The sequence below is a fragment of the Rhodoferax sp. LB1P47 genome (assembly GCF_056521445.1).
This window is the reverse complement of sequence record NZ_JBWMAU010000003.1, coordinates 1-57,671: the sequence shown is the minus strand read 5'-3', so window position 1 is coordinate 57,671 and position 57,671 is coordinate 1. Positions and strand designations below refer to the sequence as shown.

The window sequence follows — 57,671 nt, the reverse complement described above, 5'->3', positions numbered from 1 at the left end:
GATGCCGGTGGCGTAGTGCAGCAAAAACGCCACCCCCGCTGTGCCGCCCGTCAGCATGCCCACCTGGCCAAACAAAATCAGCGCCAGCGACACAAACAGCGTACCGGCAAAGATGGCTTGCACGTCTTCAAATAATGTGTGGACTTGGACGGAGGATGGTGTGGACATGGCAAGGTATTTAGCAGGAACTGTGCCGCGCTAAAGCCACTTTTGCAAACACACCGCATGCCCATTCGCCGGGTCTAGTTGATAGTCCACAAAGCCAAAGCGGGTGTAGCTGGCCTGCGCTGTGGCGTTGCCCGTCAGCACTTCCAGCGTCAGTTTGCAGCAGCCTCGCTCCAGTGCATACCGCTCCACTGCTGCCAGCAGCGCCTGCCCCACGCCCTGGCCTCTGTGCAAGGGATGTACCGCCAGGTCGTGGATGTTCAGTAGCGGTTGGGCCTTAAAGGTGGAGTAATTCTCGAAGCAGTTGGCTAGGCCGATGGCATCCTCGCCCAGCCAGGCGATGAAGCTGGCCGCATGCGGGCGCTGCGCCAAATCGGCACACAGGCGCCGGCGGGTGTCGTCACTAAGCGGTGTGTTACCGCCCATCGGATCCTGGGCGTACAGGTCCAGCAGGTGCACGAGCGCGGCTGCGTCAATAGGGTCAAGGTAGTCCACGCGGCGGACTTGGTAGAGGATGGTCATTCAGGGTTATTTCGAGCAGCCCGAGACGGGCTTTGCCAGGCCGCTGCGCACATGGGGCCGTATGCCCCTACGCTCTCGTCAGGCGAAAAGTGTCAACTATGGCTGTAAGCCGCGTGGCCTGTTCTTTGAGGCTTTGCGCGGCAGCTGCGCTTTGTTCAACCAGGGCTGCGTTTTGTTGCGTCATGTGGTCCAACTCGGCTACGGCACCCCCCACTTCGTTGATGCCCTGGCTTTGGCTTTCGGTGGAGGCGGCGATCTCGCCAATGATGCCCGAGACGCTTTGCACAGAATCCACAATTTCGGCCATGGTGGCCCCGGCGCTGCCTACCAATTGGGCCCCGGCACCGACCCGTTCCACACTGGTCGCAATCAGTATTTTGATCTCGCGGGCGGCGGCGGCGGAGCGGCCTGCCAGGCTACGGACTTCCGATGCCACGACGGCAAAACCCCGGCCTTGCTCGCCTGCACGGGCCGCTTCCACGGCCGCATTGAGCGCCAAAATATTGGTCTGAAACGCAATGCCGTCAATCACGCCAATGATGTCGGCGATCTTGTTGGAGCTACGGCTGATTTCATCCATCGTTGTCACCACCTGTCCGACCACCGCCCCACCGCGAACGGCCACCGAGGCAGCCGATACCGCCATGTGGGTGGCTTGCCGCGCCGACTGGGAGGATTGGTCGAGGGTTGCAGTCAGTAGCCCCATCGATGTGGAGGTGGCTTGCAGGCGCGAAGCCGACTGCTCGGTGCGCTCACTCAGGTCGAGATTGCCGCTGGCCACCTCTTCGCTGGCGGTCCGAATCGAGTGGGCAACTTCGCTGATCTCGCCCACCAAAGTCCGCAGCCGGGTTTGCATGGCGGCAATGGCTTCGAGTAGGCGGCCGGTTTCGTCATGCACGCGCACCTCTACCTGCGAAGTCAAGTCGCCCTGGGCGACGCGCTCGGCCACCACCATCGCCCGCCCAATGGGTTGGATGACACTTGCCGTGATGCGCCAGGCGGTGGCAAAACCGGTAATCAGCGCCACCAGCACCACCAGTCCGCCAGCGGTCATGGCGTTCAGATTGGCGCTACGGGCCTCGTTGACCGCTGCGGCACTCAGTTCGTTTTGCAGGGCGACAAAGGTACCGACGCGGTCGCGCCAAATGACTTCATTGGGGCGCACATTCTCGGTAACGGTGGCGCTGGCGGCCACATTGTCACTGTTCGCACCTTGTTTGGCGGCCAGCTGGATGAAGGGCAGAGTTTGTTTGCCCGCCGCAACAATTGCATCTAAAAGTTGGCGCTCTGCATCACTGGCATCGCTGGTGGACAGAATTTTGGTCAGGGCTGCCAGGCTTTCGTTGTAGGCAGCTTCTGTCGCTTGCGCGGCCTTGAGCTCATCGCCAATCATCTTGGCATCGTATAGCAGCGCCACGGTGCGCGTTTGGATACCCAGCAGGCTGATGCTGTTGAGCATGCTGTTGGCCATTTGGCTCTTGGCGTTGTTGACTTCGGCAATTTTCTGGATATGCCCGGTGACCCGGTTCAACGCCAGGCCACCAATGCCCGCCACCAGTACCAGCAATGCCAAGACCAGGGAGAACCCCGTCATCATGCGGCGTGAGAGCGACAAAGGTTTGCGAAAAATGGAGGCCATGTAAGTTCCTGCGGGTCAGTTTTGAATGCAATTTTGTACACATTTTAGTAAGCCGTGTTGTGCACACGTCGTCCGTGAAGCTTACAGGGTAAAAATGACGGACGATGGACTCTGAACACGTTCTTTCAATACCACGCTCTATGCCCGGGCGGTTAAGCGTAATCCGCCACCGGTACGCAGCTGCAAAACAGATTCCGGTCGCCAAACACGTTGTCCACCCGGCCCACTGGCGGCCAGTATTTGGACTGTTTCAGGCTGGCCAGCGGAAACGCGCCAATCTCGCGTGCATACGGGCGGTCCCACTCGGCGCCCAGCAGGCTGGCGGCGGTGTGGGGGGCGTGCTTCAGCGGGTTGTTGTCTTGCGGCCAGGTGCCGTTCTCAACCTGGCGGATCTCGTTGCGGATGGCGACCATCGCGAAGATGAAGCGGTCCAGCTCGGCCAGGGTTTCGCTCTCGGTGGGCTCCACCATCAGCGTGCCGGGCACGGGGAAGCTCAGCGTGGGGGCGTGGAAGCCGTAGTCGGCCAGGCGCTTGGCGACATCTTCGGCAGTCACGCCGCAGCTGTCTTTGATGGGGCGCAGGTCCAGGATGCATTCGTGCGCCACATGGCCGTTGGCGCTGGCGTACAGGGTGGGGTAGTGCGGCGCCAGCTTGGTACTGACGTAGTTGGCGGCCAGGATGGCGGCTTCGGTGGCGTGTTGCAGGCCGTCGGCACCCATCATGCGGCAGTACATCCAGCTGATCGGCAGCACCGACGCATTGCCCAAGGGCGCCGCGCTGATGGCCCCGATGCCGTGCTGGGTGTCACCCGCCGTGGCGTGGCCGGGCAGGTAGGGAATCAAATCCGCCACCACGCAGACCGGGCCCACACCGGGGCCGCCGCCGCCGTGCGGGATGCAGAAGGTCTTGTGCAGATTCAGGTGGCTCACGTCGCCGCCAAATTCGCCGGGTGCAGCCACGCCGACCAGGGCGTTCATGTTGGCACCGTCCACGTAGACGCGGCCACCATGGCTGTGTACCAGGGCGCAGAGCTCTTTCACCTGGGTTTCGAACACGCCGTGGGTGCTGGGGTAGGTGATCATCACCACCGCCAGCTTGTCACTGTGTTGTTCGCACTTGGCCTGCAGGTCGGCCATGTCCACGTTGCCTTGTGTATCGCAGGCGGTGACCACCACCGTCAGGCCGGCCATCTGGGCGCTGGCGGGGTTGGTGCCGTGCGCGCTGCTGGGGATTAGGCAGATGTTGCGTTGGCTTTGGCCGTGGTCGTCAAAGTAGGCCTTGATGGCCAGCAGACCGGCGTATTCGCCCTGGCTGCCCGCATTGGGCTGCAGGCTGATGCCTGCGTAGCCCGTGGCCTGGCACAGCCATTCGCGCAACTGTGCGTCCAGCTCGGTGTAGCCCAGGCGCTGGTCGGCGGGGGCGAAGGGGTGGATGTTGGCAAATTCGGGCCAGGTGACCGGGGCCATTTCGCTGGTGGCGTTGAGCTTCATGGTGCAGCTGCCCAGCGGAATCATGCTGCGGTCCAGTGCCAAATCTTTGTCGCTCAAGGCGCGGATGTAGCGCAGCATGCTGGTCTCGGAATGGTGGGTGTTGAACACCGGGTGCGTCAAGAAGGCGCTGCTGCGGCGCAGCTCGGCGGGAATCAACGAGTCCACGCTGTCTTCCAGCGCGCCCAGGCGCGGCATGGGCTCGCCCGGCTTGACGAAGAACGACCACAGCATTTCGATGTCGCCCCGTGTGGTGGTTTCGTCCAACGAGACACCCAGGTGGTTATTTAAGCGAAAACGCAGGTTTGCGCAGGCGTTATGTGCGCGGGAAGCTATCAAATCGCTAGCATCGTCGGTTTTGACGGTGATCGAATCGAAGGCATGCGCGTTGGTAATTTCATAGCCCATCTGTTGCAAACCGCGCGCCAGGATGGCCGTAAAGCGGGCCACGCGCTGGGCGATGCGGGTCAGCCCCTGGGGGCCGTGGTAGACCGCGTACATGCTGGCCAGCACGGCGGGCAGCACCTGGGCGGTGCAGATGTTGGAGGTGGCTTTTTCGCGGCGGATGTGCTGCTCGCGGGTTTGCAGGGCCAGGCGGTAGGCCGGGTTGCCATGGGCATCTACGCTCACCCCCACCAAGCGGCCGGGCATGGAGCGTTTGAAGGCATCGCGGCAGGCCATGTAGGCGGCGTGCGGACCACCGTTGCCCATCGCCACGCCAAAGCGCTGGGTGTTGCCGATGACGATGTCGGCATCCCATTCGCCGGGCGGCACCAGCAGGGTCAGCGCCAGCAGGTCGGCGGCCACGCATACTGCCGCACCGCAGGCGTGGGCCACGCCCACCAGCGGGCGCAGGTCGTGCAGCATGCCGTTGGTGGCCGGGTATTGGGCCAGCACGCCGAAGAAGTCGCCGCTGGCCATCAGCTGGGGCAGGGTTTCCAGCGCGGTGCTAACTTTGATGTCGATGCCCAGCGGCTTGGCGCGGGTTTGCACCACTTCGATGGTTTGCGGATGGCAGTCGCCTGCCACGAGGAAGACATTGCTCTTGCTTTTCACGCTGCGCTTGGCCAGCGTCATGGCCTCGGCGGCGGCGGTGGCTTCGTCCAGCATGGAGGCGTTGGCGATGGGCATACCGGTCAAGTCACAGACCATGGTCTGGAAGTTGATCAGCGCTTCCATGCGGCCCTGCGAGATTTCGGCCTGGTAAGGCGTGTAGGCGGTGTACCAGGCGGGGTTTTCCAGGATGTTGCGCAGAATCACGCCGGGCGTGTGGGTGCCGTAGTAGCCCTGGCCGATAAAGCTTTTGAAGACTTTGTTCTTGGCCGCAATAGCCTTGAGCTCGGCCAGCGCTGCGGCTTCGGTGATGGGCGCGGGCAGCACCATGGGCGTGCTGCGCGCAATCGAGCGTGGCACGATGCCGTCAATCAGGTCCCGGCGCGAACTGGAGCCGATCACTTCCAACATCAGGGTTTCATCGGCGGCATCGATGCCGATGTGGCGGGCGATGAATTCGGCGGAGTTTTCGAGTTCGAGCAGGGAGGTCGTCATAGCAAGGCAGTGGTTTTACCCACTCTCCCATTCGTGTGAGACGGGCGGGAGAGGGTTGGGGTGAGGGGGAATTTAGGCGCTGAAGGCGGTATAGGCCGCTTCGTCGAGCAGCGCCGCAATTTGCGATGCGTCCGACAGCTTGACCTTGAAGAACCAGCCCGCACCCAGTGGGTCGGTGTTGGCCAGAGCCGGGTCGGCGCGCAGGGCTTCATTCACCTCGGTGATTTCGCCGGACACAGGCATGTAGACATCGGCAGCGGCCTTGACCGACTCGACCACGCCGGCCACGTCTTTTTGGGCAAAAGTAGCACCGACTTCGGGCAGGTCGACAAACACCACGTCACCCAGTGCGTCTTGTGCGTGGTGGGTGATACCGACGGTGGCGGTGTCGCCCTCGATGTTCAGCCATTCGTGGTCTTCGGTGTATTTGATCGTCATGGGGTTGCTCCTGTAAAAAATTGAAATCAGCCGCGAAAGTAGCGGTTGGGGGTGAACGGCATGGATACGACTTCCATCGGCACGATTTTGCCTCGCACGATGGCGTTCACGCGGGTGCCAATGGCGCTGCATTCCGGGGTCACATAGCCCATCGCAATAGGTTTATCCACCGTGGGGCCGAGCAGTCCGCTGGTGACTTCGCCGATGGGCTTGCCTGCGGTGTCTTGCAGGGCGGTGTGCTCGCGCACGGGGATGCGTTCCAGGGCTACGAGTCCGACGCGTTTTCGCGTTGTAGCGCTTATTCCACCTGCGATGGTAGCTAGTATTTTGGTAGCGCCCGGGAAACCACCAGCGCGCGTACCACCGGCCCGTCGCACTTTCTGGATGGCCCAGTTCAGACCTGCTTCCACCGGCGTGGTGGTGGTGTCCAGGTCGTTGCCATACAGGCACAGCCCGGCTTCCAGGCGCAGTGAATTGCGGGCGCCCAGGCCGATGGGCTTGACTTCGGGCTGGGCCAGCAGCGCGCGGGCCAGGGCGTCGGCCTGGCTGCTGTGGACGGAGATTTCAAACCCGTCTTCGCCGGTGTAGCCGCTGCGTGTCAAAAAGCAGGGAATGCCCGCCACATCGAAGTGGCCGCCAGTCATGAACACCAGCTTTTCCACACCGGGGGCCAGGCGCGCCAAGGCATCCACGGCCTGTGGGCCTTGCAGCGCCAGCAGTGCCAGCTCCGGCAGGGGGATGACTTCGCAGCGCTGGCCGATTTTTTCCTGGATGTGGGCAATGTCAGCCACTTTGCAGGCCCCGTTGACGATCACGAAGATGTCGGCCTCGCGCTTGAAGAACATCAGGTCGTCGAGGATGCCGCCGTCGTCGCCCAAAAGCAGGCCGTAGCGCTGCTTACCCACGGGCAGGTCGATCACGTCCACGGGGACCAGGGTTTCAAACGCGGCTGCTGCGTCTGCGCCCACCAGTCGCAACTGGCCCATGTGGGATACGTCGAACAGGCCCGCTGCCGTGCGGGTGTGGTGGTGCTCGGCCATCAGGCCAGCGGGGTACTGCACCGGCATGCTGTAGCCCGCGAAGGGCACCATGCGCGCACCGAGTTCCAGGTGCAGGGCGTTGAGCGGCGTGAGACGTAAATCGGACATGGCGGTTCTTTCAGAGGGCACACAGGAAATCATGGTTTTAGAAAAACCATGTGTGGCCCCCTCTGTCCGTTGTACCTGAGCGATTCGCCGGGCGGGCCTTGCGGTGGTGCAGGCCGACTGCGGGTTGCGCCTTCGGTGAACCCGCTCAGGGGCGGGCTTCTCTCCAGGGGGAGACGCTTGTAAAAGCGTTTGTCAGTCCTTTTGCCTGAGCGTTCAGACCCACGTTGCGGGGTCCTGCGCCTTCGGCGGTTTTCTCGGGGAAAACTCTCTCCTGACCCTCTGATTCTAGCCTCAGCCGGCGGCCCGTTTGGCGCATTCTGCCCGGCATAATTGGCCGCTATAAGGAACCACCATGCAACTTGCTGACATCGACCAAGAGCTTGAAACCGAAAGAACCCGGGGTGCTGTGCGCGATATCGTGATTCCTCCCTGCCCGGAGCTGCTGGTAGCCTTGCAACGCGAAGTGCAGGGCGGCGACCCCGACCCCGCCAGCATTGCCCGCATTGCCAGCCAGGACGTAGCGATGGCCGCAGCGCTGATCCGTTACGCCAATAGCCCATTATTTGCCCGCTCCCGTCCCGCAGGCACGGTGGGCGAGGCGATCGCCATGCTGGGAATCCAGCAGACGGTGGCGGTGTTGACCGGGTTTTTTACCCGCAGCGCAATACCGGTCAACTCGGCTTTGCTGGCGCACTTTTGGGAAACATCGACCCGCCGGTCGATGGCGATGGCCTATATCGCCCGCCATCTGTACGGTGTGGACCCCGATATTGCGCAAACCTGCGGCCTGTTTTGCCATGTGGGCATTCCGGTGATGTTGCAGGGCGTAAAGGGCTATGCCGGCACGTTGGCCGAGGCGATGGCCCGGCAAGACCGCAGCTTTACCGCCACCGAAAATGCCGCTCACAAGACCGACCATGCGGTAGTCGGCGCGCTGGTCGCCAAGACCTGGAAGCTCCCCCCGCTGGTCACTGCCGCAGTGCGCTTGCACCACGACTTCAACATTTTGTCCGCTGCCAGTATTCCGGCCGAGGTGCGTAATTTGGTGGCCATGTCTTTGGTGGCCGAGCATTTAGTAACCCTGCACGAGGCCAGTCCAGAGTCGCAGGAGTGGGCACAATTTGGCGAGGCCTGTATGGCGCATCTGCACATTGATGCGGTCGAGCTAGAGGGCTGGCTGGATGCGCTGCACCCCGTGTTTGAGAGTGCTGTATAGCGGTATTAGGACTTACGCAGCATCCAGTCCGTCTCACTTGGTCGTTCTGGTAAGTGCAGCTGTGCGGTCTGGGCCGGGGTTTGTGCCAGCAGTTTGCCGCGCCTGAACACCTGTAGCCGGGTGGCGCGCAGGCGGATGGCTTCCACCGGGTCAAGTGCTTGCAGCAGCACAAAGTCGGCCCAGCAGCCGGGCTCCAGACCATAGCCGTCGAGCTGCATGATCTTGGCCGGGCTGGTGGTCACGGCTGCAAAGCACTGGCGCATGGCGGACTGGCTGGTCATCTGGGCCACGTGCAGACCCATGCTGGCCACTTCCAGCATGTCACTGCTCCCCAGGCTGTACCAGGGGTCCATCACGCAGTCCTGGCCAAAGGCAACGGTCAGGCCGTGGGCCAGCATCTCAGGCACTCGGGTCATGCCCCGGCGCTTGGGGTAGCTGTCGCCCCGGCCTTGCAGGGTGATGTTGATCAGCGGGTTGCTGACTACATGGATCTGCGCCTCGGCCATCAGCGGCAGCAGTTTGCTCACAAAATAGTTGTCCATGCTGTGCATGGAGGTGAGGTGCGAGCCGGTGACGCGGCCGTGCAGGCCCAGGCGCTGGGTCTCAAAGGTCAGGGTTTCAATGTGGCGCGACATCGGGTCGTCGGACTCGTCGCAGTGCATATCGACCAGTAAGCCCCGCTCGGCGGCCAGCTCGCACAGCAGTTTTACGCTCAAGGCACCCTCCGCCATAGTGCGCTCGAAGTGGGGAATGCCGCCGACCACGTCCACACCCATGTCGAGCGCGCGCTTGAGCTTGTCCATGGCCTGTGGGTCGCGCAGAGCACCGTCTTGCGGAAATGCCACCAGCTGCAAATCCAGGTAGGGGGCAACCTGGTGTTTCACCTTCAGCAGCGCCTCTACAGCTAGCAGGCGTGGGTCGCAGATATCAACGTGGCTGCGGATGGCTAGCAGGCCCTTGCCCACCGCCCAGTCGCAGTAGGCCAGGGCACGTTGCACCAGGGCTTCCTGGGTCAGGTCAGGTTTCAGCTCGCCCCAGAGGGCAATGCCTTCCAGCAGGGTGCCGCTCTGGTTGACGCGCGGCAAGCCGTAGCTTAGCGTGGCGTCCATGTGGAAGTGGGCATCGACAAAGGGCGGGCTGACCAGCAAGCCCTGAGCGTCGATGGTTTGGTGGGCTGGGACGCTCAGGCCGGGACTGACTTCGGTGATGCGGCCATTTTGTACAGCGATTGACATGCCGGTACGGCCATCGGGCAGGGTGGCGCGGGTGACGAGGAGGTCGAGCATGGGCAGTATTTCAAATGGATTAATTTTTACATGGCACAGCCTGTTCGGTGTAATGGATTGGTAACATCCAGACACAAGCATGCGACTTGCAGCGACAACCATTTTTATGCCCTCACCTTCAGGGACTTGGGTGCAGAGCCCCCGAGCCATGAAGCTTGCCCCACGTTAAAGGCTTTCGACCATGACCTCCACCACCCATTCCACCACTACGCTGTTGATCGTTGATGACAGCCGGGTTTCACGCATGATGATTCGCACGCTGGTGCTGGCCAAGCGCCCCGATTGGACGCTGGTAGAGGCATCAACCGGCGCCGAAGCGCTGGAGCTGGCGGCGACCCAGTCCTTCACTTACTGCACCATGGACATCAATATGCCTGGCATGCTTGGGACCGATGCCGCTGAACAACTGGTGCGCGACCACCCCCAGCTGCGGTTATCGCTGTTTTCCGCCAATATCCAAGAGAGTCAAAAAACCCGCGCGGCCGAGCTGGGTGTAAAGTTTGTGGCCAAACCGGTGAGCGACAAAAGCGTGACTGAGGCGCTCGCCTTTTTTGAAAGCACTACGTGATTACCCTATCTGAACTGCAACAGGATGCGCTTACCGAGGTCTTCAACGTGGGCGCGGGCCAAGCCGCAGCCAGCCTGAGCGAGATCGTCGGCGACGAGGTGCTGCTGTCGGTTCCACGTATCCAGTTCTATGACCGCCGCGAGGTCAGTGCCGATGTTTTGTCGCTGGATGGTGGGCGTTTGGGTGCGGTGCGGCAGAGTTTCGGAGGCCCCTTCAGTTTGGATGCCACGCTGCTGTTTCGCGAAGAAAAAGCCATGGAGATCGTGCAGGAAATGCTCGGTTCCCAGGTCAGTGTGGAAGACCTGGTGGACTTTGAGCACGAGGCCATGTGCGAGCTGGGCAACGTGATTTTGAATGCCTGCTTGTCGGCCATTGCCGACATGTTGGGTATCGATCTGAGCAGCACCCTGCCCGAATACTCGGTTGACGAGGCCGATTCGGTCATCAGCAAGTTGCTGTCCGATGAAAGCCAGCCGGTGGTACTGGTGCTGCACATCGACCTGACGATTGAGAAGCGAGACACCCAGGGCTACCTGGTGTTTTTGCTCAGCGCCAGTTCGTTAGAGGGCCTGGTCAGCGCCCTGGACGCATTTTTGTCGCGCATTTGAACCCCACTTCCAACGTGTCCACGGCCTGTATGCCTACCAGTCCCATCGAGACGCTGCTGCCTTGGACCCAGATGGTGGACGCCCTGGGCAGCGGGCTGATTGCCATTAACCCGCGTGGTGAAGTGCTGTTGTGGAACGCCTGGGTGGTGCGCCACAGCGGCATCACTGCGCAGGCTGCGCTGGGTTGCACGCTGGAGTCGGTGTTTGCCAATGGCCTGGCGTTGTCCTTCATCAGCGCCCTGAAAAACGTGCTCACCTACAAGCTGCCGGTGGTGTTGTCTAACGTGCTGCACCGCACGCCATTGCCGCTCTACCAACGGCCCGAAGATGCATCCAAAGGCCCGCAGCAGCGCATGCCGCAGTCGCTGACGCTGGTGCCGGTACGCTACGACAACGCGGGCTCGGACGATTTTTTGGTGATGCTCCAGATCACCGACACCAGTAGCTTTGTGAAGCGCGAGCGGGTGCTGCAATCGCTGTCAGAAAAGCTCTCGCGCGAGGCGGTGATTGACGGCCTCACCGGCATCTACAACCGCAAATACTTCGATCAGAAGCTGAGCATTGAACTCAGCCGTGCCCAGCGCCAAAAAAACCCGCTGTCGCTGGTAATGCTGGACGTGGACTATTTCAAAAAATTCAACGACACCTACGGCCACCCGGCGGGCGACCGGGTGCTGCAAGCCATTGTGGGTGCGGTGCAGTCGCAGCTGAACCGGCTCTCCGACGTGTTTGCCCGCTATGGCGGTGAAGAGTTCATCATCATTCTGCCGTCCTGCGACCAGGCCGGGGCCAGCCGCGTCGCCGAGAAAGTGCGCCAGGCCGTGGCTGCCCTGCACCTGGAGCACACCCGCTCGCAGGTGGCCCAGCACATCACCATCAGCCTAGGGGCTGCCACCTGTGCTGGTGGCGTGGTGTGCAGCGAGACGCGGCTGCTGGATACCGTAGACAAAGCCCTCTACGCCGCCAAGCATGGCGGCCGCAACGCCGTGCGTTGGCTCAGCGTGGCCGACACGCATTCGACCGGCGGCCTGGTGGCCGAAGGCAAGGACCCACAGGCATCCAGCTACTATATTTAAGATAGCTGCTGGTGCATATGTAATAAGCGCTAGAAGCTTATTGTGTTCCAAAAATACGGTCGCCCGCGTCCCCTAAGCCCGGCACGATGTAGCCGTGGCTGTTGAGCTGGCGGTCGATGGCGGCGGTATAAATCGCCACATCCGGGTGCGCCGCTTGCAGGGCGGCAATGCCCTCGGGGCAGGTCAGTAGGCACACAAATTTGATCGACTTTGGGTTCAGTTCCTTCAGCCGCTCCACCGCCGCGATGGCCGAGTTGCCGGTGGCCAGCATGGGGTCCACGATCACCACGTCGCGCTCTTGCATGTCCTTGGGCATCTTGAAGTAGTACTCCACCGCCGTAAGCGTCTTGGGGTCGCGGTACAGGCCCACATGGCCGACGCGTGCGCCCGGCACCACGCTGAGCATGCCCTCCAAAATGCCGTTGCCCGCCCGCAGGATGGACACAAACACCAGCTTCTTGCCGTCAATCACCTTGGCGGTCATGGTCTCCAGCGGGGTTTCGATCTCTACGTCCTGCATCGGCATGTCGCGGGTGACCTCGTAGGCCATCAGCGAACTCAGCTCATTGAGCAGGCGGCGGAAGGTGTTGGTGCTGGCATCCTTGCGGCGCATCAGCGTCAGCTTGTGTTGCACCAAAGGGTGGTTGATCAGGTGGACGTTGCTCATGATTTTTTCTTCGATTTGGATTAGAAAACAGTGCCATCGCTGGCGATGTTTAGCGGTGGTGTTCCACCACGCAAGCGCTGGGCCAGTACGCGGCCTGCAGCCCAGGTGCCGCCTTCCAGCACGCAGGCCAGGGGCATTTGTGCAGCAGTCAGGCCCAGCTCGGCGCGGACCAGTGGGGCCAGTTCGTCCAGCAGGGCGACGGTCAGGGCCCGCCATTCGACGATGCACTCATCACCTGCGGTTTGCACCTGGCTGGCCAGCGCCGGGTTTTTGAGCACCAGCACGCCACCATCCAGCAGCAGGCCGCCGTTGCGGTACTCCGGCAGGCCGGTCAGTGCGTCCAGCCCGGTAACGGTTACATCGGCCCATTCCAGCGGCTCCAGCAGCGAGTAGGTGAGCCACTGGGACAGCTTGTGGAAGGGCATCCAGCCCGCAGATGCACCCTCGCCGGGCACGGCGCTGTGCTGCCAGCAGTCGCCCAGTGCGATCTCGGCTCCATCATCAGTTTTAATAGCATTCTGTGCAGGCCAGATGGGCGCTAGCGTGCTTAAAAGTGTAGAAAGAATGTCGTGCGCCGCCACCGTGGGTTCTTCGACGTCGGTAGGCACCAGGTAGTCAAACAAGCGCCCCGGACGGCACAGGCCACCCGCACCGCCAAACACCTCGGGCTGGGCGGCAACCACCTCGCCCAGTCGGCGCAGCAAGGCGGCGCGGCCTTCCAACCCGACCAGCGGGTTCTCCACGCCGACCTGGAAGGCATCGCCCAACTGGCGGGAGGTAAGGGCTTGTAGGCCCAGCGCATCGGCCTGGCAGGGCTGGGTGGGCTTGCTGGAAAACAAGCCCTTGGTGAAGGCGTTGAAGCTGGCTACGCCCAGGCCTTCGGAGCGGCTAAGTTTTTGCCCCGTGCGCGGGTCGGTGTAGCTCCAGTCGGGGCCCGCGCCTGCGTCGAGCAGCACGCTGACGATGGCCAGGTCGATCTGCGCCCGAGCCCGCTTGGCCACGGACACTTTGCCCAGCTCTTCGGTCATTTGGTCGATGCGGTTCACGCCGCCCGCCTCAAAATGCCGCCAGCGGCTGTGGTACGGGATATCCAGGTCGGGATAGTTCTTGCGGGTGACCTCGGCCACCAGCTGTGCGGTGGGGGCCAGCGCCGCATCCACCACGCTGAAGTAGGCCGAGTCGCCCGCCCGGGCACGGGCCAACAGGCCCTGGGCCCGCGCCCGCACGGTTTTTGTAGAGCGTAATAGGGTGCTAGCGCTTACTGCATCTGCGCTAGTAGCTATTAAATTTGTAGTCATTTAGTCAATTCGCGGCCTTTGGCCTTTTTGAGTTCTTCGGCATCCGGCACGGCGCCGGGGGTGAAATAGCCCGCCGCCATTTTCGCGTCCATTTCTACCTGCGCATCGGCGGGGATCATGTGTTCGGGAATATTCACGCGCTCCACCACCTCGATACCGGCGCGGGTGATGGCGTCATATTTCATGTTGCTCATCGACACCAGGCGGTGGATTTTGCGGATGCCCAGCCAGTTGAGCACGTCGGGCATCAGCTCCTGGAAGCGCATGTCTTGCACCCCGGCCACGCATTCGGTGCGGTTGAAATACTGGTCGGCGGTGTCGCCGCCCACCTGGCGCTTGCGGGCGTTGTAGACCAAAAATTTGGTCACTTCGCCTAAAGCCCGGCCTTCCTTGCGAAAGTAGCTCACCAGGCCCACGCCACCGCGCTGCGCGCCCTGGATGCATTCTTCGATGGCGTGCGTCAGATACGGGCGGCAGGTGCAGATGTCGGAGCCGAACACGTCCGAGCCGTTGCACTCGTCGTGCACGCGGGCAGTGAGTTCGACCTCGGGGTTGGCCAGATCGCGGGGGTTGCCAAAGATGTAGGCCGTCAAGCCACCGATGGGCGGTAAAAACACTTCCAGGTCACTGCGGGTGACCAGTTCGGGGTACATGCCACCGGTTTCCTCAAACAGCACGCGGCGCAGATCGGCCTCGGAGCAGCCAAAGCGCTTGGCCACTTCGGGCAGAAACCACACCGGCTCCACTGCCACCTTGGTGACCATCGCCGCGCCACCGGCGGTGAGGAATTTGCCATCGGCCACCAGACGGCCGGATTGCAGCGCCTCGATCACCTCGGGCAGGATCACATGGGCTTGGGTCACGGCGATGGTCGGGCGGATGTCGTAACCCGCTGCCAGCTCCCCTGCAAACACCTCGGCTACCGTGGCACCCCAGGGGTCCATGGCCACGATGCGGCCCGGCTCGCTCCACTGCGGGTAGGGGCCGATGATGTCGGTGGGCATGGTGTTGGTCAGGTCGGCCCTGTGCTGCGGCGACAGGCCACCCGAGGCTACGGCCAGCGCACGGTAGATGCTGTAGCTGCCGCTGTGCGTGCCGATGACGTTGCGGTGGGCGCGCTTGGTGGTAGTGCCGACCACCGGGCCGCGCTCGGCGGCGCTGGCGGCGGCCCAGCGGATGGGTAGTGCGCCGTAGCCGCTGGAGTGGGAGGTGAGGCGGATGTGGCTGGTCTGCGCGGGAGCCAATGGGCCAGTGGCGATATCAGCGGGCATAAAGTGGATCCTCAAAGAATGCAACAAGTTGGGTACACGCTATGCATTTTGCATGCCGAGTCGGCGGTGAATAAGTGCGAATGGGAGGTGTGTCAAAAAACCTTCATTGCGCCGCCCTACATTGGCGCTGACGCGGCGGATATCCCGCAGCGCACGGCCCGCGCATGGGCAAAAGAGAGTCACCGTGAAAAATACAACCTATCTCCAGCTTGCCGCAGTCGGCCTTGTCTCTGGCATGGCCCTGACGGCCTGTGGCAGCACCAACGATGCGCCCGCCGAGTGGCCACCGGTGCCGACGTTGATCGGCCACCGTGGCGCACCCGCATTGCGCCCCGAGCACACCATTGCGTCTTACACCCAGGCGATTGAAGACGGTGCCAACATCATCGAACCCGATCTGGTCAGCACCAAGGACGGCGTGCTGGTGGCCCGCCACGAGAACGCGATTGCTATTTTGAACACCGATGGCTCGGTACGCGAGGCCACCACCGACATCGTGGACCGTCCCGAGTTCGCATCCCGCAAAACCACCAAAACGATTGACGGCAACGCCATTACCGGCTGGTTTACCGAAGACCTGACGCTGGTCGAGTTGAAAACCCTGCGTGCCCGCGAGCGTATTCCGGCCATCCGCCCGGCCAACGTGGCCTACAACGGCCAGTTCCAGGTGCCCACCTTTCAGGAGGTCATTGACCTGGCCAAGTCCAAGTCGATCGAGACAGGCCGCACGATTGGCATCTACCCCGAAACCAAGCACCCCACTTACTTCAAGTCGATTGGTTTGCCGCTGGAGAAGCGCCTGGTGGATGTGCTGGTGGCGAATGGCTGGAACTCGAAAGAGGCACCGGTGTTCATCCAGTCATTCGAGGTGTCCAACCTGAAAGAGATGCGCACCATGACCACGGCGCGCATCGTGCAACTGCTGTCGTCCAGTGGCCGCCCGTATGACTTTGTGGCGGCGGGTGCGGGCGAAACCCGCAGCTATGCGGACGTGATTACCCCGGCAGGTCTGAAGGAGGTGGCCACCTACGCCAACGCCATTGGGCCGAGCAAAGACATGGTGATTCCGCTGGTGAGCGGCAATTTGGGGTTGCCAACGGCATTGGTGGGTAATGCCAAGGCAGCCGGTTTGGCGGTGCACATCTACACCCTGCGGCCAGAAAACAACTTTTTGCCCACCAGCTTGAAGAAGGCCCCGATCACCGACATCACCCTGCGTGGCGACAGCGTCACCGAGATACAGACCTTTTTGCAGGCGGGGATCGACGGCTTCTTTACCGATGACGCAGCCGTGGGCAAAGAGGCGATCCGCACGTTTGTGAAGAAGTAACCGGGTGCGGGGCGAGGCTATGTGCCCAAGCCCCCGCTTTTAGCGCCTGCCGCCAAAGATACCGCCCAGCACGCCGCGCAAAATTTCTTGCCCCACTTTGGTGCCCATTGTGCGCACGGCGGACTTCATCATGGTCTGGGCCAGGCCGTCGCGCTTGCCGCCGCGTGGGCCGGTGGTGCCAAACAGAATGTCGTTCAGCCCGCCCATCAGGCCACCACCTTGCGCCGTAGCGGGTGGGGCCATGCCGGGCAGGGTGGGTGCTTGCGCGGGTGCCGAGGCGTTGGCGGCGGTGGTCTCAGTCCGGCCCTTGAGTTTTTCAAAGGCGGATTCGCGGTCTAGCAGTTTCTCGTACACGCCGGCCACCAGCGAGTTGGCGATCAACGATTGGCGCTGCGCCGGGGTGATAGGGCCGAGCTGGCTGCCGGGCGGCAGCACGAACACGCGTTCGGTGATGCTGGGGCGGCCTTTTTCGTCTAGCAGGCTGACCAGCGCCTCGCCCACGGCCAGCTCGGTGATGGCGGCTTCGATGTCCAGCCCGGGCTTTTGCCGCATGGTTTGCGCCGTAGCCTTAACGGCTTTTTGGTCACGCGGGGTGAAGGCGCGCAGAGCGTGCTGCACCCGGTTGCCCAGCTGGGCTAGCACCGTGTCGGGAATGTCCAGCGGGTTTTGCGTCACAAAGTACACGCCCACGCCCTTGGAGCGCACCAGCCGCACCACCAGTTCGATGCGCTCCACCAGGGCGGCGGGCGCGTCCTTGAACAGCAGATGCGCTTCGTCGAAGAAGAACACCAGTTTGGGCTGCTCGGGGTCGCCGATTTCGGGGAGCTGCTCGAATAGTTCGGACAGCATCCACAGCAAAAAGGTGGCGTACAGGCGGGGGGCGTTCATCAGCTTGTCGGCGGTCAGGATGTTGATGACACCTTGGCCGTCCACGGTCTGCATGAAGTCGCTGATGTTGAGCATCGGCTCACCAAAGAACTTGTCGCCGCCCTGCGATTCAATTTGCAGCAGGCCGCGCTGGATGGCCCCCACGCTGGCGGCCGACACATTGCCGTACTGGGTGGTGAATTCGCTGCTGTTGTCGCCTACGTACTGGAGCATGGCGCGCAGGTCTTTCAGGTCCAGCAGCAGCAGGCCGTGGTCGTCGGCAATCTTGAACACCATGTTGAGCACGCCGCCCTGGGTGTCGTTCAGGTTCAGCATGCGGCCCAGCAGCAGCGGGCCCATGTCGGACACGGTGGCCCGCACCGGGTGGCCTTGCTCGCCAAATACATCCCACAGGGTGGTGGGGCAGGCCAGGGATTTGGGTTGCTCGATGCCGCGCTCTTTCAAAATGCCGGCCAGCTTGTCGCCGATGCGGCCGGCCTGGCTGATGCCGGTGAGGTCGCCTTTGACATCGGCCATGAACACCGGCACACCGATCTTGGAGAAGTTTTCGGCCAGAGTTTGCAGCGTGACGGTTTTGCCAGTGCCGGTGGCCCCGGTAATCAGACCGTGGCGGTTGGCCAACGCAGGGAGCAGCTCGCAGGTGGTGGTGGCATTTTTGGCGATTAAGATGGGTTCGGCCATGGCGAGAGTCCTGACAAGAAATGGTAGTAGCCCTTACGCGGCTTCGTCTGTGTCGCCTTACAGGCGCACAGAGGATTTGCGTAAATTCTGGGTAAGTAAAATCTGGCCTTAGAGTAAATCAATTGACAAGGAATTTTTGTGGCTGGTCACAGTAAATGGGCGAATATTCAGCACCGCAAGGGCCGCCAGGATGAGAAGCGGGGCAAGATCTGGACCCGCGTGATCCGCGAGATCATGGTGGCCGCGCGACTGGGTGGTGGTGACCTGAGCATCAACCCGCGCCTGCGCCTGGCGGTGGAAAAAGCCAAGGCCGCCAATCTGGCCGCCGATACGGTGAAGCGCAACATCGAAAAAGCCACCGGCACGCTGGAAGGCGTGAGCTACGAGGAAATTCGCTACGAAGGCTACGGCATCGGCGGCGCAGCCATCATCGTGGACACCATGACCGACAACCGCGTGCGCACCGTGGCCGAAGTGCGCCACGCATTCAGTAAATACGGCGGCAACATGGGCACCGAAGGCTCGGTGGCGTTCCAGTTCAAGCACTGCGGGCAGCTCATTTTTGCCCCCGGTGCCGACGAAGATAAGCTCATGGAAGTGGCCCTGGAAGCCGGTGCCGAAGATGTCATTACCCTTGATGACGGTGCCATTGAGGTACTGACCGCCTACGCCGACTTTGAAAAAATCAAACTGGCGCTGGAAGCCGCAGGCTTTAAAGCGGACCTGGCCGAAGTGACCATGCGCGCCGACAACACCATCGACCTTAGCGGCATAGATGCCGAAAGAATGCAAAAACTATTGGATGTGCTCGAAGACCTGGACGATGTCCAAGAAGTCTTTCACAACGCTGGATTATGAAAATATTAGTGATTGGCGGCGGTGGCCGCGAACATGCCCTCGCCTGGAAACTGAACACCTCGGCCCGCGTGAGCCAGGTCTACGTGGCCCCCGGCAACGGCGGCACGGCTTTGGACGACCAGTTCATCAACATTCCCATTACCGATGTGCAAGCGTTGCGCCAATGGGCCCAGACCGAAGGCATTGCGCTGACCGTGGTGGGCCCCGAAGGCCCGCTGGCAGCGGGTGTGGTGGATGAATTCCGTGCCCACGGCATGCGGATTTTTGGTGCCACCAAGGCGGCTGCGCAACTGGAAAGCTCGAAAGCGTTTTCCAAGGCATTCATGCAGCGGCATGCGATTCCCACGGCCGAATTCGACACTTTTACCGATCCTGTGGCGGCCCATGCTTATGTGGAGAAGATGGGGGCGCCCATCGTCGTCAAAGCCGATGGCCTGGCCGCTGGCAAGGGTGTGGTGGTGGCACAAACGCTGGCCGAAGCCCACGAGGCCATAGACTTCATGCTGCTGGACAACACCCTGGGTGTGAGCCACAACGAAGGTGGCGCGCGCGTCGTCATTGAAGAGTTTTTGGCAGGTGAAGAGGCCAGCTTCATCGTCATGTGTGATGGCAAAAATGTGATTCCCCTGGCCACCAGCCAGGACCACAAGCGCCTGCTCGACGGTGACTGTGGGCCTAACACCGGTGGCATGGGTGCCTATTCCCCCGCGCCGGTGGTCACGGCCGATGTGCATGCGCGTGCCATGCGCGAAATTATTCTGCCCACCATCAAGGGCATGGAAAAAGACGGCATCACCTACACCGGCTTTTTGTACGCCGGCCTGATGATTGATGCCAAGGGCAAGCCCAAGACGCTGGAATTCAACTGCCGCCTGGGCGACCCCGAAACCCAGCCGCTGATGATGCGGTTGAAATCCGACCTGTTCGAGGTGTTGTGGGCCGCCACCGAGCCAGGACCGCACGGAAAACTAGACCAAGTGACCTTGGATTGGGACCGCCGCATTGCCCTGGGCGTGGTGCTGGCCGCGCACGGCTACCCCATGACCCCGCGCAAGGGCGATGCCATCACAGGGCTGCCTAAAAATGCCGACGATGCAGTGGTGTTCCACGCGGGTACGGTAAAAAATGGCGATGTCGTCTCCACCTCGGGTGGGCGGGTACTGTGCGTAACCGTGCTGGCCGACAACGTCAAGCTGGCGCAGCAGCATGCCTACGAAGTCACCCGTGGCATCCAGTTCGACGGCATGCAGTACCGCCGCGATATTGGCTACAAGGCCATCAAAAGTTGAGCGCTGCTGACGTGATGCGGGCCTATTTGCTGGGCCTGCAATCCAGTATCACCAGCCGCATGGCGGCGTTGGACGGCGGCAGCTTCTTGAGCGACGCGTGGGAAAAGCCACCGGGCGAGAAGCTGCAAGGGCAGGGCATTACCCAGATTCTGGAAAGCGGTGCAGTGCTGGAGCGTGCGGGTTGCGGCTTTTCGCATGTACGCGGACCGCAGCTGCCGCCCAGCGCCACCCAGCACCGGCCGCAATTGGCGGGTGCGCCGTTTGAGGCTATGGGCGTGTCGCTGGTGTTCCATCCGCGCAACCCGTATGCGCCCACGGTACACATGAATGTGCGCATGATCGTTGCCACGCCCGAAGGCGGTGCGCCGGTCTGCTGGTTCGGCGGCGGCATGGACCTGACGCCTATTTACGGTTTTGAAGAAGATGCAGTGCATTTCCACCGCACCTGCCACAGTGCCCTGGCCCCGTTTGGGGACGATAAATACCCGCGCTTCAAGCAGTGGTGCGACGAATATTTCTACCTCAAGCACCGGCAGGAGCCGCGCGGCATTGGTGGCGTGTTTTTTGATGATTTTTCCGAGTTGGGCACCGAGGGCAGTTTGGCAATGGTGCAGGCCGTGGGGTCGGCATTTCTGGAGGCCTACGTGCCGATTTTGCAGCGCCGCCAGGACACGCCCTACGGCGAGCGCGAGCGGGCTTTTCAGCTCTACCGGCGCGGCCGTTATGTGGAATTCAACCTGGTCTGGGACCGGGGTACGCACTTCGGATTGCAATCGGGCGGGCGCACCGAATCCATTCTGCTGTCGATGCCGCCGCTGGCCAGTTGGTCGTACCAGCAGCAGCCAGAAGCAGGCTCTGCGGAGGACGCATTGACCCGCGAGTTTCTGGTTGCCCGTGCATGGATTTAAAACTGCCTTTGCGCCGGATTGGCGTATTCGGCGGCGCGTTTGATCCGCCGCACTGGATGCACGTAGCGTTGGTGCGTACCGCCCTGGCGCAGTTGCAGTTGGATGCGCTGTACGTGTTCCCTACAGGCCATGCTTGGCACAAAAGCCGCACGCTCAGCCCGGCCGCTGACCGGCTGGCGATGGCCCAGTTGGCCTTTGGCGACATCCCCGGCGTGGTGGTGGATCCGCGCGAGATTGACCGCAGTGGCCCCACCTACACCATCGACACTTTGCACGAACTGCAAGCCGAAGAAACCGTGGCGCAGCTCTATCTGGTGATGGGTGAAGACCAGGCGATACGGCTGCCGACGTGGCATGGTTGGGAGGAGATTGTGCGGGCAGCTATAATTTGTGTAGCTTCACGTGCAGATTCAACCAGCGCCAACAGCCCATTTCCCTCTGAATTTTTACCCGCTGGGTCTTTCCAGGCGTTGCAGGTTCTCCCGTCGGAACTCAGCGCCACCGACATCCGCCACCGCGCCGCCACCTCGCAAGGGATCGCCCATCTGGTTCCAGACGGCGTAGCGCGTTATATTGACCAACACCATCTTTACCGAACTGACCGATGACCACCTCTGCCCAAAACGAAACCGTTGCCAAAAAAGACACCCAAAAACTCCAGCGCGCCATTATTGATGGCTTGGAGGATGTCAAAGCGGTAGACATCGTGGTGTTTGACACCGAAGGCCTGTCGGCCCTGTTCGAGCGCGTGATCATCGCCTCGGGTACGTCGAACCGCCAAACCAAGGCCCTGGCCACCAGCGTGCGTGATGCTGTGCGCGATGCCGGTTTTGCCAAACCTCGCATGGAAGGCGAGTCCAACGGTGAATGGATCATTGTGGATTGCGGCCGCGCCGTGGTGCACATCATGCAACCCGCCATCCGCCAGTACTACCACCTGGAAGAGCTGTGGGGTGAAAAGCCCATCCGCCTCAAACTGGGTGCCGCCAAGCCTCTGCCCAAGGCTGAGGTGGCTACGCCCGTTAAGCCAGCAAAGAAAGTGCCGGCCAAAAAGCTGTCGCCCGCTGCCGCCAAACGTGCCGCCAAGATTGCCGACCGCGAATACGCCGAAAGTCTGCTGGCCCCCGAGCGTCCCGTGATGGAAGTAGCACCCAAACGTGCGGCCCGCAAAACGGCCGTGGCTACGCCCGTGCCTTCCAAGACCTCGACTTCGACCCGTGGTCCGGTGAAGACGGCCGCAAAAACGGCAGCTAAGACCGCTGTGAAGGCACCCGCCAAGACAGTGGCCGTTAAAACCGTTGCCAAGACCGTGGTCATCAAAGCCCCGGTCGAGACGGTAAAGAAAGCCGCTGCCGCCAAGCGTGCCGCACCAAAGCCGTCTAAAACACCAAAAGCGCCCGCCAAACGCGCCCCTGGTCGCAAGTAAATGAAGCTGGTGATAGTGGCCGTAGGCCAGCGCATGCCCGATTGGGCGCAAACTGCCTACGACGACTACGCCAAACGCTTTCCGCCCGAGCTTAAAGTGGAGCTCAAGGCCGTGAAGACCGAACCCCGGGGCTCGAAAACCCTGGAGACGATTTACGCCGCTGAGCGCGAACGCATAGAAGCCGCCATCCAGTCCAGCATTGGTCGCAATGCCCGTATCGTCGCCCTGGATGAACGCGGCACCACACTGACGACCAAGGCATTGGCGGTTAAGCTCAATGGCTGGCAGTTGGAGAGCGATGACGTAGCGCTGGTGATTGGTGGCCCGGACGGGCTGGACCCGGCGTTTCGCCAGGCCGCGCACGAGCGCATCCGGCTGTCGGATCTAACCCTGCCGCACGCGTTTGCCCGCGTGCTTTTGATTGAGCAGTTGTACCGGGCGTGGTCGGTCAATGCCAACCACCCCTACCACCGAGAGTGAGCCTATGTTGCGTTGGTTTGAAAATTTGGTCCGCCCCTACCCGGACGACATCCCCCAGCCGCCCCCCAGCGGCTTTTTTCATTTTGTGTGGGCCTGTAGCAAGGGGGTGCGCAAATACATTCTGGCCATGACGCTGCTCACGGCCAGCGTGGGCGTATTCGAGGCCCTGCTGTTCGCCATGCTGGGCCGCGTGGTGGACTGGTTGGGCAAGGTGCCGCCAGCCTTGTTGTGGACGCAAGAAAAGAATCATTTACTGCTCTTGTGCTTGCTGCTACTAGGGAGTCCGCTATTAATTGCATTGCAAACCCTGTTCAAACACCAGACTCTAGCGGCCAACTTCCCCATGCTGTTGCGCTGGAAGTTCCACCGCCTGATGCTGAGCCAGAGCATGGGTTTTTACCAAGATGAGTTTGCCGGTCGCGTGGCCACCAAGGTGATGCAGACCGCACTGGCGGTGCGCGATGTGTGCATAATCCTGGGCGACATTCTGGTGTTTGTGACTATCTATTTCGTCACTATGGTCGCAGTGGTGGGCAGCTTTGATCTGTGGATGCTGTTGCCGTTTTTGGGCTGGGTGGTGCTGTATGGCTTGGCCATCCGCTACTTTGTGCCGCGCCTATCCGGAGTGGCCAAAAAGCAGGCCGATGCCCGGTCGCTGATGACCGGCCGTATCACCGATGCTTATACCAATATCGCTACGGTCAAGCTGTTTTCGCATGCTGGGCGCGAGGCCGGATTTGCCCGCTCTGCGATGCAGGACTTTTTGGTCACCGTGCAACGCCAGATGCGCCTGGTCAGCGGTTTTGAGGTGGTGAACCACATACTGGGCATCCTGCTGATTTTGTCGACCGCTGGGTTAGCGCTGTGGCTGTGGACGCAGGGCGAGTTAGGCGTGGGTGCCGTCGCTGCGGCTACGGCTATGTCATTGCGCCTGAATGGCATTTCGCACTGGGTGATGTGGGAGATGGCTTCGTTGTTTGAGCATGTTGGCACGGTGCAGGACGGCCTGAACACCCTGACGCGCCCGCAAGCCGTGCAAGACGTGGCCCACGCCAAGCCGCTGCAAGTCACCAAGGGCGAGGTGCGGTTTGAAAATGTGGACTTTGCGTATGGCGCCAAGGGCCCGGGAGCCCGCAAAGTGATCGATCAAATGTCGTTGCACATCCGCGCCGGGGAAAAAATTGGCCTAGTGGGCCGCTCGGGTGCGGGTAAATCCACCATCGTCAACCTGCTGCTGCGGTTTTATGACGTGGAGCACGGTCGCATTCTGGTGGATGGGCAGGATATTTCGCAGGTGACCCAAGAGAGCTTGCGCGCGCAGATCGGCATGGTCACGCAAGACACCTCGCTACTGCACCGCTCGGTGCGCGACAACATCCTTTACGGCCGCCCGGATGCCACCGATACCCACATGGAAGCCGCTGCGCGCCGCGCCGAAGCTTTTGACTTCATCCACACACTGAGTGACCCGACAGGCCGCACCGGCTTTGATGCGCATGTGGGTGAGCGCGGTGTGAAGCTGTCAGGCGGCCAGCGCCAGCGCATCGCGATTGCAAGGGTGATGCTGAAAGACGCGCCGATTCTGCTGCTGGACGAGGCTACCAGTGCCCTCGACTCCGAGGTCGAGGCGGCCATCCAGTCCAGCCTGTACCGGCTGATGGAAGGCAAAACCGTGGTCGCCATCGCCCACCGCTTGTCCACCATCGCGGCGATGGACCGACTGGTGGTGCTCGACAAGGGCTGCATCGTGGAGGTGGGTGACCACCGTAGTCTGCTGGCCTCGGGGGGGCTGTATGCGCGGCTGTGGGCGCACCAGAGCGGTGGATTTTTGGGTGAAGAAGACGGCGAATTAGCCGGTGTCGCCACGGCTTGAAGACCGGATGGTTCAAAAAAATAGAACCAACCCTACGAATTGAGTGAACTTTTTCCCAAAGGCAGTTTCTACACTAGCCAATTAGTTCACATATGGGCGGCATGCCACCCCTTCAGCATCTATGGCTCTTTCCCCGTCTGTTGTCGCCCAACCCGCTGGTTATACCGCCACTGCCAAGCTCTTGCACTGGGTTTTGGCCTTGGCCTTGGGCGGCATTTTTTGCGTGGGTCTGTACATGACCGACCTGCCTTTTTCACCGCTGCGACTCAAACTGTATAACTGGCACAAATGGGCCGGCATCACGATTTTGGCGCTGTCGGTGTTGCGCTTACTGTGGCGGTTTACCCACCGCCCGCCCGCTCTGCCAGCGGCCGTTGCGCGCACCATGCCTGCATGGCAGCATTGGGCACACGAGGGCACCCACTATGCGCTATATGCTCTGTTTTTTATAGTGCCACTGGTGGGTTGGGCCTACAGCTCGGCAATGGGTTTTCCGATCATGCTGTTTGGCACCATTCCTTTACCCGACCTGCTGGTGGTGGACAAAGAGTTGGCTGAGGTCATCAAGCCCTTGCACGGCTTGGCCGCGTGGACGTTGTGTGGGCTGGTGGTGTTGCATGTGGCTGCTGCGCTGAAGCACCAACTCATTGACCGCGATGGCCTGATCGGCCGCATGCTGCCTTAAATCATTTATTTTTGCGAAAGTCATCCATGTCTTCTTTGTTGAAATTGTCTGTGGCCTTGCTGGTCTCTGGTGTGGCGGTAACTGCGTTTGCCCAGCAAAAGCTAGTCCCTGCCCAAAGCGAAATCGTGTTTATCAGCAAACAAATGGGCGTAGCCGTCGATGGGCGCTTCAAAAAGTTTGATGCCCAACTGGCTTTTGACCCCGCCAAGCTAGACACCAGCAAGATCAGTTTTACCGTAGACATGGGGAGCGCCACGTTGGGCGTGCCCGAGTCCGATGCCGAGCTGCCCAAGCCCACATGGTTCAGCACGCTGAAGTTTCCGCAGGCTACGTTTGTGTCCAGTAGCATCAAAGCGTTGGGTGGGGCTAAGTTTGATGTGGCAGGCAAGCTCAGCATCAAGGGCCAGGTCCGCGATGTGGTCGTGCCCGTGGCGATGGTGCAGACCGGGGCCACCACCGTCGCAACAGGGCAGTTACCTATCAAACGTCTGGCCTTCAAGATTGGTGAAGGCGAGTGGGCCGATACCTCGATGGTGGCCGATGACGTGCAAGTCAAATTCAAATTCAGCCTGACGGGTGTCGGCAAGCTGTAACCCATTCCCCAGTAAGCCTTTTCCCTTAACCCTTTCATTGAAAGAGAACCCATGCGCCACACCTTGCTAGCCCTTGCCGCCATTGCCACCCTGACTGTGGGCACCGCCCATGCGCAGTCTGCAACCTACGCCATTGACCCGAGCCACACTTTTGTGACGTTTGAGATCGGCCACATGGGCACCTCGACCAACCGGGGCCGTTTCGACAAGAAGGAAGGCACTGTGCAGTTCGACCGTGCGGGCAAAACCGGCAAAGTAGATCTGACGATTGATGCAACTTCTTTGTCCACCGGCACGCCCAACTTCGACAAGCATTTGCAAAGTGCAGATTTCTTCAATGCCGCGCAATTCCCCACCATCAAGTTCAGTGCCGACAAGTTTGTTTTCACTGGCGACAAGGTGTCCGAAGTGGTGGGTACGTTGACGCTGTTGGGTAAGACCAATCCCGTCACGCTCAAAGCAAGTACCTTCAATTGCTACCAGAGCATGCAAAAGCGCGAGGTGTGCGGTGGCGACTTCGACACCACCATCCAGCGTAGCCAATGGGGCATGACCTGGGGTGCCAACTTTGGCTTTCCTGACGCTGTGCGCCTGATCGTTCAGGTCGAAGCCGTCAAGCAGTAATCTGCGGTAGCAGACCCGCCAGCCCGCCCATCGTTGTGATGGGCGGGCTGTTTTTTTGGGGCCAGGCAAGCCCGATAATTCCACCATGATTGACCATATTTATCTTGCCTCCCAAAGCCCGCGCCGCAGCCAGCTGCTAGACCAACTAGGCGTCCGCCATGAACTGCTCTTGCCTGGGGCTGATGAAGACAGTGAGGGTTTGGAGGTTGCTATTAAAAACGAAGCACCTTCTGCATATGTAAAGCGCGTTACAGGGCTAAAACTTGATGCGGCTGTGGCGCGTAGGGCGCAACGTGGCTTGCTGCCTGCGGCGATTCTTTGCTCTGACACCACGGTAGCGATGGGCCGCAAAATTTACGGCAAACCCGAAAACACCCAAGATGCCATCCGCATGTTGACCGAACTCGCCGGCAGCCAGCACCGAGTGCTGACGGCGGTGGCGGTGCAACATGGCCATATACGCTTGGAGATCTTGAGCGATTCGCGCGTACGCTTTGCGCCCTTGACTGCGGCGCAGATCCTAGATTACGTTGCTTCGGGCGAACCGCTTGGCAAAGCCGGTGCCTATGCGGTGCAGGGCAGGGCGGCAGGGTTTATCTCGCAGATCAGCGGCAGTTATTCGGGCATCATGGGCTTGCCTTTGTATGAGACGGCGCAACTCCTGCGCGCACTGGGCTTCAAGCTTTGACAACACCCTCCATGCAACAAGACATTCTCATCAATTGGTCGCCCCAGGAAACCCGCGTGGCGGTGGTAGAGCACGGTTCGGTGCAGGAGCTGCATGTGGAGCGCACCCTGGAGCGCGGCATGGTGGGCAACGTGTACCTCGGCAAGGTGGTTCGGGTGTTGCCGGGCATGCAGTCCACCTTCATCGACATCGGCCTGGAGCGGGCGGCGTTTTTGCATGTGGCGGACCTGGCCAATGGTTTTGTGGGCCACAAGGCAGCAGATGCCGATGCCAAGGCCGTCCCTGTCGTGCCGATTGAGCGCCAGGTGTTCGAGGGCCAAGCCTTGATGGTGCAGGTCATCAAGGACCCCATCGGCACCAAGGGCGCACGCCTGTCGGCCCAGATCAGCATTGCTGGCCGCCTGCTGGTTTTTTTACCGCAAGATGACCATGTGGGCGTGTCGCAAAAAATCCCTCTGGCCCAGCGCGAAGACCTGCGCAAGCGTTTGCAAACCCTGGTGGGGGATGCATCGACCGGCGGCGGCGGTGGCTTCATTCTGCGTACCAATGGCGAAGACGCAACCGATACGGAGTTGGCCGAGGACATTGCGTATCTGCGCAAAGCCTGGGCGCGCATCAAAAGCGCTTCGGTGCGCCTGCCACCCACATCTTTGCTGCACCAGGACCTGAACCTGTTGCAGCGCGTGCTGCGCGACCTGGTGAGCGAACAAACCCAGACCATCCGGCTGGATTCACGCGAGCAGTTTGAAGCGCTACAGGTGTTTGGCAAAGAGTTCATGCCTGCGGCGGTTGAAAAACTACAGCATTACAAAGGCGAGCGGCCCATTTTTGACCTATTCTCTATCGACGAAGAGGTGGCCAAGGCGCTGGGGCGGCGGGTGGAGTTGAAATCTGGCGGCTACCTGATCGTGGACCAGACCGAGGCGCTGACCACGGTGGACGTGAATACGGGCGCATTCGTTGGGGCCCGCAACTTCGATGACACCATTTTCAAAACCAACCTGGAAGCCACCCAGGCCATCGCACGGCAACTGCGTTTGCGCAACCTGGGCGGCATTGTCATCGTGGACTTCATCGACATGGTGCGCGAGGACCACCGCGACACGGTACTAGCCGAGTTCCGCAAGCAGTTGGCCCGTGACCGGGTTAAAACCACCGCAGGCGGCTTTTCAGCACTGGGCTTGGTGGAGATGACCCGCAAGCGCACCCGTGAGTCGCTGGCCCACATGCTGTGCGAGCCCTGCGCGGTGTGCAGCGGAAAAGGTACGGTTAAAACTGCCCGCAGCGTGACTTACGACATCCTGCGTGAGATCCTGCGCGAAGCCCGCCAGTTCAACCCCCGCGAGTTTCGCATCGTTGCCTCACCCAAAGTGATCGAGCTCTTTTTGGATGAAGAAAGCCAGCATTTGGCCGGCTTGAGTGACTTCATCGGCAAGCCGATTTCACTGCAAAGCGAAGGTGCAATGGGGCAGGAGCAATACGATATCGTGTTGCTCTGATTCGCAGCTAAATCCAGCGGAACTGGCCGTTTTCACGCAGACCATGCATGGTCATGTCGTGGGCTGCCAGTTCTTGCTGCTGCCATACTTTTTGTTGTGCAACCCGGCGTGACTTGGCGATTTTTCGGCTGAGCCAGCTCTGGTTTAGTAACTTGTAGTTGTAGCGGTAACCCAGCCCATCTTGTTCTGATAAGCCCCGCTCTTGTTTCATGGCAGATTGGGTAACCGAACCGTAGTGGTGCAGCCAAGAGGCTCCCGTCATGCCGATAGGAATACCTGCTTTTTCTAATGCATGGAAAAACAAGGTGTCTTCGTAGCCAAGCAACTTCGGTACGGGCTGAAAGTAACCAATGTCCATCCACACAGATTGGTGTACTGCCAAACAAACCGCATGGCGACCACCGATCCGGATGGTGTCGGCCAATTTCTGTGATGCCATAGGGGCGAAGGTTTCAAAATCGTAGTCCAACGGACCTTCCACCAAGGCCGGGGAAATGACTTTCAGGCCACGCTGCTCGGCCGATCCGATCAACGACTCGATCCACTGTGGGCTCACGAGTACATCGTTGTTCATCACGATGGTCCATTCGGCTTGTAAAGCCAGTGCACCTTGATTCCAAGCTACGCCGCAACCAAAATTAGCGTGGTTATATATGCGCCCACCGACAGGGACCGTGAGCAGATAGTCGCGGGTTTCGTCTTTTGATCCGTTATCTACGACGATGAGTCGCGACAAATCTAAACCGTGTCGAACCATACTATCTATACATTGGCGAGTGTATTCAACTTGGTTGTAGCAAGCAAAAGTTAGAGCGTAGCGAGTGGACTTCATATTAGACAGTTTGTGGGCGCAGCACTTGCGCCGCCAATGTGGACACCATTAATGCATAAAAAGAAATGGTGTATTTCAGATTGAATGTTTCGGTGCTCAGACTAAAGAAAAATACTGACACGATATAGCAAAGGCCTATGAGGCCCGCTGCCCTGACGCTGGGTATTCTTGAATTGCTACCTCGGTAGAAAACTATCGCAGGAACAGAGAACATTAATAAGCTGGAAATTATTCCAAAAATCCCAGAGCGCAAAGCATTTTGCATAATTTCATTGTGTACTCCATTTTGGATTATGGTTAGTTCCAGGGTCTCGGTATTGAACGATTCGGCGCCAAATATACTTGATAATTTTGGATAGTTTTCATCTCCATAGCCTGCTATAGGATTTTCCAAAAACAATAAAACAGCTGCCCGCAACAAAGATAATCGCAAGCCTGCTGAAGTATCGCGATTGCTATTTTTTATATATGCCGAATATTCAGTGTATGTTAGATTAATTCTATTATTAACTAACGGGGATATTTCATAAATTAAAAAACCTGTTGCTATTATAGCTATAGACACAATGAGGATTTTTTTTGGTTGGCGTATTTTCAATCCGTGTATAATCCATAACGTTATTAAAAATGGAATGGCAACCCATGCGCTACGTGATCCTGCGCCAACGCTAATCCATAGACCGATTGCAAAGCCCATTAGCTTTAGCGTTTTTAGAAATCCCCCGTCTTCCCCATATAGGTTTAAAGTAAATAGGCAAATAAATGCCAATAGTGTTGAGTATTGCCCTAGGGTAAGTGGATCAACTGCCGTTGTACCAAATCTTTCACTTGTCATGTTTGCCCACTCATAGGGGTGCACCAGTAATAGACCACCCAATATAAATAATGATAAAGGGATGCACCACTCTAGTAGCTTAACGAAGTCAATGGATTTATGCAGAAGATAAACAAATATAAATATACTTAATAGTGGGCGAGTGGGGCCATCCATGAGCCTTGTCTGCCAATCGCCTCTAAATACTTGTCCCATCGTTATTGCAATAATTGGAGATGCAAGTGTGGAAATTATAAAATATATGGATGCTCGATTCCCTTGAGGGATAAGGTTCGTTCGTATATCTGACAGTTTCCATGCGGAAATTAAGATAATTAAAAATGTGAAAAAAATTGTCCAACTGCGCACACTAAGAAAACAGAGTGGTGCTAACCCTAAAAATAAAAGTAGAAGAAAATCTGAATAGATTAGAGAGCGATTATTTGAGTTGTATATTTTATATGTACTCAGAAATCTTGATAATCGTAGTAAATCTGATGATTTTTCCAGCATGAATTTTTTATTTCAATGAAAATATGGTGTTGAATTTACTTGATCATCAATGATTTCTTCGTACATTTTCAGTAAATTGTTTGCCATATGGTCATATGTGTAGTTTTCAAGTACATGCTTGTAACCAGCCCAGCGAATGCTATCCCGTAATGAAGCGTCTTCAAGAAGATTTTCAAGTTGAGTTTTTAAATCTTTAAGATCATTAAATACACAGAGCTGTTTTCCAGTTATGAAATGATCTTTAAGTTCTTCGGCCTCATCGGTGAGGTAGCAAGTTGCTGTGGCGGGAACTTCAAAAAATCGCATATTCAAACCATTACCATCTGTAATTCTTTGAGCATTTAATACAATTTTTGAAGAATTGAACAAATCATTGAGTTCTGCTCCAATGATTTGTTCATCTTTGTAAATTTTTAAAAAATCTTTTTTTGGGATCGAGCATTTTCTTCTCCACATTGGCCCGTAGAGCGCTATTTTTGTAGTTGTTTTTAGTACTTGCTCAATAACTTTTTCTCGCCAAGGACTCCAATTTCCCACGAATGTTACATCATATATTTTTTGTATTTCTGATTTCGGATAAAAAGATCTTGGATTTACGGCGTGATGTAGGTAAGTTGTTTTCCTGCCGAATAAGGAAATTTCCGCTATAGATTTTTTATTGTACGAAGCGTATATATCGAATGGTTTTGAATATTCTTTTAATTCATCTGGATTTGTATGCGGTTCTACCCACCATGCAATCTTGGGAATGGTTATTTTTTCTAGAAATCTATTTCCATAAGGTTGCCCATGAATAAAGAGTACTAAATCTGGTTTAATTTCTTCAAATTTTTTTTGAAAATTTGACTCGAGATAGTTGACTTTGTTTAGATGGTTTCGCTCGAATAAATCAACTCCTTTTTTTATTATTCTTAGGTTCCTTGCTATTTTATTAATTTTTTTTATTATTTTTTTATGAAACCAATGCTCGTAATTCGATGTTATGAATAATTTGGCTTGAATTCCTTTTCGTTCGAATGCTTCAGCTAGGTCATCTGCAATTGGTGGGAATGCATGGTAGCTAATTAATATTTTTTCAAGTTGCCGGGCTGGAGCGCTATGGAGATGCTTGTTAAGCGCTATTTTTTTAAAAAAAATTTTTGGCCATTGTATTCTTGAATAAATTTCTTGCGCGATCTGGAATACTCTATCCGGCAGCATGCCTGCTAGGCAATCGCTGCGGCTCTGAGTGCGATTTTCACACCCCGCTTTACTGCATGGCACGCAGGGTATTTCCCCTTGCAATAGGGTGATGTTATGTACTGTTTGCTCTAACGCGTGTTGAACATAGACTTGTTGCACGCTTTCTGTGCTCGGCCATGGCCCCCAGCGCAAAGGATTTGTTGGACCAAAGAGCGCGAGTACGGGAATACCGCTGGCTGCCGCCAGATGGGTGACGGATGTGTCTGGACCAATATACAAACGGGTTCGCCCAAACAAGTTAACTAGCTGGTTGAAATTCAACTGCCCGCTGGAATCAATCAATTGTGGAGACGGTGCAATATCAGTTAGCTGCTTGATGCTGTTCTGGTCCGCTGGGCTGGCGCTGCCGGTCAATACGATCTGGTGCCCGGCCTGGAGCAATTGCTGTAGCAATTGTCGAAAATGCGTTAGCGGCCATTGCTTGTAGGGCCACATGGATGGCGCATGGACAACGATAGCATTGGGTGTAATTAAGGAGTCTAGTGTGGGTGGTAGCGACTGTGGCGGCGGTGCTTGAACTTGCGCATTTGCCATTTTCGGCATACTCCAGGGTGCTAGTAGGGCAAGTTTTTCCATGACCACATGGGTCGTACCTTCATCGCCATCACTAACCACTACGTAGTTCAGGATGCGCTTTTTCCACCAGTTGCTACTGTTTTTTTGGGGAATGATGCCGCTGCGGTAGCGGCTACTTGCAGCCCAGCCAATAAGATGTGCCCGGTCGCTAGGCTGCGTTACTAGCGCTAAATCATAATTTTTCCAGACGGCACGCAATACCTTTAGCGTATCGCGCCAGCCTTTGTCGGGATGGGTAGAAATCAGCGAGTGAACATCTGGATTGCCTTTGAGCATGCCCATTGTTCCCGCCAAACCGATGACATCAATTTCTGCTTTGGGCCATTTCTGGCGTGCAGCGTGAATCAATGGTGTTGTGAGCAACACGTCGCCTATCTGACGGGTCGCGATTACCAGTATTTTTTGCACTTTATTGGCTCTGCTTCTATGCTGTCAGTGCCTGTTGCGTACCAAATTGCAATGCATGTAAACGAGCGTAAAGGCCAGCCTGTGCAATCAGTTCAGTATGGGTGCCAATCTCAATGATTTCACCTTGGTCGAGTACGGCAACCCGGTTGGCATGTTCAATAGTTGACAGGCGGTGGGCGATTATTAAGGTGGTGCGTCCAGTCATCAGGCGTTGTAGGGCTTCTTGTACCAATCGCTCCGATTCCGTGTCCAGTGCCGATGTTGCTTCATCCAGAATCAAAATGGGTGCGTCTTTGTAGAGTGCACGGGCAATCGCGAGGCGTTGGCGCTGCCCGCCGGATAGTTCCATCGCGTTATGGCCTGCCATTGTGTCAATGCCCTGCGGGGCTTCGTCTAGAAACCCCCCCAGATTGGCTGCCCGTAAACAGGCCTCGACCCTTTCCCGATTAGGCGTTTCCCCCAGTGCGACATTGGCAGCCAGGGTGTCGTTGAACATGATTACATCTTGGTTGACGATGGCAAACTGGTTACGCAGAGCTTTGAGTTGCCAATCGGCGATGTCGTGGCCATCCAGCAAAACATGCCCGGCAGTAGCCGTCACAAATCGCGGCAACAAATTGACCAGCGAGGTTTTCCCCGAGCCTGAAGGCCCTACGAGTGCAACCACCTCACCGGGCATCACATTGAGTGAAACCTGGTTCAAGGCTGAACGGGTTTCGTCGTCCCGGTAGCGTACGGTGACTGACTGGAACTCAATGTGACCTTGTGCGCGTTCCAGCACAAAGTCGCCGCTGGGTTCGATCGGTGTTTTTTCAATCAGGTCTAGTGCGCGCTCCATTGCGGCGAGCCCACGGGTGACGGGGCTGGCCACATCGGATAGCCGCTTAACTGGGGCAATCAACATCAACATGGCGGTAATGTAAGACGCAAATTCGCCTGCACTGACTTCACTGGAGCCCTGGAGCAATGCCACGCAAATCACGCTGGATAGCGCAATGGCTGAAATCATGTGGGTCATGGGGGTCACAGCCGCAGAAGCGGTTGCGGACTTCATATTCAACCGACGCAAGCCTTCGCTGAGTAACTGAAACCGCTTGCTCTGCGCCCCCTGCGCTGCATGCAAACGCACAACCCGTTGTGCCAGCACGTTTTCTTCCACCACGTAGGCTAGGCCATCCGTGGCACCCTGGCTGCTTTTGGCAATTTGGTAGAGCCTGCGGGATAGCGTGCGGGTGACAAAAGCCACTGCGGGAAACAGTACGACCAGGATCAACGTCAGCTCCCAGTTCAGATACAGCAGGTAGGCGACCAGGGCCACAAGAACCATGCTGTCTTTTGCCAGGCCCATGACGGAGGTGACCAGAAGGACGGCACCGTTTTGTACTTCGTAGACGATGGTGTTGGACAGCGAACTGGCTGTTCGTTGGCTAAATAGTGCACTTTTTGCATCCAGCAGGCGGCTAAACATAGCCGTACGCAATGTGTCCAAACCGTCTTGGGTAATCTTTGCCATCGCGACATCGCCTAGAAAACTACTCAGGCCGCGCAGGCCAAAGACAGCAATCAAGGTCAACGGGACAAGCCAAGGATTCAATGCACCTTTTTGAAAACCATTGTCCAGCAAGGGTTTGAGCATGGCGGGCACCAAGGGCTCGGTTGCGGCCCCAATGATGGTGGCCAAAATAACCATGAGCCATGCCGAGCGGCGACCCTTAAAAAAATAGGGTGATAGCCGGGTGATGCTCTGTCGCAGCAGGTTCACCAGGCTAGGGGGAGTCTCGGTTTTCATGGTACGACTGCCAAGGTAAATGGATAGAGAAAGGGGTGGCAGCTTGGGTTAACAGTCACAGTACGGGCTAACAAAAAATTCCTGAAAACCTTTCAAAGAGTGAAGATTATCCAGCTTTTCATGGGCACAACCTCCTGGTGCCAAGTGCGGAAATAGTCGCCTTGCACTTGCCCTCATAATCCCCAGCCTATGTTCAAGCACCTTTTGGTTACTTCACACTCTGGCGGCCTCTTCTGATGGGGCTATCTGTTGTCGTCATCACCAAGAACGAGTCGCTCAATTTAACGCAGTGCCTTGCGTCTGTTACCTTTGCCGATGAGTTGGTGCTGGTGGACAGCGGCAGCACAGACAATACTTTACAGATTGCCCAGTCTTTTGGTGCCCGCATACTGCAAACCGCAGACTGGCCAGGATTTGGCGTTCAAAAAAACCGGGCTGTAGATTTTTCCACCCATGAGTGGATATTGTCTATTGATGCCGACGAACGCATCGGTGCCGACTTGCGCGAAGAGATTTTGCAAGCAATAGCCACTTCCTCGCACACAGTTTATGCATTGAATCGTCGCTCCAGCTACTGTGGTCAAACCATGAACCATTCAGGCTGGTACCCAGATCCCGTAGTGCGCTTGTTTAAACGTGGCGCAGCCCGGTTTTCTGATGATTTGGTGCACGAATCATTGCGGACCAACGCCCCCATTGGCATGTTGCGTGGGGTTATGGCACACCTGAGTTTTAGAGATATGGAGTCGGTACTCGACAAAGTGAACCGTTACTCAACTGCTGGCGCGCAGTCTTTGGCTCTGAAGGGTAAGCAAGCCTCGCTTAGCAAGGCGTTGCTGCATGGATTTTGGGCCTTTTTCCGCACATACATTGTTCGCCGTGGCTTTTTAGACGGTCGTATGGGCTTGGTGCTGGCTATTTCTAATGCAGAGGGAACCTACTATCGGTATTTAAAACTCTGGCTGATGCAGCATCCCCCTTGCAAGAAAGAGCCTAGCTGATGGCTTTGAAAATCGGCTTGGTGGTACTGACTTACAACCGCGCCCCTGCTTTACTGGCCGTCTTGCGTTCTTTGGCTACACAGTGTGATTCTGATGTTTCGGTATGGATTGCGGATGATGGTTCCCGTCCAGACCAGGTTGAAATCATGCGCCAAGGGATGCCTTCGTTCACCAGCCCAGTGCACCACGTGTGGCACCCAGACATTGGTTTTACCGCTGCCCGTGCACGCAATTTGGCAGCAGCCCAAGCCGATGCCGACTATCTTATTTTTCTGGACGGAGATTGTGTTCCCAATGCGGCGTTTATTGAACAGCATCGTCGGATGGCCCAAGCTGGGTATTTCGTGAACGGCAGCCGCGTCCTGTTAAGTGAAAAAGTCAGTCGTCTCGTGGAACAAAGTGCCGTCAACCTACTCCAACTGAGCGCGTCAGACTGGGTGCGTATGTGGTGTCAAGGTGATAGCAATAAGTTGCTGCATCTATTGCATTGGCCTGCTGCACCATTCAGAAAGTCAGCCCAGTTCCGCTGGAAAGGCATCCGTAGCTGCAACTTTGGTGTTTGGAGCCAAGATTTTCGTGCTGTCAACGGATTTGATGAAAGCTTCAGCGGCTGGGGCCATGAGGATGCAGACTTAGTGCTGCGCCTGCACCACCACGGCATACAACGCAAAAATGGATTTTTTGCGACCGAGGTCTACCATTTGTGGCACCGTGAATACGCAAGAGACCAAGAGAGTGTTAACCGCCAACGTGTATTGGCGCGCATGCAAAGCATGCAAATAAAGGCCGATGTGGGTCTGGAACAGATAACCAACCGTCAGGCTGTGCAAATCACCCGCATCAACTGACAGAATCAAGGGGAGAAAATTTGTGATTACTTTGGACTCGCACTGGCATAGACGCCGGGTTATCGGCTTAGGCGGATTGCTGGTTGTCGCGGCTGCGGCACCCGCCTTTGCCCAGTTTCGCGTAGAAGTCTCCGGCATCGGGTTGACCCAGCTACCTATCGCTGTGGTCAGCTTCCGGGGCGAGGAGCAGGCGCCCCAAAAAATCGCAGCTATTGTGCAAGCCGATTTGGAGCGCAGCGGGCAATTTCGGGCTGTGGATGCCAGTGGTGTGATTTTGGATGAAGCATCTCGGCCAGATGTTGCGTTGTGGCGGCAAAAGGCGGCGGACTCACTGGTAACGGGCAGCGTCACCCGTTTGGCCGATGGCCGCTATGACGTGCGCTTTCGCCTGTGGGACGTGGTGCGTGGACAGGATTTGGGGGGGCAAAGCTACACCGTCCCACAGGGCGATTTGCGTTTGTCGGCCCACCGGATTGCCGACTTCATTTACGAAAAATTGACCGGCGACCGGGGTATTTTCTCTACCCGTATCGCGTACGTCACCAAAGCAGGAACCCGGCACACTTTGTGGGTTGCGGATGCCGATGGTGAAAACAGCCAGACTGCTCTGGCCAGCCCTGAATCCATTATTTCTCCTGCTTGGTCGCCGAATGGTCAGCAATTGGCCTACGTGTCTTTTGAAGCCCGTAAACCCGTTATTTACGTGCATGACGTGTCAACTGGGAAGCGGCGTTTGGTGGCCAACTTCAAAGGCTCCAACAGTGCCCCTGCGTGGGCACCGGACGGGCGCTCTTTAGCGGTAACACTCAGCCGCGATGGTGGCTCTCAAATTTATAGCATTGATGCCAATGGTGGTGAGCCCAGGCGGCTCACCCAGTCCAGCGGTATTGACACCGAGCCCAAGTTTTCTACGGACGGTAAAAGCATCTATTTCGTCAGTGACCGGGGCGGCGCACCGCAGATTTACCGTATGCCCAGCAGTGGAGGTAATGCCGAGCGCGTTACATTCTCGGGTAACTACAATATTTCGCCATGCATCAGCCCAGATGGGCGCTGGCTAGCCTACATATCGCGCATCGGCGGGGCTTTTAAATTACAGGTTATGGAGCTCAACAGCGCCAGCGTCACCAGTATTACCGACAGCAGCGCCGATGAAAGCCCCAGCTTTGCACCCAATAGCCGATTGATTGTGTATGCCACGCAAATTCAAGGCCGCGAAGCCCTGATGACCACCACGCTGGATGGAAAAATCAAAGCCCGTTTGGCGGGTCAAGCGGGCGATATTCGAGAGCCCGACTGGGGTCCCTTTCTGAAACCCTGATTTTTAACCATTGCGAACAACACCTTTTCTGTTTAACTAGGAGATATAAATGAAAAATTTAATGTGGGCCATTTCATTGACCGCCGTTTTGGCCGGTTGTGCATCCGGTGTGAAGCTGGACGATGTACCTGTCGTTGATAAAAGCAATGCTGGTGTGACCCAGGCAGGCAGCATGGATGGCGGCAACACGGCCGACGTGACCAAAAGTGTTGTGACACCTGTGGAATTACTGGTCTCTAACTCGGTGGCCACTGGTCCACGCGATGGCCGTATGGTGTACTTTGACTACGATAGTTACGCCGTCAAATCCAATGACCAAACAGTCATCGATGCCAATGCCCGCTACCTCAAGGCAGATAAGGCCCGTCATGCCGTAGTCGAAGGCCATACCGATGACCGTGGTGGTCGTGAGTACAACTTGGCTTTGGGGCAAAAACGCGCTGAATCTGTGCGCCGTGCCTTGGGCCTGCTGGGGGTCGCTGATGCCCAGCTCGAAGCGGTAAGTTTTGGTAAAGAGAAGCCCGCAGTGCAAGGTGGTGACGAAGCTGCCTTGGCGAAAAACCGTCGCGCCGAGATCAGCTACCGATGAGCCGATTCACCCTGCGCCCGGTCGCTCTGGCGTTGTGTTGCTGGATGCTCTTGGCAACCAGCGCCCAGGCCGGGGTGTTCGATGACGACGAAGCCCGCAAAGCCATTCTGGACCTCCGCCAACGTGTCGATAGCAGCCGCGTTGCGGCTGAATCCGCCAACCAAAAGTTGGCAGAAGACCTCCGTCGCTCGACCGACGAGAACGGCCAGCTGCGTCGCAGCTTGCTCGACTTGCAAAGCCAAATCGACAATTTGCGAGCCGACCTGGCCAAGCTACGCGGGTTGGACGAACAACTCGCACGAGATCTGGCCGACGTGCAGCGCCGCCTGAAAGACCAAGCGCAAGGTGTAGACGAGCGTTTGCGCAAGTTTGAACCCACCAAGGTGGCGGTGGATGGCAGCGAGTTCACTGCCGACCCTGCCGAGGTGCGTGATTTTGATACCGCTTTGGCGGTGCTGCGAACTGGAGATTTTGCGGCTGCACAAACGGGCTTTATGGGCTTTGTGAAGCGTTATCCACAAAGCGGCTACGGCCCCTCCGCTTTATTTTGGTTGGGCAATGCCCAGTATGCCAATAAAGACTACAAAAACGCAGTGTCCAACTTTCGTGCCATGCTTGCGACAACACCAGAGCATGCCCGCGCCCCTGAAGCTGCGCTGTCTATTGCCAATTGCCAAATGGAGCTAAAAGACAGCCGCGCCGCGCGCAAAACACTGGAAGATCTAGTCAAAGCCTACCCGCAGTCAGAAGCCGCATCAGCAGCCAAAGACCGACTGGCCAAGCTTAAATAATATCTTTTTCAATAGCATATATTTGCTACATATTTAATAGCTATCTACGCTTATTAAATATGCGCTAAGAGGATATTTCTTGCATAATTTCTCTACCGATGAAGTGCCACAGGCTGCCGATCTGACGCGACGTTTTGGTGGCCTGGAGCGCTTGTACGGCATGACAGGTGCAGCACGTATACGAGCGGCCCACGTGGCGGTGGTTGGTATAGGCGGGGTGGGCTCTTGGACTGTAGAAGCCCTGGCCCGCAGCGGGGTAGGGCGCTTGACCCTGATTGACCTTGATCACGTATCTGAATCCAATATCAACCGCCAAATTCATGCCCTTGAAACCACCGTGGGCCAATCCAAGGTGCTGGCCATGCGGGATCGCATAGCCAACATCAACCCGGCCTGTGTGGTGTATTGCATCGAAGACTTCGTGGAGCCGGCCAACTGGCCTCAATTACTGCCTTTCGATGTGGATGCGGTGGTGGATGCCTGCGATCAGGTAAAAGCCAAAACCGCGATGGCTGCTTGGGCGCTTCAGACGCACACCTGTTTCATCTCTGTAGGTGCCGCAGGCGGCAAACGCCACGCACACAAAGTCGATATAGACGACTTGTCGCTGACCACCCATGATCCGTTGCTTGCCCAGCTACGTTACCGTTTGCGAAAAGAACATGCAGCACCACGGGAAGGTAAAAAAATCGGCGTGGCCTGCGTATTCAGCCGAGAAGCGGTCATGCCACCCGATGTTTCCTGCGCCATCGAAGGCGACGGCAGCTTGAATTGTCATGGCTACGGTTCCGTTGTTAGCGTGACGGCAACTTTCGGTCAATGCGCAGCCGGATGGATTTTTGATCAATTAGCATCGAAGATTGAAAAGAGGTAAAAATACACGCTATAATTTGAGGCTGCGCTACAGTGTTAAATCACAAAGCCGGGACGTTAGCTCAGTTGGTAGAGCAGCGGACTTTTAATCCGTTTGTCGTGGGTTCGACCCCCGCACGTCCCACCAGGATTTTCAAGACGCAAGTACTTGATTTCAAAGGCCTCCTACCCGGAGGCCTTTGTCATTTCTGGGTTGAAATGTCGTAACCAGGGCTTAAGAGACGCTAGTGATAGCGCAATTGATAGCGATGGAAAGTTCGAGAGGGCTGGTCTAGCCTGCATTCGCAACGGTGTTCTACAAGGGGGGCAATGCGCCGTGTGCCGGCCTGTGCCGTTCAATAGGCTTGCATCGCTCCATCATTTCGCTCGCCGGCGGTTGTTTGTGGCCAAAAGGGCTAAACATCGGTTAATAGACCTTATTCCAACAACTCTGGAGTAAGAAATGAACCATGAAATTTTCCCGTGCGACACCGCAGTGCGCACACCGTCCGCAATCCTCTTGACCCAAGGAGGTGTCGAGTTCCGTGCGATTATGTACCCCGTCGCAGCTGGCCGCTCTTTAGGGCGCGGGAGCTGATGCATGGCGTGATAGCCTCATACAAGCACAAGGAACCCAGCCCGTGAGTCAAGTCCATCCCCTGGCCCGAACGACACCCCGTGTTCGCGCTGAAATCAGGAACTCCAATGCGGGAGTGACGGCACTGGCCGAGCTCTACAACATCAGCGTTGCCACCGCCCGTAAGTGGAAGGGGCGCGAGGATGTGCTGGATCGTTCGCACCGAGCACATGATCTTGGTACCACTTTGAGCTTAGCCCAGGAGGCCGTGGTGGTGGAGATTCGTCGCCTGTGCCTGCTGCCTCTGGATGACCTGGTCAGCATCACGCGTCGGTTCATCAACCCCGATGTATCCCGCTCGGGTATCAGTCGCCTGCTGCGCCGTGCGGGTGTTGCCAAGCTGGCGGACTTACAAATCAAAGAAGAAGGCGAAGACACGCCAAAGAAGACCTTCAAAGACTACGTTCCGGGCTTCGTGCACATCGACATCAAGTACCTGCCGCAGATGCCCGACGAGGACAGTCGGCGCTACCTGTTCGTCGCCATAGACCGGGCTACGCGCTGGGTTTACCTGCGTGTGTATGACGACCAAACCGAGGCCAGCAGCACCGACTTTTTGCGGCGCTTACGCCAAGTTTCCGCCTTCAAGATCACCAAGATATTGACCGACAACGGCACGCAGTTCACGGACCGTTTTACCAGCAAAGAAAAGCAGCCCACAGGCAAACATCTGTTTGACCAGCAATGCATCGCGCAGGGGATTGAGCACCGTTTGATTCCGCCCCGATACCCCCAAACCAATGGCATGGTGGAGCGCTTCAATGGGCGTATCAGCGAGATCGCCCGGCAAACCCGGTTTGCCTCAGCCGCTGAACTGGAGGCCACGCTAACGAACTACCTCAACACGTACAACCACCATATTCCGCAGCGGGCGCTGAACCACATCTCGCCTATCGAAGCTCTTCAGGCTTGGCGCAAGAAGTCTCCTGAATTGTTCGTGAAGCGGGTATATAAACAGGCGGAACTTGACATGCCGGCCTGTGCCGTTCAATAGGCTTGCATCGCTCCATCACTTCGCTCGCCGACGGTTGTTTGTGCCCGAAAGGCTAAACACAGAACGGTATCGACGATGAGCTTTCATGCATCAATCGCTAAACAGGTGGTGTCAAAGCAGCTTACCCGGGTCGGCAAAGCCTGCTGAGCCAACGCAGCATTTGACGCATTGGCAGTCGAGACATGCCGTAGCCTGTCGAAAGTCGATGTGAACGAGTTTCGGGAATAAGGCCAAATAAGGGGGCAGCATAAATTATTATTTATGTACTGGCGTACTAGATGTATATTAACATAATATACATCGTATGAAGTAATGCGCAGGCGCAAGCACTGCCGAAAAGACACCGAAGCCCGCGTGGAATTGGCCTCGCGTACCAAAGGTCCCAATCCAGTAGCTTGGTGAGTGCAAAAGTTGGCTGGAACCATAGTCGGCAGCATTTCGCTCGCTACGCCGCAACACGAGCAGCTGCTTGCGAACGGTTGTAGTTGGGACTTCTGGCCTCATGTGCAATTGAATCCAAATAAGTCCGCTAGTCTTTAGTGGCAAGACTATAGTTATGCCAAAAAAAGTTGACACACTTGAATGAAAATTGAATTCATCGTTCCATGACCCGCATGCACCACAGGCGCATTCCTCGCCTCATTCATACGTGGGTGGTGGCTGGCATTGTTTTTATGGCAGCAGCCTGCGGGTCTGTTTTGTTGGTGTGGAATATGGAGCAACGGCGGTTGCAAAGCGAACGCGCACGCGTAGGTGGCATCGTCGCAGACCGGGTGTACGCCATCCAAAGCACGATTGAACGGGCGCTATCCAGCACTTACGCGTTGTCGGCGCTGGTACACCAGGCTGGAGGTGAGTTCTCTAATTTTGAAGGTGTGGCCGGGGAAATGCTGCGCTTGTATCCGGGGGTTACTGTGCTGGGTTTATCACCGGGTGGCGTGATTCGCCAAGTCGCCCCCTTGGTGGGTAATGAGCGCAGTCTTGGCTTTAACCAACTGGAAGATCCAGTGCAAGGGGAAGAAGCCTCGCGGGCAAAAAAAACCGGTAAATTGACCCTCGCCGGGCCGATGAATTTGGTGCAAGGTGGCTTGGGGCTGGTGGGGCGGTTACCGGTATATTTGTCGGCGCTGCCGGAGCTCCCATCGCAAGACAATGCCCCCCAGTTCTGGGGCTTTGTGTACGTGGTGATACGGCTTCCTCAGGCTATGGCTGGCAGCGGTATGGCGCAACTCGCCGAACAAGGCATTGCGTTTGAATTGTGGCGCGACCACCCTGTGACCCATGTGCGGCAATCCATCCATGCGTCCGGCCTGCACGCGCTGGTAGAGCCCGTAGAGCGCAATGTGAGTGTGCCTAATGGAAGCTGGATTTTAAGTGCTGCCCCGGTCAATGGGTGGGGCGATCCAGCCGGACTGTCCTTGAAAGCTGCCCTCGGCTTTTTGTTCAGTGCGACCTTGGCTGGGGCCGCCCAGTTACTCATGCAACTCAAACGCCAGGAACGGCGGTTGGAGTCCCTTGTGGGTGAGCGGACCCGCGAAATTTACGCAACCCAAAACAAACTACAAGCGACTCTGGATGCCATCCCCGATCTGATGTTTGAGTTGGGCTTGGATGGCACGGTGTATGACTGCCGCACGCCCCCTGCCCTGCACGTGGACATCCAACCCCATCAATACATCGGTCGTAAAGCAGTGGATGTATTGCCACCAGATGCAGCTTTCACGGTGGATGCCGCTTTGGCCGAGGCGCAACAGACCGGGCGCTCGGAAGGCGGCGCGCTGGCGCTGCCATTTCCCAAGGGCGAACAGTGGTTTGAAATTTCCGTGGCACGCAAAACACACACGGGCGAATTACTGCATAAAGGTGAATCGCGCTTCATTCTGTTGGCCCGCAACATCTCCCAGCGGGTGCAGGCGGAACTCGACTTGCGCATTGCCGCCACCGCCTTTAACGCACAGGATGGTATGGCGATTACCAATGCCCAGCGTCGTCTCTTGCGTTGCAACTCGGCGTTTACCCAGATCACCGGCTACACCGAAGCCGATCTCAAGGGGCTGAGTCTGAATATCCTCAATTCTGACCGCCATAACCGAGATTTTTACCAGGCCATGTGGGACCGCGTGGATGCCACCGGCACCTGGAGTGGTGAGGTTTGGAATCGGCGGAAAAATGGCGAAATCTATCCTGACGCGCGCACCACTACCGTCGTCAAAGATGCCCATGGGCGGGTCACGCATTACGTCAACACCTTCCATGACATCACCCAACGCAAGGCGGCCGAAGACGAGATCAACCAACTGGCCTTTTACGACCCGCTGACCCGCCTCCCCAACCGCCGCCTGCTGATGGACCGCTTGCGCCAAGCCCTGGCGCTGGGCGCACGCAGCCACGACTTTGGCGCGTTGCAGTTCATTGACCTGGATAACTTCAAAGCCCTCAACGACAGCCTCGGCCACGACATGGGCGACCTGTTACTGCAACAGGTCGCCGGGCGGCTAACCGAATGCGTGCGTGCTACCGACACGGTGGCACGTCTGGGTGGGGATGAGTTTGTGGTGCTACTGACCCAACTCAGCACCCACCGCGAAGAGGCTGCCGCCCATGCCGAGGCCGTGGGCGAAAAAATGCGCCATGCCATCACCCAGCCCTATTTACTGGAAACGCACGAACACCAGCTCTCAGCCAGCCTAGGCATCACTCTGTACCAGGGCGTGGATTCCAGCATTGACGAACTACTCAAACAGGCCGATCTGGCCATGTACCAGGCCAAAGCCGCCGGGCGCAACACGCTGAGCTTTTATGATCCACAGATGCAGGCGGTGGTCAACACCCGCGTGGCACTAGAGGCCGACATCCGCCGCGCCTTGTTGCTGCAACAGTTCCAGCTCTACTACCAGGTGCAGGTGGATGCACAAGGTCTGCCCGCAGGGGCCGAGGCACTGCTGCGCTGGCCGCACCCGCTGCGCGGCATGGTGCCACCCAACGACTTCATCCCGCTGGCCGAAGACACCGGCTTAATCTTGCCGCTGGGCCACTGGGTGTTGCAACAGGCCTGCACCCAGCTCCAAGCCTGGAGCCAGCAGGCCCACACCCGGCATTTGACGCTGGCCGTGAACGTCAGCGCGCGGCAGTTTCGCCAGCCCGACTTTGTGGCATCGGTGCTACAGGTGCTGGACAGCACCCAAGCCCCGGCGCGTCTGCTGAAACTGGAGCTGACCGAAAGCCTGCTGGTCAATGACGTAGAAGACACCATCGCCAAGATGCACGCGCTTAAGGCCCGTGGCGTAGGTTTTTCATTGGATGACTTCGGCACAGGCTATTCATCGCTGTCCTATCTGAAGCGCCTGCCACTGGACCAATTGAAGATCGACCAGTCCTTCGTGCGTGACTTGCTCACCGATGCCAACGATGCCGCCATCGCACGCACGGTCATTGCACTCGGCCACAGCCTGGGCCTGGCCGTGATTGCAGAAGGCGTTGAAACCGCAGAGCACCAGACGTTTTTAGCCTTGGCAGGCTGCGATGCCTACCAAGGCTACTTTTTTGGTCGACCTGTGCCGCATGCCCTATTCGAGCAAACCCTGCAAAAAAAAGAGGTGCTACAGATTAAGTAGCACCTCGCGAATATTCCATATGCGCTAGTAGCCTAAAAGGCATACCCCGCATCTAGAGATTCCACGGCATAGGCTCCGCCAGACTGCGGGAATCGCCCGTTGCGTGCTTCTATTTCAAAGCCTTGAAACGCATCCGTTTTGGCTTGGCACCCTCTTCGCCCAAACGCTTCTTCTTGTCGGCTTCGTACTCTTGGTAATTGCCGTCAAAGAAGGTCCACTGGCTATCGCCTTCGCAGGCCAGGATGTGGGTGGCGATACGGTCCAGGAACCAGCGGTCATGGCTAATCACCATCAGCGAACCGGCGAATTCCAGCAGTGCGTCTTCCAGTGCTCGTAAGGTTTCCACGTCCAAGTCGTTGGATGGCTCATCCAGCATCAGCACGTTGCCGCCGGCAATCAGGGTCTTGGCCAGGTGCAAACGGCCACGCTCACCACCGGACAGCGAACCGACCCGCTTTTGCTGGTCGCCGCCGTTGAAGTTAAAGCGGCCACAGTAGGCGCGGCTGGCCATCTGGAACTTGCCTACGTTCAGAATGTCGAGTCCGCCGGACACGTCTTCCCACACGGTTTTTTCATTCGCCAAGTCGTCGCGGTTCTGGTCTACAAAGGCCATCTTGACGGTCTGGCCGATTTTCACCGTACCGCTGTCGGGCTGCTGCTGCCCGGCGATCATGCGGAACAGCGTGGATTTACCCGCACCATTGGGGCCGATGATGCCGACAATGGCACCAGGCGGCACTTTGAAGCTCAGGTTGTCGATCAGCACGCGGTCGCCAAAGGACTTGGTGACATTGACGAATTCGATCACTTCTTGGCCCAGGCGGTCGGCCACGGGGATGAAGATTTCGTTGGTTTCGTTGCGCCGTTGGTATTCAAAGTCGCTCAGTTCTTCAAAGCGGGCCAAACGGGCCTTGCTCTTGGCCTGGCGGGCCTTGGGGTTCTGGCGTGACCATTCCAATTCCTTCTTCAAGGCCTTGGCTCGCGACTCTTCGCCCTTTTGCTCTTGCTCCAGGCGAGCGCCCTTTTGCGTCAGCCAGTCAGAGTAGTTGCCCTTGTATGGAATGCCGGAGCCCCGGTCCAGCTCCAAAATCCATTCGGCAGCGTTGTCCAAAAAGTAACGGTCGTGGGTAATGGCCACCACGGTGCCCGAGTAGCGTTGCAAAAATTGCTCCAGCCAGTCCACCGATTCAGCGTCCAAGTGATTCGTTGGCTCGTCGAGCAGCAGCATGTCGGGCTTGCTTAGCAGCAGGCGGCACAGCGCCACACGGCGCTTTTCACCACCAGACAACACACCTACCACAGCATCCCACGGGGGCAAGCGCAGTGCGTCGGCGGCGATTTCCAGCTGGTGCTCGGAGTCGGTGCCGGCGGTGGCGATGATGGCTTCCAGCTCGGCCTGTTCGGCGGCCAGTGCATCGAAGTCGGCATCTTCTTCGCCGTAGGCGGTGTAGACCTCTTCCAGGCGGGCCTTGGCGGTAAAAACCTTGCCCATGGCGGACTCGACGCTTTCACGCACGGTTTGCGTAGGGTCCAGCTGGGGTTCCTGCGGCAGATAGCCAATGTTCAGGCCAGCCATGGGTTGGGCCTCACCTTCAATTTCCTTGTCCAGGCCCGCCATGATCTTGAGCAAGGTGGACTTGCCCGAGCCATTGGTACCCAGCACGCCGATCTTGGCGCCAGGGAAGAAGCTGAGCGAAATATCTTTAAGAATATGGCGTTTGGGCGGCACGATCTTGCCGACGCGGTTCATGGTAAATACGTACTGTGCCATCTTGTGTGCGAGGTTCTGGTTGCTAAAAAATCTGCCGAAACGGGTCGGGCGAACCCTGATTATCCCAGCATGCGACAATCCACAGGTTGCGGCATTCCAATTGGCTGCAACGCCAGCACTTCGCTGGGGGCCAAAACCAAGCCAACCCCGCTTGTTTTGCGTCCATTTTTAAAAATGCTTGCCTTTGATTGGTGCCCGCTTTCAACCTGCGGGCGAAAAGGTCTGGCTTCCCAAGCGCCCAGGACGGGCGCACAAAAATGAACTTTGAAGAACTGAATTTGGCCCCGGCCATTCTGAAGGCCGTGCAAGAGCAAGGCTATACCGAGCCCACCCCTATCCAAGCACAGGCCATTCCGGTCGTCTTGGCTGGGCACGATCTGCTGGGCGGTGCGCAAACCGGCACCGGCAAAACGGCAGCCTTCACCCTGCCCCTGTTGCAGCGCCTGTCCGAAAGCGCTCCGGCAACCAACAAATTTGGTGGCAAGGGCATCCGCGCCCTGGTGCTCACCCCCACCCGCGAACTCGCCGCCCAGGTGGAAGAGTCGGTGCAAACCTACGGTAAATACCTGGAGCTGACCTCCACCGTGATCTTTGGTGGCGTGGGTATGAACCCGCAAATCACCAAGGTCAAAAAAGGCGTGGACGTGTTGGTCGCCACCCCTGGCCGCCTGCTCGATCTGATGCAACAAGGCGTATTGGACCTGGGCCAGGTGCAGATGCTGGTGCTGGACGAAGCCGACCGCATGCTCGACATGGGCTTCATCCATGACGTGAAAAAAGTGCTGGCCGCCGTGCCCAAAGACAAGCAAAGCCTGTTGTTCTCGGCCACTTTCAGCGATGAAATCCGCGACCTGGCAGCCACCCTGCTGAAGAACCCGCAAAGCGTGCAAGTCACGCCGCGCAACACCACCGTGCAACGCATCACCCAGGTGATCCATCCGGTCGGTCGCGGCAAGAAAAAGGCCTTGCTGGCCCACATCATCCAGGAACACAACTGGAGCCAGGTGCTGGTGTTCACCCGCACCAAGTTCGGCGCCAACAACGTTGCAGAATTCTTGGAAAAGAACGGCATCAGCGCCATGGCGCTGCACGGCAACAAGAGCCAGTCTGCCCGCACGCAAGCCCTGCAAGGCTTCAAGAGCGGTGATGTGCGCGCTCTGGTCGCCACCGACATCGCGGCACGCGGCATCGACATCGACGACCTGCCCCACGTCGTCAACTATGAAATCCCGAACGTCTGCGAAGACTACGTGCACCGCATCGGCCGCACCGGTCGCGCCGGTGCCGAAGGCGCTGCCGTTAACTTGGTGTGTCTGGACGAAGAAGGCTTCATGCAAGACATCGAGCGCTTCACCAAGCAAGAAATTGCCGTGCAAGTGATCGAAGGCTTTATGCCCGAACCCGGCGAGCGTGCCGAACCCATCGCCATGGGTCGCCAGACGATCTGGGGCGGTGCAGGCAAGCCACCTAGCCGTGACGTGATGCAGGCTGCTGCCAAAACGGCCCGCACCGAAATGCTGCAACGCGTGCGTGACAGCAAGGGTGCGAATGGCGGCGACGGCGCTGGCCGTGGTAACAACGGTGGCGGCAATGGCGGCCCCCGTAGCAGCGCTCCCCGTGGCGGCCCCCGTGCCCCACAGGGCGACGGCATGGCGCCACGCCCCCAAGGCGCACGCCCACCCCAGGGTGGACGTGGCGGCCGTCCTAGCGGCCCCGGCGGTGCACGCACCGGTGGCGGCGGCTACGGTGGTGGCAATGCAGGTGGTGGTTATGGCGGCGGCAATGGCGGCGGCAACAGCTACGGCGGTGGTGGTAACGGAAATGGTGGCGGCTACGGCGGTGCCCAACCCGACCACACCCGCTCTGCGTCCATGGGTGGCCAGGGCCCCGCGCCCCGCCCCGCTCAAGGTGGCCAGCCTGACCCAATGCGCACCAGCGTAGACAGCATGCTCGACCGGGGTCGCCGTGGCGGCTTCGGCGGCGGCAACCGTAACAGCGGTGGTGGCGGCGGCTACGGTGGTGGCAATGGCGGCGGGAATGGTGGTAACGGCGGCGGTGGCGGCTTTGGCGGCGGCCGCAGCGGTGGCGGCGGTTCCCGGGGCCCCGGCGGCCCACGCGGCTCGTTTGGCCGTTAACCCCTTTTATCAAGAGGCTTTTAGGCCTCTAGCGCATGTGTAGTATGCACGTGTAGCTATCAAATAAAGAGTATTGGTACTCTGCATACAAGGCGCATGGCATTCGGCATGCGCCTTTTTTCATGCCTGAAACACTTTCTGACAGTTTGCTGTAAGCCGACGCAGATAGAAGCATCTCGGTTCCTAAAATAACGAACGAGACAAGCGCATGATTTTCAAAACCGTGTTTTCACCGGGCCTATGGCTTATGCGGCGCTTGCGCCTAGGGGGCAAGATCCTGCTGCTGGCAGCGGTGCTGTTGGCGACACCGATCGGGGTGCTGCTGCAATCTGTGTTGTCGGACAGCCGCAGCATGGGACTGGTCTGGCTCAGCGGCATCTGCGTGCTGGTATCGGCCTACCTGCTACAGGCTTTCTACTCCAGTTTTACCCAGGATCTGGCCCAAGTGCGCGAGGCGATGGGTCAATTGGTCAAAGGCGATTTGCGCTTGCGCTTGGTGCAACGTGGATCGGACGAGCTGGCCGCGCTCGCCACGGCCACCCAGCAGATCGGGGCCACGGTTTCCGCTATGGTGGCCAACGTACGCAGCAACGCGGCGTTTGTCGCACATTCGGGTAAAAGCCTGGCCAACGGCAACCGGGCCCTGTCCGACCGCACCGAGCAACAGGCCGCCAACCTGGAACAAACGGCGGCCAGCGTTGAGCAACTCTCCAGTACCGTACAAGATACCGCGCACACGGCCAGTCAGGCCAATACCCAGGCGGCCCGCGTGCGCGATGCCGCCGACCAGGGCGCGGCTACCATGGCCGAAGCCATTGCCGCAGTGGAGGCCATCCAGGGCAGCGCCAAGCGCATGGACGAGATCGTTGGTGTGATCGATGGGCTGGCCTTTCAGACCAACATCCTGGCGCTGAATGCGGCTGTGGAAGCGGCCCGCGCGGGTGAGTCGGGCCGGGGCTTTGCGGTGGTGGCCAGCGAGGTGCGTTCGCTGGCGCAGCGCTCGGCTGAAGCAGCCAAAGAAATCCGCCAGCTCATCAGTACCTCCAGCACCCAGGTGGGCAGCAGCGTACACAAGATCCGCACCGCCGGCAGCAGCCTTGGCGCCATCGTCACCGGCATCCGCGATGTGGCGGCCAACATGGCGCAAATCTCCACCTCCAGCGCCGAGCAAAGCACGGGCCTGAGCGAGATCACCTCTGCGGTGCAGCAGCTGGACGAAATCACCCAGCAAAACGCCAAAATGGTCGAGCACGCCGTCACCCAGGCCTCTACCTTGGAAAGCCGTGCCTCCACCTTGGTTGAAGCCGTGGCCATGTTCAAGCTACAGCAGGGGTCAGCCGAAGAGGCCATCGCCTTGGTGGAGCGCGCCCTGCTCCACCGCCGCCGGAGCGCCTCGTCGTCGTCACGCGACAGCTTTCTGCGCGACCTGACCCACCCCAGCCAAGGCTTTTTTGACCGCGACATGTACGTGTTTGTATTGGACCGCAGCGGCAGCTACCAGGCCTTTGGCGGCAATCCTGCCAAGGTGGGAACCCGGGTGCAAGACATTGCAGGCATTGACGGCGCAGGCCTGCTGCAGGCCATCTACGCCCAGGCCGAACGCGAGCCCGGTTGGGTGGAATACGACATCACCAACCCCAGCACCGGCCGGGTGCAGACCAAGATGTCGTTTGTGCAGTTGGTGGACGACTTGGCGGTGGGGTGTGGGGTCTACAAAAACCTGGTGGTGGCTTAGAACGTATTCAGGCATTGCAGTCGCAGCAGTCCATCCACTGGGCTACAAAGTTATGCTTTGTGCATTCTTTGGAACACACCATGCATACATTTGAAATCACAGGCATGACCTGTGGCGGCTGCGTCAAGCGCGTACAAGCCGCATTGGAAGCCGTCGCCCCGGGCGTGCAAGTTCAGCTGAAACCGCCGCAGGCCAGCGTGCCGGGCACATCGAATGTGACGACTCTGCAAGCCGCGCTGGCGGGCAGCCACTACGGCATCAAGGCCCTCGCCGTGGTGGAGCCACCCGTTGTCGCGCCCGGTTGGTTCGCCACCTACCGCCCGCTGCTACTCATCCTGGCCTACATCCTGGGTGCCAGCCTGCTGGTGCAGGGCGCACAGGTCACCGGCATGGACACCATGCGTTATTTCATGGCCGGATTTTTTTTGGTTTTTTCGTTCTTCAAGCTGCTGGACGTGGCCGCGTTTGCCGACGCCTATGCGGGCTACGACCTGCTGGCGCGGCGCTGGCGGCCCTGGGGGTTTGTCTACCCATTTGTGGAATTGGTGCTGGGCGTGGCCTATTTGTCGAACTTTGAGCCGATGCTGACCAACGCAGTGACCCTGGTGGTGATGGGCTTTTCGGCCATTGGCGTGATGGGTGCGGTGCTGGACAAGCGCAGCATCCGCTGTGCCTGTCTGGGCACGGTGTTTCAGCTGCCCATGTCCACCGTGACCATCATCGAAGACGTAGGCATGGTGTTGATGGCGGCTATGGCGCTGGCGATGTAGTTACCACGTCCCTTTGGGTTTACGCGCCCGCACGGCGGCGGTGACCATCTCCACCGTGGCCGGGCGGCTGGCTTTTTGCGCAAATTCAATGGCACCCAGGCCCAGCTGGTTCTTCAGCAGCGGGTCGGCGCCTTCTTCCAGCAGCAGTTGGACGGCATCGTCGCTGCCGTATTGCGCGGCCATCATCAGCGGCGTGCTGCCATTGGGCGAGGCTGCGTCGATGTAGGCATGGTGCTCCAGCAGCAGGCGGATCACGTCCAGGTGGCCGTGGGTGGCGGCGTAGTGCAGCGGGGTCCAGCCGGTTTTGTTGACATCTGCCTCCTTGGCGATGAGCTGGGCGCACAGAGCCAACTGGCCTTGCAGCGCGGCCAGCATCAAGGGGCTTTCGTCCTGGGCCGTGCGGGTCTCGGCCTTGATCTGCGGCCAGGACAGCAAGGCGTTAGCGGCTTTGTAGTTCTCGCCCTTCAAGGCCAGGTACAGGCCCGAGCGGCCCTCTGTATCGGTGGTGTTGCCGTCAAAACCGCGTTGCAGCAGCGTTTGGATGTTGCCCGCGTTGTCGCGCTGCACGGCGATGAAGAAGTCGTCAAACGAACCGGCTTGGGCAGTCCCCAGGGCCAGCATCAAGGCCAAGCTGAGCGCCTTTTTCATGCCAACACCCCGCTGAACAGGCGGTCAAAATTGGCGCTGGTGGTGTGCGCGACTTGCTCCACCGACAGATTCTTAATCTGCGCCACCTGCTGCGCCACATACGGCACGTAGGCGGGGGTGTTGGTCTTGCCACGGAACGGCATGGGCGCGAGATAGGGACTGTCGGTCTCGATTAGCAGGCGGTCCATGGGCACAAAGGCGGCCACGTCGCGGATGTCCTGGGCGGTCTTGAAGGTCAGGATGCCCGAGAAGGAGATGTAAAAACCCAGGTCCAGCGCGGCCCGGGCCACGGCCTGGGTTTCGGTGAAGCAGTGGAACACGCCGCCCGCGCTGCCCGGGGAGCCGTCCTCGCCCTCCTCGCGCAGGATGGCGAGGGTGTCGTCAGAGGCACTGCGGGTGTGGATCACCAGCGGCTTGGCCACCTGGCGGGCGGCGCGGATGTGGGTGCGAAAGCGGCTGCGCTGCCACTCCATATCGGCCACGGTGCGCTCGCCCAGGCGGTAGTAGTCCAGCCCGGTTTCGCCGATGCCGACCACACGGGGCAAGGCAGAGCGCTGCACCAGATCCATCAGGGTGGGCTCTTGTACGTCGTCGTTGTCGGGGTGCACGCCCACGGTGGCCCAGAAGTTGTCATACCCCGTGGCCAGGGCATGCACGTCGGCAAATTCTTCCAGCGTGGTGCAAATGCACAGGGCACGGGTGACCTGGGCCTCGGCCATGGCGGCGCGGATGGCGGGGAGCTGCACGACCAAATTGGGCATGCTGAGATGGCAGTGGGAGTCGGTGAACATGGCAGCCGCTGGGTAGCGGAGAAAAAACTAGATGGTTTGCGTGGGGCGGTCGGATGCCAGGTGCGGCCCGAGGATTTCTTCAATCTTGTTTTTCAGCACGCGGGCTTTTTCCTCTTTGGGAAATTGGATGCCGACACCTTGGGTGCGGTTGCCTGCGGCGCGGGCCGGCGTGACCCAGGCCACGCGCCCGGCGATGGGGTAGCGCTGCGGGTCGTCCGGCAGGGACAGTAGCACATACACGTCGTCGCCCAGCTGGTAGTCGCGGGCGGTGGCAATGAACAGGCCGCCCTCAGAAAACATCGGGATATAGGCCGCGTGCAGCGCGCCTTTTTCCTTGATGGACAGTTGGATGACGCTGGGGCGGGGCGAGGAATTGTTACTGCTCATGGCCGCGAGTTTAGGACGTTTTGGGCCCGGCCCACCAGGGATTCCAGCAGCAAGCCTGCATTGAACGGGTGCTCCACCACGCGGGCGGTGGCGTTCAGATCTTTCGACCACTGGGTCAGTGCGGCCAGCGGTGGCGGTTTGGGCAAATCGTTGGGGGCAAAAAACCGGGGTGCTGCGCCTACGCGGGCCAGCAGCAGGTCGTGGCAAAGCTTTTGCAGCGCGTCTACCACCTGGGCCGGAGCCCAGTCGGCAAACACGGTCAACACGCCTTGCCCCACGGCGCGGGGAATCGCCGACCAGCTCTGCGCGGTGCGCCCGGCGCGGGCCCATTGCAATGCGTCTTCCGGGCGGCTACCGGCGGCGGCCAGCAGCACCGGGGCATCGGCAGCGGGCACGCCCTGGGTTTGCAGCCAGGCGGTGGATACGTCCTGTTCGGGCCAGACCATGTTGTGGCCCATGCAGCGGCTGCGGATGGTGGGCAGCAACTGGTGGGCGGCCCCCGTGGCCAGTACAAATTTCACATCACCCGGCGGTTCTTCCAATGTTTTGAGCAAGGCGTTGGCGGTAATGTGGTTCATGCGCTCGGCCGGGTAGACCAGCACCGCCTTGCCCCGGCCCCGGCCACTGGTGCGCTGCGAGAATTCGACCGCATCGCGCATGGCATCCACGCGGATTTCCTTGCTGGGCTTGCGCTTTTTGTCGTCGATGTCGGACTGGGCCTTTTCGCTCAGCGGCCAGCCCAGCTCGAGCATCATGGCCTCTGGCATCAGCAGGCACAGGTCGGCGTGGGCGTGTACGTCGATGGCGTGGCAGCTAGGGCACTGGCCGCAGGCACCTTGGGCCGTGGGCGCATCGCACAGCCATGCCCGCACCAGCTCCATCGCCAGCGTGTACTGGCCCAGGCCGCTGGGGCCTTGCAGCAGCCAGGCGTGGCCGCGCTGGGCCAGCAGGCTGTCGCGCTGCTGCGCCACCCACGGGGGCAAGAGGGGGTTGCTCATGCTGGCTCCAACCAGCCACGGCCCACCAGCACGGCGTGGATTTGTTGCCACACCGCGTCGCGCGCCACGTCGGCGGCGATGCGTGCAAACCGGGCCGGGGCCTGGGCGGCGCGCTGGGCGTAACCGTCGGCCACGCGGGCAAAGAAGGCGGCGGGTTGGGACTCAAACCGGTCGGGCACGCGGGCCCCGGCCAACCGTTCGGCGGCCACACCGGGTGGCAGGTCGAACCACAGCGTGAGATCTGGATTACGAATGAAATCGGCACCTAGCGCAGGTACTGATTGCACATATAGCTCTAAATTTGATAGCACACCAAGATCAAAGCCCCGGCCACCGCCCTGGTAGGCAAAGGTGGCATCGGTGAAGCGGTCGCAGACCAGTACCTCGCCCCGCGCCAAGGCTGGCTCGATCACGTTCTGTAAATGGTCGCGCCGGGCGGCGAAGACCAGCAGGGCCTCGGTCAGCGGGTCCATCGCGTCGTTGAGCACCAGGGTGCGCAGCTTTTCGGCCAGCGGCGTGCCACCGGGTTCGCGGGTCAGCGTGACCACCCTGCCCTGCGCCTGGAACGCAGCGGCCACAGCGGCGATGTGGCTGGACTTGCCCGCGCCGTCAATGCCTTCAAAGCTGATAAAGATGCCGGGTGGGTTCATTTGTTGCGTTGAAATTTATTGACGGCGTTGTTGTGCTCGTCCAGGGTGCTGCTGAACTGGCTGGTGCCGTCGCCGCGCGCCACAAAGTACAGGGCAGTGGTGGGTGCGGGCTGCACTGCGGCCAGCAGCGATTGCGTGCCGGGCATGGCAATCGGCGTGGGCGGCAGGCCCCGGCGCAGGTAGGTGTTGTAGGGCGAGTCGGTTTGCAGATCGCGTTTGCGCAGATTGCCGTCAAAGTCGGCACCCAGGCCGTAGATCACGGTGGGGTCGGTTTGCAGCGGCATGCCGATGCGCAGCCGGTTGTTGAACACGCCGGCCACCAGGGTGCGGTCGCCCGACTGGCCGGTTTCTTTTTCGATGATGCTGGCCAGGGTCAGTGCCTGCTCGGGCGTTTGTGCCTGGGTGGTGGATTGGCGCAGCGCCCAGATGGCGGCCAGCTTTTTGTCCATCGCGTGCATGGCGCGTTTGAGCACCGCAAAGTCGCTGCTGCCCTTGGAATAGGTGTAGGTGTCGGGGAAGAAGCGGCCTTCTGGATGGGTGCCGGGGCGGCCCAACGCGGCCATGATGGATGCATTGCCCAGCGCTTGGCTGTCGGGCCGGAGCTGCTCTGCTTTGGCTAGCGCTGCACGCACCTGCACAAAGTTCCAGCCCTCCACCAGTGTCACCGTGCGCAGCGCCTCGTCACCGCGCACCAGCTTGCCCAGCAGGCTGATGGGCGTGGTGCCGCTGCCAATTTCATAGCTGCCCGCCTTGATCTGGCGGTCGCTGCCCGAGATGCGGAACCAGGCGTAGAGCAACACCGGTGAGGTTTTTACGCCCGCGTCCACCACCGCCTGGGCCACGCCGCGCGCGCCCTTACCGGGCTCAATCGACAGGTCCAGCGACGGCGCAGCCAGCGCCAGCGGCTGGTGCAACCACCACCATCCAGCGCCGCCACCCACACCCGCCACCAACAGCAAAATCAAGATCAGACGACGCACAGCCTTACAAGCCTTATAGATAACAAGCGGCGATGATAATTCACGCTATGACCTATCTTCTGAACGGCTCCGCCCCCCTCCCCCACCTTGGCATCATCCGCGCCGAAGGTGCCGATGCCGCCAAATTCCTGCACGGCCAGCTGACGCAAGACTTCGCGCTGTTGGGCCTGGATAGCGCCCGTCTGGCCGCGTTTTGCAACGCCAAGGGCCGCATGCAGGCCAGCTTCATCGGCTTCAAACGCAGCCCGACCGAGATTTTGCTGGTCTGCCACCGCGACCTGCTGGCCGCCACGCTCAAGCGCCTGGGCATGTTTGTGATGCGCGCCCAAGCCAAATTGACGGACGCAACGGCGGACTTTGCGCTGTACGGCGTGGTCGGAGGCCCGGCCCAACCCGCCTGGAGCACCGCCACGGTGGACGGCACCACCACCATTGCCCTCTACCCTGCCGACGGCCAGCCCCGCGCGATGGTGATTGCCCCCGCCGGTTTCCCCGCGCCCGCAGGCCCGGCGCTGAGCACCGCTGTATGGCTGTGGAGCGAGGTGCGCAGCGGTATCGCCACCGTGTCCACACCGATTTTTGAGGCCCTGGTGCCGCAGATGCTGAACTACGAGTCGGTCGGCGGCGTGAACTTCAAAAAAGGCTGCTACCCCGGCCAGGAAATCGTCGCCCGCAGCCAGTTTCGCGGCACCCTGAAGCGCCGCGCCGCCATCGTGCATAGCGAGGTGGCGATGGCCGCTGGGCAGGAAGTCTTTCATTCGTCGGATGCCGAACAGCCCTGCGGCGTGGTGGTGCAGGCCGCGCAGGCCCCCGAGGGCGGATGGGACGCGATTGTGTCTTTGCAGATTGCGGCGATGCAGGACGGGACGTTGACGGTGGATGGAGCGGCTTTGACCCTGCTGCCCCTGCCCTACGAGTTACTGGCGGATATTTAGCCTGGTGGGGTCAGATCCCAATTGCGCGCCAGATGGTAAAGGGATGAGAGCAGTCAAAACCCGCATTTGGGCTCTGACCCCTCCTGGCGGTTCTCCGTGACGGGCGATGCAGGCCGGTTGCGTTCCCTGGTGGCCGCAGCTCCGCTTCCGCTAGCCCGCCAATAGGGGTCAGAGCCTCATGCCACTAGGATAAGCCCCGTCGCATGCGAATCGCAGCCCTGGCTGCTGTGCGAGGCGTGTTCAGTAGTGGCAAAGGCTTCGGTCTTCGCTTCTTTGCCCTGGGCTCAATGC

At 58.9% G+C, this 57,671-nt stretch carries 51 protein-coding genes, 1 tRNA gene and 2 riboswitches (1 of these 54 running past the window's edge); of the genes, 30 read left to right on the top strand and 22 right to left on the bottom strand.

All coding sequences use genetic code 11. From position 1 onward, the window contains the following. The 6 genes from AC0969_RS05730 to gcvT all read right to left on the bottom strand — a co-directional run. Window positions 1–168 carry the beginning of a DUF6198 family protein gene (locus AC0969_RS05730; RefSeq protein WP_479623178.1) on the bottom strand. It extends 444 nt beyond the left edge of the window, so only the first 168 of its 612 coding nucleotides appear in the window; its start codon is at window positions 166–168; the stop codon falls past the left edge of the window. A 30-nt stretch (window positions 169–198) separates the two neighbouring features. Beyond that, on the bottom strand, window positions 199–687 hold the full coding sequence (locus AC0969_RS05725) for a GNAT family N-acetyltransferase (protein WP_479623177.1): 489 nt from the start codon (window positions 685–687) through the stop codon (window positions 199–201). A 67-nt stretch (window positions 688–754) separates the two neighbouring features. Further along, window positions 755–2,326 (bottom strand): methyl-accepting chemotaxis protein, encoded by a 1,572-nt coding sequence (locus tag AC0969_RS05720; protein WP_479623176.1) that lies wholly within the window; start codon window positions 2,324–2,326, stop codon window positions 755–757. Between the two features lie 152 nt (window positions 2,327–2,478). Further along, a complete protein-coding gene (gene gcvP / locus AC0969_RS05715; RefSeq protein ID WP_479623175.1) occupies window positions 2,479–5,361 on the bottom strand; it encodes an aminomethyl-transferring glycine dehydrogenase in 2,883 nt (960 codons plus the stop codon). 72 nt (window positions 5,362–5,433) lie between these two features. After that, complete coding sequence (gene gcvH, locus AC0969_RS05710; RefSeq protein WP_479623174.1) at window positions 5,434–5,799, bottom strand: glycine cleavage system protein GcvH; 366 nt, start codon at window positions 5,797–5,799, stop codon at window positions 5,434–5,436. 26 nt (window positions 5,800–5,825) lie between these two features. Next, complete coding sequence (gene gcvT / locus AC0969_RS05705) at window positions 5,826–6,947, bottom strand: glycine cleavage system aminomethyltransferase GcvT (RefSeq protein ID WP_479623173.1); 1,122 nt, start codon at window positions 6,945–6,947, stop codon at window positions 5,826–5,828. 52 nt (window positions 6,948–6,999) lie between these two features. Then, window positions 7,000–7,124: riboswitch (glycine riboswitch) on the bottom strand. A 6-nt stretch (window positions 7,125–7,130) separates the two neighbouring features. Then, a riboswitch (glycine riboswitch) is annotated at window positions 7,131–7,231 on the bottom strand. 68 nt (window positions 7,232–7,299) lie between these two features. On the opposite strand from gcvT, the gene AC0969_RS05700 reads away from it, so the two are divergent. Then, entirely contained in the window at window positions 7,300–8,163 is an 864-nt protein-coding gene (locus AC0969_RS05700) for an HDOD domain-containing protein (RefSeq protein ID WP_479623172.1), read from the top strand. A gap of 5 nt (window positions 8,164–8,168) precedes the next feature. Here the strand turns inward: AC0969_RS05700 and AC0969_RS05695 are convergent, their stop codons facing one another. Next, a complete protein-coding gene (locus AC0969_RS05695) occupies window positions 8,169–9,449 on the bottom strand; it encodes an amidohydrolase family protein (RefSeq protein WP_479623171.1) in 1,281 nt (426 codons plus the stop codon). 181 nt (window positions 9,450–9,630) lie between these two features. Here AC0969_RS05695 and AC0969_RS05690 point away from each other — a divergent pair, with 181 nt between their 5' ends. Genes AC0969_RS05690 through AC0969_RS05680 form a run of 3 tightly spaced genes read left to right on the top strand, consistent with a single transcriptional unit; the run spans window position 9,631 to window position 11,701 of the window. Further along, entirely contained in the window at window positions 9,631–10,017 is a 387-nt protein-coding gene (locus AC0969_RS05690; RefSeq protein WP_479623170.1) for a response regulator transcription factor, read from the top strand. Then, complete coding sequence (locus AC0969_RS05685; RefSeq protein WP_479623169.1) at window positions 10,014–10,625, top strand: chemotaxis protein CheC; 612 nt, start codon at window positions 10,014–10,016, stop codon at window positions 10,623–10,625. The genes AC0969_RS05690 and AC0969_RS05685 overlap by 4 nt, the downstream gene beginning before the upstream one ends. A gap of 29 nt (window positions 10,626–10,654) precedes the next feature. After that, entirely contained in the window at window positions 10,655–11,701 is a 1,047-nt protein-coding gene (locus AC0969_RS05680; protein WP_479623168.1) for a diguanylate cyclase, read from the top strand. A gap of 37 nt (window positions 11,702–11,738) precedes the next feature. On the opposite strand, the gene upp is transcribed toward AC0969_RS05680, so the two are convergent. The 3 genes from upp to AC0969_RS05665 are packed head-to-tail and all read right to left on the bottom strand — an operon-like array spanning window position 11,739 to window position 14,937. After that, window positions 11,739–12,368 carry a uracil phosphoribosyltransferase gene (gene upp / locus AC0969_RS05675; RefSeq protein ID WP_479623167.1) on the bottom strand — a complete coding sequence of 210 codons (630 nt, stop codon included), beginning with the start codon at window positions 12,366–12,368 and terminating at the stop codon, window positions 11,739–11,741. Window positions 12,369–12,388: 20 nt separating this feature from the next. Further along, complete coding sequence (locus AC0969_RS05670; RefSeq protein ID WP_479623166.1) at window positions 12,389–13,666, bottom strand: URC4/urg3 family protein; 1,278 nt, start codon at window positions 13,664–13,666, stop codon at window positions 12,389–12,391. After that, window positions 13,663–14,937: a GTP cyclohydrolase II gene (locus AC0969_RS05665; protein ID WP_479623165.1), complete on the bottom strand. Its 1,275-nt coding sequence runs from the start codon at window positions 14,935–14,937 to the stop codon at window positions 13,663–13,665. Before AC0969_RS05665 ends, AC0969_RS05670 begins: the two co-directional genes overlap by 4 nt. A gap of 235 nt (window positions 14,938–15,172) precedes the next feature. Here AC0969_RS05665 and AC0969_RS05660 point away from each other — a divergent pair, with 235 nt between their 5' ends. Next, window positions 15,173–16,267 (top strand): glycerophosphodiester phosphodiesterase, encoded by a 1,095-nt coding sequence (locus AC0969_RS05660; protein WP_479623352.1) that lies wholly within the window; start codon window positions 15,173–15,175, stop codon window positions 16,265–16,267. 39 nt (window positions 16,268–16,306) lie between these two features. On the opposite strand, the gene AC0969_RS05655 is transcribed toward AC0969_RS05660, so the two are convergent. Next, window positions 16,307–17,836, bottom strand: coding sequence for a helicase HerA-like domain-containing protein (locus AC0969_RS05655; protein ID WP_479623164.1), 1,530 nt, complete (start codon window positions 17,834–17,836; stop codon window positions 16,307–16,309). A gap of 138 nt (window positions 17,837–17,974) precedes the next feature. Between AC0969_RS05655 and AC0969_RS05650 the strand changes: the two genes are divergently transcribed. The 12 genes from AC0969_RS05650 to rng all read left to right on the top strand — a co-directional run bounded on the left by AC0969_RS05650 (window position 17,975) and on the right by rng (window position 28,759). Then, window positions 17,975–18,694: a YebC/PmpR family DNA-binding transcriptional regulator gene (locus tag AC0969_RS05650; protein WP_479623163.1), complete on the top strand. Its 720-nt coding sequence runs from the start codon at window positions 17,975–17,977 to the stop codon at window positions 18,692–18,694. Continuing rightward, window positions 18,691–19,983, top strand: coding sequence for a phosphoribosylamine--glycine ligase (purD, locus tag AC0969_RS05645; RefSeq protein ID WP_479623162.1), 1,293 nt, complete (start codon window positions 18,691–18,693; stop codon window positions 19,981–19,983). The genes AC0969_RS05650 and purD overlap by 4 nt, the downstream gene beginning before the upstream one ends. A 14-nt stretch (window positions 19,984–19,997) precedes the next feature. Continuing rightward, complete coding sequence (gene hemF / locus AC0969_RS05640; RefSeq protein WP_479623351.1) at window positions 19,998–20,891, top strand: oxygen-dependent coproporphyrinogen oxidase; 894 nt, start codon at window positions 19,998–20,000, stop codon at window positions 20,889–20,891. After that, window positions 20,882–21,499: a nicotinate (nicotinamide) nucleotide adenylyltransferase gene (gene nadD / locus AC0969_RS05635; RefSeq protein ID WP_479623161.1), complete on the top strand. Its 618-nt coding sequence runs from the start codon at window positions 20,882–20,884 to the stop codon at window positions 21,497–21,499. The genes hemF and nadD overlap by 10 nt, the downstream gene beginning before the upstream one ends. Next, window positions 21,496–22,317 (top strand): ribosome silencing factor, encoded by an 822-nt coding sequence (rsfS, locus tag AC0969_RS05630; RefSeq protein ID WP_479623160.1) that lies wholly within the window; start codon window positions 21,496–21,498, stop codon window positions 22,315–22,317. The genes nadD and rsfS overlap by 4 nt, the downstream gene beginning before the upstream one ends. Beyond that, the gene (gene rlmH / locus AC0969_RS05625; protein ID WP_479623159.1) at window positions 22,318–22,797 is read left to right on the top strand and encodes a 23S rRNA (pseudouridine(1915)-N(3))-methyltransferase RlmH; all 480 of its coding nucleotides are present in this window, start codon (window positions 22,318–22,320) and stop codon (window positions 22,795–22,797) included. It abuts the gene before it with no gap. 4 nt (window positions 22,798–22,801) lie between these two features. Then, window positions 22,802–24,670, top strand: coding sequence for an ABC transporter ATP-binding protein (locus AC0969_RS05620; RefSeq protein ID WP_479623158.1), 1,869 nt, complete (start codon window positions 22,802–22,804; stop codon window positions 24,668–24,670). Between the two features lie 121 nt (window positions 24,671–24,791). Next, complete coding sequence (locus AC0969_RS05615) at window positions 24,792–25,355, top strand: cytochrome b (protein ID WP_479623157.1); 564 nt, start codon at window positions 24,792–24,794, stop codon at window positions 25,353–25,355. Between the two features lie 26 nt (window positions 25,356–25,381). Beyond that, window positions 25,382–25,948 (top strand): YceI family protein, encoded by a 567-nt coding sequence (locus AC0969_RS05610; RefSeq protein ID WP_479623156.1) that lies wholly within the window; start codon window positions 25,382–25,384, stop codon window positions 25,946–25,948. Between the two features lie 51 nt (window positions 25,949–25,999). After that, window positions 26,000–26,572, top strand: coding sequence for a YceI family protein (locus tag AC0969_RS05605; RefSeq protein WP_479623155.1), 573 nt, complete (start codon window positions 26,000–26,002; stop codon window positions 26,570–26,572). Between the two features lie 85 nt (window positions 26,573–26,657). Further along, window positions 26,658–27,260 carry a Maf family protein gene (locus AC0969_RS05600; RefSeq protein WP_479623154.1) on the top strand — a complete coding sequence of 201 codons (603 nt, stop codon included), beginning with the start codon at window positions 26,658–26,660 and terminating at the stop codon, window positions 27,258–27,260. Between the two features lie 11 nt (window positions 27,261–27,271). After that, a complete protein-coding gene (gene rng, locus AC0969_RS05595; protein ID WP_479623153.1) occupies window positions 27,272–28,759 on the top strand; it encodes a ribonuclease G in 1,488 nt (495 codons plus the stop codon). Window positions 28,760–28,766: 7 nt separating this feature from the next. Here rng and AC0969_RS05590 read toward each other — a convergent pair whose 3' ends face one another. The 4 genes from AC0969_RS05590 to msbA are packed head-to-tail and all read right to left on the bottom strand — an operon-like array spanning window position 28,767 to window position 34,933. Continuing rightward, window positions 28,767–29,591: a glycosyltransferase family 2 protein gene (locus AC0969_RS05590; RefSeq protein ID WP_479623152.1), complete on the bottom strand. Its 825-nt coding sequence runs from the start codon at window positions 29,589–29,591 to the stop codon at window positions 28,767–28,769. Window position 29,592: 1 nt separating this feature from the next. Further along, window positions 29,593–30,918, bottom strand: coding sequence for an O-antigen ligase family protein (locus AC0969_RS05585; protein WP_479623151.1), 1,326 nt, complete (start codon window positions 30,916–30,918; stop codon window positions 29,593–29,595). Window positions 30,919–30,930: 12 nt separating this feature from the next. Next, window positions 30,931–33,144, bottom strand: coding sequence for a glycosyltransferase family 9 protein (locus AC0969_RS05580; protein WP_479623150.1), 2,214 nt, complete (start codon window positions 33,142–33,144; stop codon window positions 30,931–30,933). Between the two features lie 16 nt (window positions 33,145–33,160). Further along, entirely contained in the window at window positions 33,161–34,933 is a 1,773-nt protein-coding gene (msbA, locus tag AC0969_RS05575; RefSeq protein WP_479623149.1) for a lipid A export permease/ATP-binding protein MsbA, read from the bottom strand. 236 nt (window positions 34,934–35,169) lie between these two features. On the opposite strand from msbA, the gene AC0969_RS05570 reads away from it, so the two are divergent. From AC0969_RS05570 to AC0969_RS05530, 9 genes are all read left to right on the top strand, one after another. After that, on the top strand, window positions 35,170–35,934 hold the full coding sequence (locus AC0969_RS05570; protein WP_479623148.1) for a glycosyltransferase family 2 protein: 765 nt from the start codon (window positions 35,170–35,172) through the stop codon (window positions 35,932–35,934). After that, a complete protein-coding gene (locus tag AC0969_RS05565; RefSeq protein WP_479623147.1) occupies window positions 35,934–36,782 on the top strand; it encodes a glycosyltransferase in 849 nt (282 codons plus the stop codon). Before AC0969_RS05570 ends, AC0969_RS05565 begins: the two co-directional genes overlap by 1 nt. Window positions 36,783–36,843: 61 nt before the next feature. After that, on the top strand, window positions 36,844–38,103 hold the full coding sequence (gene tolB / locus AC0969_RS05560; RefSeq protein ID WP_479623350.1) for a Tol-Pal system beta propeller repeat protein TolB: 1,260 nt from the start codon (window positions 36,844–36,846) through the stop codon (window positions 38,101–38,103). Between the two features lie 49 nt (window positions 38,104–38,152). Then, window positions 38,153–38,692, top strand: a complete 540-nt coding sequence (pal, locus tag AC0969_RS05555; protein WP_479623146.1) for a peptidoglycan-associated lipoprotein Pal — start codon at window positions 38,153–38,155, stop codon at window positions 38,690–38,692. Next, complete coding sequence (ybgF, locus tag AC0969_RS05550; protein WP_479623145.1) at window positions 38,689–39,483, top strand: tol-pal system protein YbgF; 795 nt, start codon at window positions 38,689–38,691, stop codon at window positions 39,481–39,483. Before pal ends, ybgF begins: the two co-directional genes overlap by 4 nt. Window positions 39,484–39,643: 160 nt before the next feature. After that, window positions 39,644–40,357 (top strand): tRNA threonylcarbamoyladenosine dehydratase, encoded by a 714-nt coding sequence (locus AC0969_RS05545; RefSeq protein WP_479623349.1) that lies wholly within the window; start codon window positions 39,644–39,646, stop codon window positions 40,355–40,357. A 50-nt stretch (window positions 40,358–40,407) separates the two neighbouring features. After that, window positions 40,408–40,483, top strand: a tRNA-Lys gene (locus tag AC0969_RS05540). 493 nt (window positions 40,484–40,976) lie between these two features. After that, a complete protein-coding gene (locus AC0969_RS05535) occupies window positions 40,977–41,966 on the top strand; it encodes an IS481 family transposase (RefSeq protein ID WP_479623144.1) in 990 nt (329 codons plus the stop codon). 674 nt (window positions 41,967–42,640) lie between these two features. Further along, window positions 42,641–45,580 carry a bifunctional diguanylate cyclase/phosphodiesterase gene (locus tag AC0969_RS05530; protein WP_479623143.1) on the top strand — a complete coding sequence of 980 codons (2,940 nt, stop codon included), beginning with the start codon at window positions 42,641–42,643 and terminating at the stop codon, window positions 45,578–45,580. Between the two features lie 109 nt (window positions 45,581–45,689). On the opposite strand, the gene ettA is transcribed toward AC0969_RS05530, so the two are convergent. Further along, complete coding sequence (gene ettA / locus AC0969_RS05525) at window positions 45,690–47,351, bottom strand: energy-dependent translational throttle protein EttA (protein WP_479623142.1); 1,662 nt, start codon at window positions 47,349–47,351, stop codon at window positions 45,690–45,692. Window positions 47,352–47,608: 257 nt separating this feature from the next. Here ettA and AC0969_RS05520 point away from each other — a divergent pair, with 257 nt between their 5' ends. The 3 genes from AC0969_RS05520 (at window position 47,609) to AC0969_RS05510 (ending at window position 51,991) form a co-directional block, all read left to right on the top strand. Then, a complete protein-coding gene (locus AC0969_RS05520) occupies window positions 47,609–49,486 on the top strand; it encodes a DEAD/DEAH box helicase (RefSeq protein WP_479623141.1) in 1,878 nt (625 codons plus the stop codon). A gap of 208 nt (window positions 49,487–49,694) precedes the next feature. After that, window positions 49,695–51,221, top strand: coding sequence for a methyl-accepting chemotaxis protein (locus AC0969_RS05515; RefSeq protein ID WP_479623140.1), 1,527 nt, complete (start codon window positions 49,695–49,697; stop codon window positions 51,219–51,221). Window positions 51,222–51,301: 80 nt separating this feature from the next. Continuing rightward, entirely contained in the window at window positions 51,302–51,991 is a 690-nt protein-coding gene (locus tag AC0969_RS05510) for a heavy-metal-associated domain-containing protein (protein WP_479623139.1), read from the top strand. Here the strand turns inward: AC0969_RS05510 and AC0969_RS05505 are convergent, their stop codons facing one another. From AC0969_RS05505 to mltG, 6 genes are read right to left on the bottom strand one after another with little or no spacing between them, the layout of a single operon-like run. Next, window positions 51,992–52,639: an ankyrin repeat domain-containing protein gene (locus AC0969_RS05505; RefSeq protein WP_479623138.1), complete on the bottom strand. Its 648-nt coding sequence runs from the start codon at window positions 52,637–52,639 to the stop codon at window positions 51,992–51,994. After that, window positions 52,636–53,430, bottom strand: coding sequence for a TatD family hydrolase (locus AC0969_RS05500; RefSeq protein ID WP_479623137.1), 795 nt, complete (start codon window positions 53,428–53,430; stop codon window positions 52,636–52,638). Before AC0969_RS05500 ends, AC0969_RS05505 begins: the two co-directional genes overlap by 4 nt. 27 nt (window positions 53,431–53,457) lie before the next feature. Then, window positions 53,458–53,817, bottom strand: a complete 360-nt coding sequence (locus AC0969_RS05495; protein ID WP_479623136.1) for a PilZ domain-containing protein — start codon at window positions 53,815–53,817, stop codon at window positions 53,458–53,460. Next, window positions 53,814–54,815 (bottom strand): DNA polymerase III subunit delta', encoded by a 1,002-nt coding sequence (locus tag AC0969_RS05490; RefSeq protein ID WP_479623135.1) that lies wholly within the window; start codon window positions 54,813–54,815, stop codon window positions 53,814–53,816. Before AC0969_RS05490 ends, AC0969_RS05495 begins: the two co-directional genes overlap by 4 nt. Continuing rightward, the gene (gene tmk, locus AC0969_RS05485) at window positions 54,812–55,465 is read right to left on the bottom strand and encodes a dTMP kinase (RefSeq protein WP_479623134.1); all 654 of its coding nucleotides are present in this window, start codon (window positions 55,463–55,465) and stop codon (window positions 54,812–54,814) included. The genes AC0969_RS05490 and tmk overlap by 4 nt, the downstream gene beginning before the upstream one ends. Next, complete coding sequence (gene mltG, locus AC0969_RS05480) at window positions 55,462–56,445, bottom strand: endolytic transglycosylase MltG (RefSeq protein ID WP_479623133.1); 984 nt, start codon at window positions 56,443–56,445, stop codon at window positions 55,462–55,464. Before mltG ends, tmk begins: the two co-directional genes overlap by 4 nt. A gap of 47 nt (window positions 56,446–56,492) precedes the next feature. Here mltG and ygfZ point away from each other — a divergent pair, with 47 nt between their 5' ends. After that, window positions 56,493–57,380, top strand: coding sequence for a CAF17-like 4Fe-4S cluster assembly/insertion protein YgfZ (gene ygfZ / locus AC0969_RS05475; protein ID WP_479623132.1), 888 nt, complete (start codon window positions 56,493–56,495; stop codon window positions 57,378–57,380). Window positions 57,381–57,671: the final 291 nt, after the last annotated feature.

Bases quoted from the DNA above. Each gene is read 5' to 3' on its own strand.
- AC0969_RS05725 (WP_479623177.1), bottom strand. From the start codon at position 687: ATGACCATCCTCTACCAAGTCCGCCGCGTGGACTACCTTGACCCTATT.
- AC0969_RS05720 (WP_479623176.1), bottom strand. From the start codon at position 2,326: ATGGCCTCCATTTTTCGCAAACCTTTGTCGCTCTCACGCCGCATGATG.
- gcvP (WP_479623175.1), bottom strand. From the start codon at position 5,361: ATGACGACCTCCCTGCTCGAACTCGAAAACTCCGCCGAATTCATCGCC.
- gcvH (WP_479623174.1), bottom strand. From the start codon at position 5,799: ATGACGATCAAATACACCGAAGACCACGAATGGCTGAACATCGAGGGC.
- gcvT (WP_479623173.1), bottom strand. From the start codon at position 6,947: ATGTCCGATTTACGTCTCACGCCGCTCAACGCCCTGCACCTGGAACTC.
- AC0969_RS05700 (WP_479623172.1), top strand. From the start codon at position 7,300: ATGCAACTTGCTGACATCGACCAAGAGCTTGAAACCGAAAGAACCCGG.
- AC0969_RS05695 (WP_479623171.1), bottom strand. From the start codon at position 9,449: ATGCTCGACCTCCTCGTCACCCGCGCCACCCTGCCCGATGGCCGTACC.
- AC0969_RS05690 (WP_479623170.1), top strand. From the start codon at position 9,631: ATGACCTCCACCACCCATTCCACCACTACGCTGTTGATCGTTGATGAC.
- AC0969_RS05680 (WP_479623168.1), top strand. From the start codon at position 10,655: ATGCCTACCAGTCCCATCGAGACGCTGCTGCCTTGGACCCAGATGGTG.
- upp (WP_479623167.1), bottom strand. From the start codon at position 12,368: ATGAGCAACGTCCACCTGATCAACCACCCTTTGGTGCAACACAAGCTG.
- AC0969_RS05670 (WP_479623166.1), bottom strand. From the start codon at position 13,666: ATGACTACAAATTTAATAGCTACTAGCGCAGATGCAGTAAGCGCTAGC.
- AC0969_RS05665 (WP_479623165.1), bottom strand. From the start codon at position 14,937: ATGCCCGCTGATATCGCCACTGGCCCATTGGCTCCCGCGCAGACCAGC.
- AC0969_RS05660 (WP_479623352.1), top strand. From the start codon at position 15,173: ATGGCCCTGACGGCCTGTGGCAGCACCAACGATGCGCCCGCCGAGTGG.
- AC0969_RS05655 (WP_479623164.1), bottom strand. From the start codon at position 17,836: ATGGCCGAACCCATCTTAATCGCCAAAAATGCCACCACCACCTGCGAG.
- purD (WP_479623162.1), top strand. From the start codon at position 18,691: ATGAAAATATTAGTGATTGGCGGCGGTGGCCGCGAACATGCCCTCGCC.
- hemF (WP_479623351.1), top strand. From the start codon at position 19,998: ATGCGGGCCTATTTGCTGGGCCTGCAATCCAGTATCACCAGCCGCATG.
- nadD (WP_479623161.1), top strand. From the start codon at position 20,882: ATGGATTTAAAACTGCCTTTGCGCCGGATTGGCGTATTCGGCGGCGCG.
- rsfS (WP_479623160.1), top strand. From the start codon at position 21,496: ATGACCACCTCTGCCCAAAACGAAACCGTTGCCAAAAAAGACACCCAA.
- rlmH (WP_479623159.1), top strand. From the start codon at position 22,318: ATGAAGCTGGTGATAGTGGCCGTAGGCCAGCGCATGCCCGATTGGGCG.
- AC0969_RS05620 (WP_479623158.1), top strand. From the start codon at position 22,802: ATGTTGCGTTGGTTTGAAAATTTGGTCCGCCCCTACCCGGACGACATC.
- AC0969_RS05615 (WP_479623157.1), top strand. From the start codon at position 24,792: ATGGCTCTTTCCCCGTCTGTTGTCGCCCAACCCGCTGGTTATACCGCC.
- AC0969_RS05610 (WP_479623156.1), top strand. From the start codon at position 25,382: ATGTCTTCTTTGTTGAAATTGTCTGTGGCCTTGCTGGTCTCTGGTGTG.
- AC0969_RS05605 (WP_479623155.1), top strand. From the start codon at position 26,000: ATGCGCCACACCTTGCTAGCCCTTGCCGCCATTGCCACCCTGACTGTG.
- AC0969_RS05600 (WP_479623154.1), top strand. From the start codon at position 26,658: ATGATTGACCATATTTATCTTGCCTCCCAAAGCCCGCGCCGCAGCCAG.
- rng (WP_479623153.1), top strand. From the start codon at position 27,272: ATGCAACAAGACATTCTCATCAATTGGTCGCCCCAGGAAACCCGCGTG.
- AC0969_RS05590 (WP_479623152.1), bottom strand. From the start codon at position 29,591: ATGAAGTCCACTCGCTACGCTCTAACTTTTGCTTGCTACAACCAAGTT.
- AC0969_RS05585 (WP_479623151.1), bottom strand. From the start codon at position 30,918: ATGCTGGAAAAATCATCAGATTTACTACGATTATCAAGATTTCTGAGT.
- msbA (WP_479623149.1), bottom strand. From the start codon at position 34,933: ATGAAAACCGAGACTCCCCCTAGCCTGGTGAACCTGCTGCGACAGAGC.
- AC0969_RS05570 (WP_479623148.1), top strand. From the start codon at position 35,170: ATGGGGCTATCTGTTGTCGTCATCACCAAGAACGAGTCGCTCAATTTA.
- AC0969_RS05565 (WP_479623147.1), top strand. From the start codon at position 35,934: ATGGCTTTGAAAATCGGCTTGGTGGTACTGACTTACAACCGCGCCCCT.
- pal (WP_479623146.1), top strand. From the start codon at position 38,153: ATGAAAAATTTAATGTGGGCCATTTCATTGACCGCCGTTTTGGCCGGT.
- ybgF (WP_479623145.1), top strand. From the start codon at position 38,689: ATGAGCCGATTCACCCTGCGCCCGGTCGCTCTGGCGTTGTGTTGCTGG.
- AC0969_RS05545 (WP_479623349.1), top strand. From the start codon at position 39,644: ATGACAGGTGCAGCACGTATACGAGCGGCCCACGTGGCGGTGGTTGGT.
- AC0969_RS05530 (WP_479623143.1), top strand. From the start codon at position 42,641: ATGGCAGCAGCCTGCGGGTCTGTTTTGTTGGTGTGGAATATGGAGCAA.
- ettA (WP_479623142.1), bottom strand. From the start codon at position 47,351: ATGGCACAGTACGTATTTACCATGAACCGCGTCGGCAAGATCGTGCCG.
- AC0969_RS05520 (WP_479623141.1), top strand. From the start codon at position 47,609: ATGAACTTTGAAGAACTGAATTTGGCCCCGGCCATTCTGAAGGCCGTG.
- AC0969_RS05515 (WP_479623140.1), top strand. From the start codon at position 49,695: ATGATTTTCAAAACCGTGTTTTCACCGGGCCTATGGCTTATGCGGCGC.
- AC0969_RS05510 (WP_479623139.1), top strand. From the start codon at position 51,302: ATGCATACATTTGAAATCACAGGCATGACCTGTGGCGGCTGCGTCAAG.
- AC0969_RS05505 (WP_479623138.1), bottom strand. From the start codon at position 52,639: ATGAAAAAGGCGCTCAGCTTGGCCTTGATGCTGGCCCTGGGGACTGCC.
- AC0969_RS05500 (WP_479623137.1), bottom strand. From the start codon at position 53,430: ATGTTCACCGACTCCCACTGCCATCTCAGCATGCCCAATTTGGTCGTG.
- AC0969_RS05495 (WP_479623136.1), bottom strand. From the start codon at position 53,817: ATGAGCAGTAACAATTCCTCGCCCCGCCCCAGCGTCATCCAACTGTCC.
- AC0969_RS05490 (WP_479623135.1), bottom strand. From the start codon at position 54,815: ATGAGCAACCCCCTCTTGCCCCCGTGGGTGGCGCAGCAGCGCGACAGC.
- tmk (WP_479623134.1), bottom strand. From the start codon at position 55,465: ATGAACCCACCCGGCATCTTTATCAGCTTTGAAGGCATTGACGGCGCG.
- ygfZ (WP_479623132.1), top strand. From the start codon at position 56,493: ATGACCTATCTTCTGAACGGCTCCGCCCCCCTCCCCCACCTTGGCATC.